This is a genomic window from Vibrio sp. 10N (genome assembly GCF_036245475.1).
Classification (GTDB): Bacteria; Pseudomonadota; Gammaproteobacteria; order Enterobacterales; family Vibrionaceae; genus Vibrio.
In genome coordinates this window covers 115,343-173,013 of sequence record NZ_BTPM01000002.1, presented here as the reverse complement: position 1 = coordinate 173,013, position 57,671 = coordinate 115,343, and the positions used below count along the sequence as shown (strand labels likewise).

Here is a 57,671-nt window from a genome sequence, read left to right as displayed (position 1 = left end):
AATGTCGCTAGGATACCGACAACAAAAATAAGAATGAGGGTATCTGGCATTTGCCAGGTTTTCGTCCCTGATGCCACCTTTGGCGACGCTTCAGTATGAGTATTCATAATTATGTCTATGTTAAGCATAAAATTTGGCATAAATATCCTTTATCCAGCATAAAAAATCAACTTCAAACTGAACATCATTTGAACATTCGGTAATTAAATTGATCTCCCGCACTTGGTTTGTTCACTCTGCACCTGATTTGAATCATACTCTGTCGCTTGGTAGCCATGTCTATTCGTAGTAACATGCCGAAAAAACTACCAAAATAACTTATGAGCTCACATCACCATCCCATTCGTGGCGCGCTATGGATGCTAGCCGCGGGAGCCGCTTTTGCTTTAGTGAACAATATTGCCCAAGTAGTCAGTATTCGCCACGGCATGTCATCAACCATGGTGGCTTTTATTCAATATGCGATAGCATTTTTCGTCATTCTGCCTTATCTAACGTCGCTTGGATTTAGGCACTCATTGCGTACTCAGCACTTTTCTAAACACTTGTTTCGCGTCTTTCTTTCAGTAGTGGGAATTCAACTTTGGATGTGGGCCCTGGCCTATCCGGTTCCCATTTGGCAAGGCATTGCACTGCTGATGACATCACCACTTTTCGCGACATTAGGTTCGGGGCTATTACTGAAAGAAACGGTGGGACCCGCACGTTGGATAGCCACGCTATTTGGTTTTATCGGTGCGATGATCATTCTCGAACCTTGGGCTGACGATTTTAGCTGGGCGACACTACTGCCGGTTGGTGCTGCGTTCTTTTGGGCCTGTTATTCATTGATGGTGAAACACCTATCTGCGGATGACTCACCATCTACCATGGTGGTGTATTTATTATTGCTGATCACGCCATTTAACCTGTTTTTAGCACTACCCGAGTGGTCTTTACCAACAACAGGCTGGGTATGGATGTTACTTATTGGCGCCGGCGCCCTTACTGCACTCGCACAATGGGCTATTGTCAAAGCCTACTCCGTTGCTGATGCATCATTCGTACAACCTTTTGATCACGCAAAGCTGCCAATGAACGTTCTTGCTGGCTGGATTGTATTTGGCTGGGCGCCACCTGGACGCTTGTGGTTAGGGGCCGCTATTATCATTGCCTCGGTTGCCTTTATCACACACTGGGAAACCAACAAGCGTGTAAAAAAATAATTTACTCTGCTTGAAATGAAAATTCGTATTCAAGGTTCTACTCTATTAAATGGAAGAATTAAGAGGCAAAGAACATGGCACAACCGATTAAACTCACGTTATACCGCTGGGCAGGGAGCTGGGGCCCATTTAAAGTGAACATCCCTTGCGGTGAGTGCACATTAACCAAAGACATATTGACCGACACCTTTGCCAACGAGCTGGAAGGGATCCCTATTGAACTCGAGGTTAAAGATTGGCTATCGCATTGGTGGGAACCACTTAAAGCAGGGTCTTGGCACGCCCCTATTTTGATGGTTGAAGGAAAAGTTGTTAGCCAAGGTGAGGCATTGAACCGCGGTGTGTTGGTGCAATCCGTGATTCAAGAATGGACAAAGCGCGACACACTGCAGGGTAACATCGTCTACGGTAAAGCCACCTGTCCCTACTGTGTCAAAGCCAAAAAACTTCTCGATGAAGCTGGTATTCCCTACACTTATCATGATGTCGTCAAAGACAGCGCCGCCCTTTATAGAATGATTCCGGAGGTAAAAGCCCATATTGGTCTTAAAACGCCCGTGACCGTTCCACAGATTTGGCTTGAGGGAGAGTATGTCGGAGGGGCGGATAATTTAGAAAAGTGGCTTGAAAGTCGCAGACCTGCTCAAACCCCTGATAACGTGGTTGATTTTGGTGAGAAGAATGCATCTTAACCTGTAGAATCTCATATAAAAAAGAGGGCTCGCAACTGGCGAGCCCTCTTTTTTCGAACCTATTATTTAGACAGCTTTTTCATCATTCGCTTAACGAAAGACTTTTTCTTCGGCTGTGCTTTTCCATATAGCATTTCGTCCATCATTTTCTTCGCAGCCATTTGACCAACATAAACTGAGCCTAGTTCGTAACTCATGCTTGTTCTCCGATATACATGTAGGAAAATTTCATCTAGGTGTAATTTTATACCTAACACAGAATAAAACAAGACCTACGTCACATTTTTATGTACCTAAATTTCAAAAAAGTCTATGTGAGGAGGGATTATCCTTTCAAAATGTGGAGTGAAATCTGTCAAACACTCTTTGTTTTTCCAGCGACAAAAAGCAGTAATCGTCGAGCGGCAAGCTTTTGATCTTTAACTGGGTTTAACAAATTCCGACACTATTCCAGTTTGGAATTTCTGTCTTTCCACACTTTCCATCAATAATTTCTTATACTTTCAACTCAGATAATTTGAGCCGTGAATTAATTAATTCACTCGCCACACCAAGTGACACCGACAAGCAACGTGGATGCGCCCTTCTAAATGCTCATTTTTTGTTATTCACTTGTTTTGCAAGGTTAAGTTAATGCTCTATCCAAACAGCAAAGATTGTCTCATCATTGATAACTACCCTATTGTTAGGGAGTCGATTGCTAAAATCGTAACCAGTATTGACGACATGAACTTGGTGCACCAAACAGACAGCATTCAAACTGCTCTGAACCTGGTAAAAACTGGCAATATCGAACTGATCATTCTCGATGTTAATCTCGCCGAAGCCGATGGTTTCGAACTCATGCGTCGGGCATATGCTTCTGGATATAAAGGTAAGGCGATTTTTGTATCAAGCTATGGCTACCCTGTGTACTCAGAAACCGCCTATAAGCTTGGGGCGAATGGTTACATTAGCAAAACTGAAGACACCACATTGATTCGCGATGCCATTGCAGGTGTCATGCGTGGCTATAACTTGTTCAAAACCGACTACAAACAACGTAGCCGCAATATTGTGTTGTCCCAACGAGAAACTGTCGTGTTCAACTATTTGAAAAAAGGCTACAGCAACAAACAGATCTCTGAATTTTTGTCGTTAAGTGCAAAAACGATCAGCACTTACAAATCAAGAATTCTCGACAAATATGAAGCCAACTCGATTGTTGAACTGCTACACACTCAAGATGTCGTGCAAACTCAACCCACAATCGAGTTGGGAATGAATAATGCGGCAGCTAACCATGATATTGCACCAGTAACAACGCCACCGCGCATTGCTGAACCCGCCTTATAGCATCACTCTCTAGGCAAGGATGCCAAGCTATCCCTACAACGAAGCCTCAATCGCTTGTTTAACAATACTATGTAGCTTTTGATGCAAAGGGTTTTGCCTGTGGCTCTGCTTTATACAAGAGACGAGCGGTGCATAGTTCTGCATGTGCTCTGGAAAAGGCACATACCTTAGTCCCTCTCCTCCCGCCAAATGCTTAGCAAGCACGACTGACGTATTTTCTTGCCGTACAGTGGACATTGCCAATGACAAATTATCGAGTCTGGTCTGATAGTTAAATGATAAGTCGTATTGAGCCATTTGCCTGATCAGCCGATGGTTCGTTTCATTCCAGCCTCTGACCTCAAAAAAGACACATGGATTGTCAAACACATCTTGCCATTGACGAATGTCGCTCTGCTCGCCAACGATGGCGCCCATCTCAATATTTAGCAAAGCGTTTTGATACAGTGATTTTGAGCAATCCTCATTAAACATCTGTACTCCCAACTGAACTTTGTCGTCGAGAATGCGCTGATAGGTATCCCTTCGCCATGTCGTCAGCTCGATCATAGAGTTCTTAAAGACTACTCTTAATGCAGTTAAAATAGGCGCACCAAAACGCTCAATAGAGGTATTGTCCAACGCGATAACTATCGGATGTTCATATTGATGCGCATCGAACACCACGCCTTGTTTCAGGGCGTTTTCCACCGAGCGTAATCCACGCTGGATACCTGGCATGACACGTTCAAGGTAGTGAGTAGGCTCAAGCCCCGAGCTACGACGTATGAACAATGGGTCGCCGAGCTGATCGCGAAGTTTGGCCAAGTGTTTGCTCACTGCGCTCTCTGTTTTACCGAGTTTCGCCGCTGCAGTAGTGAGACTTCGATGCTCATAAATGAGCACCAGTACTTTGAGTAAATTGTAGTCGTGCTCTTTATGCATGATGACGTCTCGTTTGTTCTGACTTCCGCATTTTGCTCCGTTTATCTTTATAAAGCAGGTTATCTGCGCGCTGAATCGCGGTATCTAAATTCTCACTCACCTGAACTTGGCTCACGCCAAAGCTGATAGTGATCTTGAGCGCCTGCTCACCAAATGGAGTACTTGCGATGTCTTTAGTTAAGCGCTCTGCCAATTGATGTGCAGTCCTATCCGAACAACACGGTAAAAGGATTAAGAATTCATCCCCACCACTTCGTATGAGGTAGTCACTGTCTCGAAAATTGACACGCATACGTTTTGCGATGTGAATGATCGCTTCATCACCAATATGATGGCCATGTGTGTCATTGATCGCTTTTAAGCCATCACCATCAATGACAATGACCGACATCCCTTGTTTTTCCTTGATATATTTTAATGCGCTGTCTTTGAGAATAGTACGATTATAGATACCCGTTAACTCATCACGACAGATCGCAATTTCTGCCTGTTTTAGCCGCTCTCGTTTGATTTGCAGCTCTTCAAGCTTCACAAAGATATAAAACAAGACCACGATAAACAGAACTAACAGCCAACTGCTGTCAATAACGAGCTTACTGTACGGAATTAGGTAAACAAATTCAAAGTAATCATCAACCGTAAACTGCTTATAAAACGCGTATTTATGAAAGGGATAACGTAAGCTCTCTATGATGACCTGCCGTTTATCACCATTTTTAGCGGAGACAAAGGTCTTATGTTTCAGGAACGAAAAGTAGTTTAAATAGATATCAACGTTTACGTCACCTATCATCGTCATATCGTCATAAACGGGACTCGACAACGTAATCGTAGGTTGCCCCGTCACCTTGTCTTTATGGACATCAGAAACGACAAGACGATTTGATAAATCTTCTGGCGACACGTAATAAGCACAGTTCGATGTCGCCAGGCAAGATTTCTCAGAGAACGCAGATTTAACCACTTCGATCGAGATATCGAACGATTTAGCCGACATTAACTTTTGACCTTCGTACGATCGGTAGTAGAGCGAGTACGATGGCGCATCGACCATTTCTGGCATACTACCAAACATTTTCTCTGCGGTGGTACTTATTACCTTTTCGTTGTGAGTCAGCGACTTATCATCGTCATAATAGTAGATCTTTCCGCGTGCGAATGTCCTTTCTTCAATAAACTTTCCGCGATTGGCTTCCACCTGTGCCTCAAACATCACCCCCATGATATACAGCGTCGACTTGTAGTCTTGCATCGTTTTGGTGAGCAGACGAAATTGCGCCTGTTCGTTTTTCACCAAATTATCGCTACTGTGATAAATCACAACGCCATACAGCACGACCGACAGTATCAGCGCTCTAATGAAAATAAAAACGTATTTTTTGGTCTGGGAGTGCATACAAGCAATCAGCGCCTATGGAAAATGAAGCGAGCGATTATCAAGCAATAATCTTTTAGAATCAATAAATCAGCACATTGGTGATAACGGTTATTCCAACTGGATTAACCCTGATCAAATGCGTCGATAAGATGATTAATACACGCTCTGATCCGGTTGGGCTGAAATTTATCTTTATGGTAGATAATGGACAAGGGAACGTCACTGACTCGCCATTCCGAGAACACAGGAACAAGCTGCCCACGTTGAATTTCCGACTCACAATAAATTCGGGGAACTCTTATAAGCCCCAGGCCCTGTTTGGCGGCATTAATCAATACCCTGCCATTTTTGCAGCTCAATGTACCGTCAACTGGCACTTCCACTGACTCATTCGTGTCAACGTGTTCAAATCGCCACTTAGTCACAGAGCCGGTGATACAACGATGAGACTTTAGATGCTTAGGATGCGTCAGTAATGGTGAACTGGCTAAATAACTTGGGCTTGCCAGAGTTTGCATTTCAATAGTCGTCAGCTTACGGGCAACATAACTCGCATCGGCCAGCGCCCCCATTCTAATCGCTAAATCAAACTCTTCCTCAAGAAGATCAACGCGGTGGCTCGAAAAGTCCAACTCTATGGTCACGTTTGGATTGGCCTGCAAAAATGAAGCGACAAACTCCGCTACCATCTCTTCACCAATGTATCCGCCCACACAATTAATTTTGATGTTGCCTCGAATCGTTTCAATATCATCGACAGCAGTGTGAACCGCTTTGTCGATACAGTTCAAAGCTTGATCACACGAACTAAGAAACATGGCTCCCGCAGCCGTCAGTTTCATCGAACGCGTCGTACGAATAATTAAACTGACCCCCATTTGCTTCTCCAGTGACTGGATTTGACGAGAGACATGGGAACGCGATACTCCAAGCGCCTCTGCAGCTTTAGTAAAGTTACCTAAGTTGGCAACCAAGACAAACGCTCGAACATCCAGAAGGTTTATAGCGGAGTGATACATACTTTTACGCGGCTATGAATGGTATTTTTATTGTGTCCGCATTATTTCAAAATGCAACGTTTGCACCCTTTTAATTAGAGTGACCAACTCCATCAACTGCAACGGCTGTTTTTGTGTATGGCACTCCCTCACTCAAAGAAACCTCTGAAAAGCGCTAAAAACGAAGTTTGCTTAGAAAACACCCAACAGTGATACAGTTAAAATATTCACCCTACCCCCAAAGTACAATATTTACATCTACCAACCAGACAGTTAACCAACATTAAACACCCAATTATCACTCCTGAATATTGTTTGTTCTAGATCAGCAATATAGCGTATTAGTGTCGTGCCACATGTCATTTAAAGGTAGAGTCTCGGACACATTTAGAAATAAATAGACATGCATTTTAACAGTATCAGGGGAGATTTATGTTAGAACTGATGATCGGCTTAGTGGTGACCATCACCGTTGGCTACTTTATCGTAAAAGGCTACAAACCCGCAGGCGTGCTGCTGACCGCCGGTATTTTGTTGCTACTGTTGACCGGACTACTTGGCCACACTGTCCTACCAGCAAAAATCGCTTCCACAGGCAACATGGTGACCGATGCGCTTGAGTATGTGAAGTACATGCTTCAATATCGTGGCGGTGGGTTGGGTATGCAAATCATGCTGCTGTGCGGATTTGCGTCATATATGACTCATATTGGCGCCAACAATGTGGTGGTAAAGCAGTTTTCAAAGCCACTATCGTTTATCACCTCTCCTTACGTGCTGTTGGTTGCGGCCTACATCGTAGCGTGTCTTATGTCACTGGCGGTAAGTTCAGCAACGGGGCTTGGCGTTCTATTGATGGCGACCCTATTCCCAATGATGACCGCAATGGGTATTTCTCGCCCCGCAGCGGTCGCAGTCTGTGCATCCCCGGCGGCAATCATTCTTTCTCCAACCTCTGGTGACGTGGTCATTGCGGCAGAGAAATCCGGCTTAGCACTGGATGTCTTCGCGGTTCAAACGGTATTACCGGTTTCCATCTGCGCGATTATCGTCATGGCGGCGGCGGCCTTTTTCTGGAACAAGTACCTCGACAAAAAAGAAAACACGCCTATGGAGCGCGTTGATGTATCAGAAATCAAAGTGGATGCGCCAGCGTTCTACTGCATCTTGCCATTCTTACCTATCATTGGCGTTTTCCTGTTCAATGGCCGCACGATTCCAGGCCTGACGCTAGACATCTATACCATAGTGGTTGGCTCAATCTTTTTAGGTGCCGTGGTCGATTTTGTCACTAAACGCTTTAACGGCAAGAAGACGTTGGACGATCTTGAATCCTGCTATCAAGGCATGGCAGATGCATTTAAAGGTGTTGTGATGTTGTTAGTTGCCGCAGGTGTATTTGCTCAGGGTCTAATGTCTATTGGCGCAATCGACAACCTGCTGCACCTAGCAGATAAAGCAGGCGCTGGCGGTATCGCATTGATGCTGATTTTGACTGGCCTCACTGTCGCCGCTGCAATAGCGACGGGCTCCGGTAACGCACCTTTTTACGCGTTTGTGGAACTGGCACCGTCATTGGCCGCGAAAATGGGTTTGAGCCCTGCATTTTTGATTATTCCAATGCTACAAGCGTCAAACCTAGGTCGCACTATTTCACCGGTATCGGGGGTCATTGTTGCAACCTCTGGCATGGCTCAGATTTCACCGTTCGAAGTCGTCAAACGTACGTCTGTGCCCGTTATCGCAGGCCTTGTTACTGTGATTATCGGCACCTTGATATTGGTTCCTATGAACGCCTAATTCAATTCAAAAAGGGGAGCTAAGCTCCCCTTTTCTAAAAGGCTTCTCCAACAGATAAATGGAGCGTACTTTCTTCTGGTCCTCGCGCTAAGTCGAGTCGAATGTTCATCTTTTTCTGCTCCACAGGTTGCCACCTGAGACCAACCCCTTTAGTGACCACTGTACTTTGACGCGAGATATCTTGCTCGGCTTCAGCTGTTTTGCCTAATCCAACAAATCCTACCGCGCCAAATCTCGGCATAAAGGTCCATCGTCCTTCAAACTGTGCCTGAATAATATTGTCATTTCGATATCGGCCATGGTTGAAGCCACGCATTTGAAGGGTGGGTTTTTCATAAAAAGGGACGTCGCCGCCGCTGGTCATAGCGGTTAATTTAGAAGCAAGGACCAGGTCATTTCTGACACTCCAATAGTTGCTGCTCGCCAATTTGCCAATATTATAATCGCCATCACCACCCCAACTTTGACCATAATCCATATAGCTAAACTGGGTGTACCAACCTTGCGTTGGGTAGTAGTTGTCATCACGCGTATCATAATGAATAACCGCACCAAGTCCGCCCGACGTTACGCGCTCCTTTTCTGGCCAAAAATCATTAAAGTCACGAAATGAAATATTGGTTTGCATGTAGTTGTATTAGGGTCCTATGTACCAATGTGAACCTGCAATTTGAAACAGTGCTCTGAGCATGACTCCACTCATCTGCATGTCGTATTTCAGCGGATCGTCAGCAAAGATAGGGTCATTGCCATCGCCATAGTATTTAATTTTCAAATCACCATGAAAAATGCCACCGGTGTAGCGCACAGAGTCATCTTTCAGAGCCCCATCGTGAAAAGCGCCAACTAGCCAGCTCTCTGTCGATGTGTACATACCAATGACCCCTGAGGTGTCATTATGAGCTTTAGAATCGGGCTCTTTAGCATGCATATACAAGCCTACGAGCTGAACACCGGTCCCAAGTGTTGGATTTGACATTGGAATCGGTAAAGCAATAAAGCCCTGCTTCTCTTCATTGCTTTTGCTGGTGCTATCCACCTTCGACTTTTTATCATCTACATGATCTTTGTATTCCGCCGCCTCGGCTGAAAAAACGCTCAAGCCCAATGCTATTGTCATAGCGAAAGACATAGCTGAAGTATTTTTGAAACTAAACTCACCAACAACCATTTACACTTCCCTGTATCGATAGAATCGCCAGTATACACTTGAGTCATTATTAAATGTTGGCTCAACAAGCCACCACAACCGGTAAATAATCGATTGAAACCCGCTAAAAAATTCATGTGCATACCTCCTCTTTTTCGCTTTGTCCGTACTAAGCTTTTGGTGATAAAAGTCAGACATAAGGGACAAAAATGAACACGATACTTAAAGGACTTTCCCTCGGCGCAGCAATCCTCGCCCCCGCTGTCATCGCTGGTGAACATGTTATTTATGAAGTAAACGGTGAGCCCTATGAGGGCTATTGGGCTAAAGTCGAGAATACAGCTCCTCTGATATTGCTTGTACACGACTGGGATGGCTTAACCGAATATGAAGAACAGCGTGCCGATATGCTTAACCAAATGGGCTATAACGTATTTGCTGTCGATTTATTCGGGCAAGATGTGAGACCCACCAAAGTTGAGGATAAGCGCCAACATACTGGCGAACTGTATAAAGATCGAGCCAAGTTGCAGGCATTAATGAATGCGGGATTGGCACAAGCAGGTAAACTTGGTGGCAATCTCGATAACACGGTCGTCATGGGCTATTGCTTCGGCGGTGCTGCGACTTTGGAATCAGCGCGAGCTGGCATGACCGCGCGTGGTTTTGTGACCTTCCATGGCGGTTTAAAAACACCAAAAGGACAAAACTATGCTCAAACCAAAGCTCCGATAATGGTGCTACATGGTACGGCTGACTCAGCAATTCCAATGTCGGATTTCGCGGCACTGGCGGTGGAACTAGAACAAAGCGGCGTCGAGCACGAAATGATTACTTACAGCGGCGCGCCTCATGCGTTCACCGTATTTGGCTCAGAGCGATACCGAGAGGACGCTGACAAAAAATCTTGGGATGCCTTCTCTACATTTCTTAAGCAGACCACCGGCGGCTAAATCGATTTGAATCGCTGTCGCAGGCAATAAAAAAACCCAGGTGATAAGCACCTGGGTTTTTGTTTTTACCAATGATTAGCTTGGGTTTTTCGCTTTGAATAGTATTGCGTACATCACTGGGATAAACACCAATGTCAGAACGGTCGCAAAACCTAGACCAAACATAACAGTGATAGACATGTTCACGAAGAATACGTCACTCAGTAGCGGGATCATACCTAGGATTGTGGTACACGCCGCCAACATAACGGGTCTCATACGTGAAATCGAAGAATCAATGATTGCATCGTAGATCGGTTTTTCTTCCGCTTGCATATCAATCTCTTCCAATAGCACTATCGCGTTCTTGATGAGTAGACCAATCAAGCTGAGTGCCCCTAGGAGAGCCATAAAGTCAAACGCACCATCCAGTAGTAACAGACCAGCGGTAATACCGATAATTGCTAACGGAACCGTGATCCAGATGATCAGTGGCTGACGCACTTTACCAAACAGCAACACAACAACGATGATCATCATAATGAACGACACTGGGATTGCGCTAAACAAAGCACCTTGTGCTTCCGCAGAGTCTTCGTACTCACCACCCCAGTCCATGGTATAACCAGGCGGCAGTTCAATCGCTTCAATTTGTGGCTTCAAGCGCTCAAACAGTGGTGCAGCAAGTTCACCTGTTGGGTTTGCTGAAGCAATAATAGTCGTGAGACGGTCACGTCCACGAATCATTGCGTCTTCCCAAACCGTTTCGAAACCAACGACAACCTGTGCAATAGGTACAGTGCGCTCTAGCACAGGGCTATATACTTGGGCATCCATTAGCTGAGACACATCTTGTCGCTCACTTGCATCGGCTCGGAAATAGATCGGAAGCAAACGTACACCATCACGGTAGATACCTACTTGGCTCCCTTCACTTGCCGCTCTTAGTGATGCTGTTAACTCGGTGCGAGTGACACCCAGCTGACGTGCAACCTGTTCGTTGAAAATTGGCTTAATAAGCTTAACTGGTTGACGCCAGTCATTACGCACTTCTTTCGCACCTGGGTCAGCGTGCATGATGGCTTCAGCTTGTGATGAAAGATCGCGCAGTACTTCCGGATCTGGGCCAGCAAAACGCGCTTCAATCTTAGAGTCACGTCCAGGGCCGATACGTAAGCCTTTGATCTTAGGTTCAATGCTCTCGATGTTCTCGGTCATGAACTTATCAATTTTAGCTTGCAACGGCGCAATAACGTCACGGTTTTCCGTTCGGATAATGATTTGACCGTACGCTTTGGTCGCATCTTGCGGCGTATACACCAAAGAGAAACGTGAAGCACCGCCGCCAATAAAGCTGGCTGTCCACTCTACGCCCTCTTGACCACGAATAAACTCAGCCACTTTTAGGGTGTCGTCACGAGTTTGACGAATGTCCGTGCCTTCAACTTCCCAGATGTCCACAAAGAACATTGGTGTATTCGCATTCGGGAAGAAGGCGTTCTTAACAAAGCCAAAGCCCCAAACTGCAGAAACAAACATCGCGAGAATCACGCCAATGGTCAACATGCGCTGTTTAAGTGCAAATTGCAGAATGCCTTTGTAGATCACAAAGCCTGCACCCGCGTACGGGTCTTTCTCTTCTTCGCCTTCTTTCTTATCTTCTTTCTTCAGCAGTAACGCACACAATAGTGGTGTCGTTGACACTGCGGTCACCCAGCTCAAAGACAGGGAAATCAAGATAACGTAGAACAACGAACGCGTGAACTCACCAGTATTACTTTGCGACATACCAATCGCCGCAAACGCCAAAATACCTACCGCTGTACCACCTAGAAGCGCCCAACCATTCGCACCAACAACCTCTCCAGCCGCTTTCATCGCAGGCATGCCACGCTTGATCCGTATCATCATACCTTCGGCGACTACGATGGCATTATCCACCAGCATACCGAGGGCAATAATCAGAGCACCAAGAGAAATACGTTGTAGTTCAATACCGTATAAGTGCATTAATGCTAATGTGCCGGCTACAGTAATCATCAATACAGCACCAATGATAAGGCCTACTCGCAATCCCATAAACGCAAGCAGAACCACCACAACGATAATCAAAGCTTCAACCGTATTGGTCACAAAGCCTGCCACTGACTGGTCAACTTCGTTAGGCTGGTTGTAGATGATATCTAGGTTCATACCAAGAGGAATTTGGTTCTCTAGGCTTGCAAGCTTGTCTTCAATAAGACCGCCTACTTCCACCACATTACGTCCACTTAGCATCGAGATGCCAACGGTTAATGATGGCTTACCATTGAAGTAAATTAGCTTCGTTGGTTCATCGCTGTATTCACGAGTAACTTTCGCAACATCACCAAGACGGATCAGCTTCTTATCATTACTAGAAATCAGCAGATCTTCGATTTCACTTACATGCTTAAATGAGCCTGTCGGTTCAATACGAATGTACTCTGGACCGACACGGAATCGACCTGAATCTGACACCAAGTTTTGAGACTGAAGTAGGTTCTCAATCGTCGCCATATCGATGCCAAGCTCGGCCATCTTGCTGCGCGACATTTGCACGTACACAACTTCTTTTTGGTCGCCATCAATTGAGACTTTACGAACACCTGGGACCAACACAAGCTGCTTCTTCAGGTTGTCAGCGACATCTTTAAGCTCACGGAAGGTATACCCTTCACCGTTTAGCGCCAAAAAGCCACCGTAAACATCGGCAAAGTCATCGACAATTTGTGGTTCACCTGCACCTGGAGGCAACTTATGCTTGTTGTCCGCGATTTTACGACGCAGTTCATCGTAGATCCCTGGCATCTCGGCAGAGCTGTACTCATCTTTAAACTCAATCGTGATGTCAGATAGACCTTCACGTGTCACCGAGCGCTTGATGCGTTTAACCTGTCCAAGAAGACGTACGGCATCTTCGATGTGATAAGTCACTTCGTCGTACACTTCTTGTGGCGACGCACCTGGATAGGCAGTGATGATTTTCGCTTCTTTGATTGTGAATGCCGGGTCTTCGAGTTTACCCATTTCAAAGTATGCTAAAACACCGCCTATCGTCATCAGCAGCACTAATAGCCAGCTGTTGACTTTATTCTTTACTGAATACTCACCTAAATTCATATAACTTCTCTTCTTGCTGAGTCACAGTGGGTTATTGCGCTTGATCGATCTCTGGCATCAGGCTCACTTCCATACCTTCAATCAGGAATGGAACACCAACAGTCACAATGCGTTCACCCATTTCAAGACCAGAAAGGATGGTAATGCTATCGCCAGACATAGTTGAAACTTCAACAGATTTAGGCGCTACCGTATTGTCTTCTTGAACCACCCAAACTGTCGCATTGTGCGCGTTATCGCTCACTACAGCCGTTGCCGGGACTTGAATAGAACCCGACGTTTCTTGCAGCTTAGAGAAATCTGCCGTCACATAACCAGTCATACCAGGTAGGATGTTTTGATCCGTTGGCGCAGCCATAGACACGGTCACTTCAAACGTTTGAGTGTCTGAGTCAGCTTTAGAAGAAACCTCAGTAACAGTGACTGGGTATGGCTTTTCACGTGCAGTGTCAAAATAAGCAAAGACTGGAATTTCTACTGGATCTTCCGCTTGCTCGTCTCGAATTTGACGAACCAACTTCTCTGGAACGTTAAATTTAAGTTCCAGCGTATTTAGATTTTGAAAAGTGAACACCACTTGCTTCGCTTCAACGTTCTCAAAGTTTTGAATATCACGTTGAGCAACAAAGCCATCAAAAGGAGCAAGAAGTTTGGTATAACCTAGCTCTGTGTTTGCTTTATCGTAAGCCGCTTTGGCACGCGTTAAATTAGCACGTAACTGTTCGAAATCTTTTTGAGAAATGAAATTATCTTTGATTAACTCTTGAGCACGTTTAAAGTCAGCTTGAGTACGTTGCAATGTCGCACGCGTATCACGAACGGCCAGCTTGAAGTTGGTGTCATCCAACGTCGCAAGTACCGTCCCTTTCTTAACATTATCGCCTTCCTTAACCGGAATACTGTTCACTTTGCCCGAAACTCGAAATGCCATATCTGCACGATCCGATGCAAGAACTCGCGCTGGAAATTCGCGGATCATGTTTTGGTTTTCCAAGCCGATGACTACGGTCTTAACCGGCCTAACCACTGGAGCTTCAACTGTTTGTTCTGGCTCTGGACTGCAACCAGTCAATGCAACGCCAATTGCCGCTGCCAGAGTTAGAGCACGTAAATGAGTTTTCATAACAACCACCCAATAAAAATTTATAAAAACCAACACACTATTTGGTTAACGAGATCCAACACACACTATTTCACAAGTTACATTAAGCGTAGCAAAAAGCAACAAACCTTACACAAAACTATAACGCACACATTAATGCCTTATGTCAATTAAAGCTTATGGAATAAAAAAACTCTTGTTATGACCATCAATTAGCGACAAGTTCATTATTTTTTTCGTTTTTTTATCTTAAATTGAAACAGCAAATAAGTATCCCATAATGATACGTAGAATCAATATGAATGATACATATTATGAACATTGTAGTTATAAGGTGGTTGGTCGCTCTTGGTGCTCTTATCACATTGACAACATACCTATTTTTTAGTTTTTCGGCACCGAAAAAGCCGGTGAATGATGCCCGTTCAGAAAGCACTATCAGTCTCAAAAATATAAGCTCCCAACTCATTCAGCCGATCCCTAAACCAACACTTACCAACCGGGAGCTCAGCATCGCAAAGTTAGGGATGCAGATATTTCTCGACCCTAACGTGTCTTCAAATAATCGGGTTAGTTGTGAGTCCTGCCATCATATTTTCGATAATGGCGCAGAAAATAGGCAGGTCTCTTTAGGGGTGCAAGGCCTTGGAGCTAGGAACTCTCCTACAGTGTTCAACGTATCGCACAATTCGCGTTTTTTCTGGGACGGAAGAGCATCTAGTTTAGAAACTCAAATGGATGGCCCCATCCATAACCCGTTAGAGATGAATACGAACTGGCAAAAAGTCACGCGCTATGTTGCGTCTGTTCCCACCTATAAACAGCAGTTCAATACTCATTTTAACGGTACGATTGATGAAGCGACCATCAAAGAGTCTTTGAGAGGCTTCATGGTGGCTCTCGATACACCAGACGCCCCATTCGACCTTTTTTTGAATGGAAATGAGACAGCAATGACACAAGCCGCAAAGAATGGCTGGCTGAAATTTAAAACGCTAGGCTGTATTGCTTGTCACCAAGGTAGGAATATTGGAGGCAATCTATTTCAAAAGTTTGGCAACTTAAACAGCACCAAAGAGCAAGAGTCTGATCTTGGCCGCTACAACGTCACCGGATTAGAGTCTGATATAGGGGTCTTTCGTGTTCCTAGTCTGCGAAACGTGGCTAACACAGCCCCCTACTTTCATGATGGACGAGCTGAGACCTTAGAAGCCGCGATCGTTACGATGGCCTACGTTCAACTAGGCCGAGAGCTCGAACCGAGCACGATTCTCGAATTAAAAGCGTTTCTCAACGCTCTCTCTGCACCGCCACCTCCCGTACTCGAGGAGCTAATACCATGAATCGACGAATACTCACCAAAAAGCGTGTCGAAACGCTCTATCAAATGGCTATTGTATTATCAGCACTATGGCTAGTGATCAGTGTATCTCACAGTCGGGTTAGTGACACCTATCAGCAAGCGTATCTCGCCCTATCCCATCAAATTACTCAGTCCCTTGAGGACATCTACACCTTTGACTACAACAATGAACAGACCTATGACAATTTCTCTAATGAGTTGGTTGCCATAGAACTCGAAGCAGGGAGCCTTTACGACAACCTGCTGCAGAACCAACAAGGTTACCTATTTTTTATCAGCCCGATACCTGAGCAGGGCGTGCAGTTTGGACGTCATATCAAGAACCAAGTACTCGGTTTCACCCAAAGGTTAGAACGCCTACTAAGCGCTAAGGTATCCTTTGAATACTCCGGTAGTACGCTAAAGGAGCTACAGCGAGGACTGCTATCAGCATCAACTTCCGATTCCGACAAACTCAAACTCTATCAATACTTCGACAATCAAATAGCTCGTCAAGCACTGACCACTGATGCTCATACCAGCAACACTATCCTCGCAATCGACAGCTACATTCGACTCAATACCCGAGTCAAAAATGAAATAGACCAAGAGAAGCAAGCGCTTCTCGGCAGTGAAATTCACACCTTACTCAATGACGTCAACACCTATTGGATGACGAGAACATCCAACCTGCAAGGACACGTCATTTTTTCAGGCGTTATGCTGTTTGTGTTTCTTGGCGGATATATCTACTGGCGTCAATGGATACAACAATATCGCGAAGCCAAGCTCAATCATGAGCTTTTCACTAAAGAAAAAGAACGTTCTCATTTAGCCCTAGTGGTGGAGCACGCAAGCGACGCCATTATCATCACAGATAAAAACGGTTTTATTACTTGGGCAAATACCGCATTCGAGAGACTCTCAGGCTACCAAGTAAAAGACGTCATCGGACTTAAGCCCGGTAGTTTCTTGCAAGGGAAAGAAACGTCACAGCAAGAAGTTGCTAACATAGCAGCACATCTTAGAAAAGGTGAGCCTGTTCAGTCCGAATTGATTAACTATCACAAAGATGGGACACCGTATTGGATAGACATCGCAATAACGCCCATCAGAAACTACCAACAAGAGGTCGAGCAGTTCATTGCCGTAGAACGTGATAGCAGTGTTCGAAAAAACCTAGAGCGGGACTTACGACTTGCGGTTGATAATGCAGATGCTTCTAACAAAGCAAAGTCCACTTTTCTTGCGACCATGAGCCACGAACTGCGCACGCCGCTTAACGGCATTCTTGGAATGGCACAAATTCTAGAGTCTTCAGTCACCGAAACTCAGCATAAAGAGCAGCTCAACATTCTGCTTGAGTCTGGCAATCACTTACTTTCGTTGCTAAACGATATTCTCGATATCTCAAAAATTGAAGAAGGCAAGCTTGAGCTTGAGGCCATTGATTTTGCTATCAGCGATCTCTGTTCGCCCATCGTCACAACCTACTCTTCTATCTGTACAGAAAAAGGCGTCGAGTTTGTTCTCGACAACCAGCTCGAAAGTGGTAAATGCTATCGGGGGGACAAATCCCGCATTCGCCAAGTTATTTTCAATCTACTCGGCAATGCGGTGAAGTTTACCCGTGATGGAAAAGTGACCCTCACGCTTAGCAGCACTCCCACAGAAAACGGTAAGGACGAAACCCTAACTATTTCTGTAAAAGATACTGGCGTCGGCATTCCTTCAGAAAGGCTAATCACTATCTTCGATCCCTTTACTCAAGCCGAAGCGTCGACAACACGTAAGTTTGGCGGCACGGGACTTGGGCTGGCCATCGTTAAAAAACTGGCCAACATCATGAATGGTGACGCAAACGTAACGAGCGAACCCGGCGTTGGAAGTGAGTTTGTTGTTACCATGCAGCTTAGCCCCGCTGAAGCCGTGAAAAAACAACAGAAAGCGCATGTTTCGCTTGATGATCAAGCCCTCGCTCAGTCACTCAATATCTTGCTTGTAGAAGACAACAAGGTAAATGCACTCGTTGCAAAAACCTTCTGTACTAAGCAGGGACACAAAGTAGAAGTTGCGGTGAACGGTCAAGAGGCCGTAGAAAAAGTAAAACAAGGTCACTACGATCTGATCATCATGGATAACCATATGCCGGTAATGGATGGTATCGAAGCGACAAGAGTCATACGCGAAGAACTACATTCAAAAACGGTCATATTCGGTTGTACCGCCGATGTCTTTAAAGAAGCACATGATAATTTTATCGCCGCTGGCGCAAATCATATCCTGACCAAACCACTACAAAAAGAAAGCTTTATTGACGCATTACAACAGTATCGCCATCTGCTGGTAATGCCGCCAAAACATGAAGCCAATAGCAAGGTCGTCGAGTTGATCCGACACGACTTGTCTCAGATGTCGATATCAAACACGACCGAAGCAGAGCTTAACGTGAGTCCTAACAACGGAAAGTCACCGCTGTCTGAAGATAGAACAAAACAATTCAAACAAACCAGTGAAGACGCGCTCACCACGCTCATCACTAGCTACTCAAGCAAAGACAAAGCAACGCTTTCAAGTACTTTGAAACTGTTAGATACCGAATGCAGTGCCGTTGGTCTGTCTCGCATAACAGAAAAAACGCGATCACTTCAAACCTCACTTGATAGCGAAATTTGGCCTGCGCTAGAGGAGATGCAGTCGCTAGTAAATCTACTTGAGGTTAATATCCACGAAGCAGTTCGAATTCTGGATAAATATCGCGATACGCAAAATCAGTCAGTGATAAAGTCGTCTAAACTCTCTAGGTAAACGTATCAGAAGCATGACGTAGCAAGGAGTGACTCATTTCAATGATTAAAGCGGTAGTATTTGATTTAGACAACACACTGGTGACATCAAACATCAACTTTCAGCAGCTAAGACTAGAACTCGCTTGCCCTGCTGATAAAGATTTATTGACCCATGTCGATGAAACCTTTTGTGATACCGAACGGCAGCAACGCATTGAGACCATACTCAAACATGAACTCGACGATGCCGAGGCCAGTGATTTAATGGCAGGCGCACGTTCGCTGACAGATTGGCTATCAAACGAAGGCTTAAGATTTGGCATCATCACCAGAAATTGTCGTGAGGCAGCGAAAAAGAAGTTAACCGCTCATGCACTAACAATAGAAGAGCTTATCACTAGAGAAGATTTTCCTGCCAAACCTGATCCTAGTGCACTGCTACATCTTGTGGACAAGTGGCAGCTAGAACAACACAACGTTCTCTATGTTGGCGACCATCAATACGACATTCTCACTGCGCAAAACGCCGGCTGTTTAAGCTGCTTTATTTCCAACTCAAGTCAAACTCCAGACACCTTCGGTGCAGACCTGCATTATTCATCACTGGATGGGCTTCTTACCTATTTGCAAGAAAGTTATTTGCAAGAAAGCTATTTACAAAAAGGCCATTTGTAGAAAGCTGTCTTTAAGCAACGATTCACAGAAAGAGTCACGCTTAACCTTGCCCTTTAGAGGCTTTGTTTAAGTAAAGCGCTTTGTCAGCTAGTTCGAGCAGTTCATCATGATCAACATTGTCTAGCGGAGTGCAACAAACAACGCCAACGCAGTAATCTAAGGCGTAAACTGCTTGATGATTGCGATTGAACGCCGCGACTTTGTCATTAAACCGTGTCATTGGGAACTTGGAGTCGTTTCCTGTGGTTCCGGACATCAAAACGACAAACTCATCTCCCCCTACTCTGGCTATCACGTCAGAGTCTCTAAAGCTCGCTCTTAACAATTTGGCAAATTGGCGTAGTGCCTCGTCGCCAACTGAATGCCCGAAGGTATCGTTGATGGCTTTGAAGTTATTGAGGTCAAACAAGGCTACTGTGTACGGCTCCGTTGAAAAGCGACATTTTTGAATCACTTTGTCGGCCAGTACTCGATAACCACGTCGATTGGAGATTTGAGTTAACTCATCAAGGGTAGAGTTTAAGTTCGCCACCAATTCTGATTCGGCTAACTTCGCGAGATCTATCAGATCGTGAACTTGCTGGTCGGTAAACAGTCTCGGTTTACTGTCGATAACGCATAAGGTACCGACCTTGACACCGCCCTCTATTTTGATGGGCACGCCAGCATAAAAGCGGATGTTGGGATCACCCGTCACTAAAGGATTGTCGCGAAAACGCTCATCAATAGACGCATCGTGAATAATGAATGGCTCGTCACCTAAAATAGCATGGCCACAAAATGACTCTCCACGACCCGTTTGATTCGCAGCGAGTCCTACATTGGATTTGAACCACTGTGTGTCTCTGTCAACGATGGTTAACAAAGCAATCTCCACATCAAACATCCGTTTTGCTAATCGTGTCACCCGATCAAAACGCTCCTCTGGCACACTGTCGATATTAAGCTGTCTGACAACTTTCAAACGGTAATCATCATCGGCGGGAATAGGAGCTGGCTGCATGTGTGAGAGTTCCTCAGTTTAGACGTACTAGACAAATTTGGACGGCGTGAGACACCTTTAATCATTCTCAATGCGCTTTTGAGTTTAAATTTAAAGTGTCCGCTTCTAAAATTAGTCAAGATTACGAGGGCATGCCACAAAAGCATCACATTCTTAACGTAAATTGAAATGAAAATTCGGCAAGGGTTCTTGAGTGAAGTGTTAGTAAAGTTGCATATTGCAAATATATTGCGGTTTGCATTTGCAATATAAGAACACATCGAACCTTTTATGTGTAATGACGCACAAAAAGTCGGTAAATTGCTTTCGGCAAAGTTGGCACACATCATGCTTTATACATTATGACTTCAGCAATGAAGTCACCTAGCCAACTGACGTTGTTAGTGAACCGATTTGTTCACACTGTTTTCGGCCGATTGATTTATCAATCGGCCTTTTCTTTATCTCAACATCTAAACTAATGCGTGCCTAGACAATGTGATTAGCCTTCTTGGCTAGGCTCCACTTGTTGCGCCTTCTCCATTTCAGCCAACTTTTGCTCTAACTCACGGATTCGAATTTCAGCCTCTAGCTCGTCAGCGCGCTTTTCTGCGTCACTACGATTGTCTTGTTTAATGCCCTCAGCGAGCGTTTCTGTACGGCCGGTTTCACGGGAATCCTCCAAATCTTTCATAGAGCCAGCGACGCCACCAGCGACACCACCAGCAAGCGCGCCTTTGACAGCCAGCTCAGGTTCGCCTGTCAGTACGCCCATTGTGGCACCAAGTAATGCGCCTCCCGCTGCGCCTCTATTACGTGCTGCATTCTCATTGTCCTTATCGAAAGCAGGTGAAGCGCAACCAGCAAGGAGAGCTAGGGTTGCAACAGCAAAAAGTGATTTAACAGAGTTTTGAGTGATTGTCATAGCGGGGTTCTCGCAGTGGTTGTGTCTACGAGGGAAAGAATACTGTTTCAATGTGCTTCAAGGAATTCACTTGTCGTTATTAGCCTGATAAGCAGGGGTTATCAGGTCAGCCAAAATGTCCGTCTCAACCTCTTATCTCTAACAAAAAAGCCAGGTAGTACTTTGGATTTATATCCTTAAGTACTACCTGGCTTGTCACTCTAAAACAATCGTTACTTAGTGAAGGTATTCAGTAGCATTTCTGTCGGCTTAACGATAGCAACGATCGTTTCATCAATGATAATCGCAGACTCGTTTATCATTGCTTGATACGCCTGTGCATCCGCTTTGTTCACGCTATCACCAGATTTCGCCCTTGATACCAAGGTCAAGCCAATCTCTGCAACCTGCTTGGTCGCTTTGGTCAGTGCCACTGTATCGACAGACGCCACGTTGGCGGCAAATACAGGCTCGGCAGCAGTTGCAGCGTTCAAAACAGTTTGGTAGTGCTGCTCTAACGCAATCAATGCTTGCTTGTCACCTTTCTCGACCTGCTCCACCAAATCATTCATTTCATAAACGGCGTAGCTCTCAACCGGAAGGGCATCAGCAAAACGATTCAAACGCTCATGCTGATTGTAAAGGTCGCCATGGTTTTCCGTTTGAATCCATTTCTCCCAGTTACGAGCATAATACTGCGCAGGCTCCGTGTATCGTGCTAGTGCAAGTAACGGCGTGATATCCGCACCATTAGCTAAGCGTTGCATCATCACTCTAGAGTCCGCATGATGGCGCATCCCTAAGGAAATCTCAGACCAATTATCGATAGCTCGCATACGTTTATACATGCTTGCTTCATCGGTTAGCTCTTCAGATGACCAGAAACGCTCTGCAATTGCATAGCTTCGTGGCCAAATGCGATTTTCCATCGTTTGCGAGTTGATGTTTTCAGCCCAAACCGTAATCTCACCACCAAGAATCAGCGACTGCTCCTGTTCTGTAAGTTCCGCTGGATAACCACCTGTCGGTTCAGGGATAACTGAGCCTGGCTGAGCTGAAGATGCAACAATTTCACCTGTCGTCGGCCAACGCACGTTACCAATAAGCTGATAGCTGCCCTCTGCCAACTTGTCGCCAGCAAGCTTCAAGTTGAACTCGGTGTAAGACATGAAGTTATCGAAGTGACCCTTGAAGCTTTCACCTGGGGTGTACTCGATAATTTCAACTTCAGTACGAGATTTGCCGTTGTAATCAGTAAAGGCACGAACACTGCCATCTTTAGCTTGAATGATCGTCAGCAAGCCTTTGCGAGGACCGCCTTTGGTACGCGGCTTCTCCCATTGGTAGCTGACAAATCGCTCCCCTTCATGCAGTTTATCGTCAACGGTAATACCGTGAGGCATAGGGTCATTGCGGTAGTGGTAGCTGGTCGGTTGAGGTTGGTCTAGGTAGTAACCAGTCGACAGCAGTCCCTGATATCCCTCTTGTGCCGCACGGCCAATACTGTCGTGGCCGCGCCAGCTTTGAATAACGATGGATTTAGGTAGGTCTTTGTGCCAAATCTCATCCCAGCCAGTCATCTTCTTGCCGCGATCCTCAAGCATCTTCTCTACTTTCGCATTCAAGTAGGACTGAAGGCCACGTTCGCCATCTAAGTTATTTTCCTTAATAAACGCCTGAATTTCAGGATTCTCTTGCCACTGTTTGTAGTTTGGCTCATCACCACCGATGTGGAAGTACTCATCTGGGAATAGCTCAACTACTTCATCAAACACGCTGCTCAGCATGGTATACAGCTCTGGGTTCGTCGGATCCATCAGCGGTTCAAATACGCCCCATTCGCGCTGCTGCGGATAACTTTGCTCGCCCAAACCTGACATCAGCTCAGGATAAGCATGTGCAACCGCTGATGCGTGACCAGGTAGCGAGATTTCTGGTACGACACGAATACCCAACTCACGCGCGTAGTCGACAACATAGCGAATCTGATCTTTGGTGTAGTAGTCACCATCTGTGGTTTTTTCCCACAGCTTAGTGTAGTTATCAAGCTGAATGCGAATGCCTTGGTCATCCCAAATATGCCAGTGGAACACGTTCATCTTCGCAGACGCCATAGCATCCAACTGACGCAAAATCACTTCCATCTCAATAAAGTGACGTGATGTGTCATAAGAGACCCCACGCCAGCGAAAACGTGGTTCGTCTTCTACATAGATAGCCGGTACTGAGTATCCGATGGCGTCTGTTTTTACTAGCTGAAGGATAGTCTCGATACCACGAATCGCACCATAAGGACGGTTGGCTTTAAGGACAATTTGACCGTTCTGTACATCCAGCGTGTAGGACTCATCAGCATTGATATCTTGCACTGCCGATTTTGGCGCTTGGTCGATATCAATCACTAAAGTCGCTTCACTAGAACTTTCTGCTTGCCAGTTCAGTGTTGGAAGACCCGTTTGACGCTCTAGACGATTCACAAAACGTTTTGCGGTCGCTTCCACGCGCTCAGAGTTAAAACCTTTGATGTAAATACTAAAGTCTTTGTCGATGACGACAGCGCCCTGTCTTAGCTCCACTGTTTGTGGATAAGGCATTAGATTCAGATCTGTATTCGGTGCCATAGCCCATACCGTTGATGTTAGTGTGCCTGCAATTAATAAAGAGACGAGTTTTTTGTTCATGACTACTTCCTTAGAAAACAAAATTCAGACCAATGCGATAGCGCCACTCTGTCGCGCCTTTGTTGGGTTCAGGGATATAAATGTTCTTATCAGCGTCAACAATTTCCGCATATGGGCGCATGAAGCTTGAGTACTTGTACATAAACTTCACCGTGTGTTCGCGAGCCGTTTGCTCACCGTTGGCAAGTTCGCCCGGATGATTGGTGATTTGGTCAAAGTAGGTATAGGCATATGACAGAGTAAACTTGTCATTGCTGTATCCTGTCCACACGTCGTAACGATTTCGTTTAATGGTTTCCTGCTCGCCGGCTGCATTTTGAGCTTCGGCACTGGAGAAATCATAACGATATCGACCGTGAATAAAGAAGCCGTTATCGAAGTTGTAGTTAAGCTTTAGATACGGCATGTAAAAGGTGTTTGAACTTAGGAAGTTAAGTGTAATACCTGGGTTCAAAGTGAAGTTGTCATTCACACCGTACGTGTAGTAGTTGGTCACCTCAGTATTAGATAGACGCAGGTTACTACCAAAGCTATCACCGTAGGTACCGTGATTAATATTGGTCAGCATTTCAATGCCATAGCCGTTATCAAAATGATGACCAAGAATGACTCGGCTGCGATGTCTATCAGACGGGTCTCGATATTCGTGGCGTAAGTCCAAATAAGTGGTGGATGCCACAGCTGATGAAGACATCAGCACTAACAAAGGGTAGATACACTGTTTTTTCATTATGATTTGTCTTATTGGGGGAGAAAAAAACGTTATTGAGTCAGGGTGTCTTGGGCTACACCCTGACTTAGAGAAAGATTATTCGGTCACTGGCGTCGTCGACGTTGTACTACCCGACTCGCCGCCTTGCTCCATTTGTGCGCGTTCAGCATCTAAGATGGCTTGTGCTTCTTCAGGAGAAACCATGTTTCTTGGGGTAAACAAGCTCACCGCAACACCCGCTAGCGTCGCAACCGCTACAGATGGAATCACCGGGTTACCCCAATAAGCGGACAAGCTTGGGCTAAGGATGACAGTGAATGAGGCTGCTGATGCACCTACCAAAGTTGCGATAGCGCCTTGCCATGTGTAGCGCTTCCAGAAGCGTCCTAGCATGCCGCAGACGAACATGCCTGACATCACAGTTGAGATCATCTTAGTGATGTAGCCAATGATGTCATTCGACGTCAGTGCGAATAGTAGTGCAAAGCCAATCACCACGACCAAAGCAAGTCTTGAATAGTTCATCATCGACTCTTTGTTTGGTACGCGCCCTGTGAACATCACATACACATCACGCAGCAGAATCGACACGCCGGCAATCGCATCAGAGCTCGCGCTTGACATGGTTGCAGACAGACCCGCAATCAGAACAATCATGCCGATACCCACAGGCAATACCGTTGCCGCAATGTATGGGAACGCGAAGTTTGGATTATCAAGACTTGGGTCGATTGCATGAGCCGCCATACCAATGATGGCTGGAATGATAGAGAAGAACAGATACAGCACACCAGAGAGAACAAACGAGCGGCGAATCGTTGAAACATCCTTACCAGAGTAAATACGCTGGCGGAAAGAAGGCGTCGCTAGCACACCCACACCAACCACAACAGCAAGTGAAATCGCAGGGATAATGCCTAGTTTCTCGATAGCTAGGAAGCTGGTAGCTGCTGGATCCATTGCCGCATATAAGTTATCCAGTCCACCAATGTGCTGAACCGAAAGTACCGCCATGAGAATAAAGCCAACAAACAAGATGACCGCTTGAATGGTGTCAGTCCAAACCACCGCTGTATAGCCACCGATCACAACGTAAATAGTAAATGCCGCAGCAATAATGACCTTAGCCACATTGAGGTCAATATCAGCAATCCAGGCTAGGTACATGCCGCCACCAAGGATGTGAGCGCCTAACCAGCCAATGGAGGCGATAAATATCAGCACACCAACCAGGTTTTTCACTACGCGGTTTGCACCCACGTAATAAGACAGCTCTTCACTCATGGTCATGAAATTGAGACGACGTACAGGGGCAAACCATAAAGCAAGAAGCAGAATACCGAGTGCACCACCAATACCATACAGTGCGCCAGCCCAGCCGTTCGCGTAGCCAAAGCCAACCGCGCCCATACTAGAGCCAGTGCCCACCATGGTCGCGACGGTCGTACCTAACACTAGGAACAGTGGTAGACCACGTCCACCAAGTAGAAAATCTTCACCTGACTTTTGGTTTCGTGATACAAACCATCCTAGCCAAATAAGAAAACACACATATATCCCAAAGCTGGATAGAAATAGTGTACTGTTCATTGAACTACCTCCAGAGATATAAGCAGATAAAACACTGCTTACTTTTACGTTATTTATATCGAAAAGTAATTACATTATGTAATCAGAATGTCATTGTTATTTTTATTGATAAGGGCATCGCAAAATGCCCTTAATAATGTTGCTTACTATTGAATATTTATTTTATCGGCGGTCTTCGCGATAACAGGTCACATCGACTTCAACCTTTACATCAACCACAAGGTCACACACCATGCAAATTCGCGCTGGCGGGTTGGCACCGAAGAACTCTTTGAACACTTTGTTGAAAGATTGGAAATAGCGTGAGTCCGTTAACACGACTTTCACATGCACGACATCTTCAAGGCCGTAACCCGCTTCTTCCATAATGTCGACGCAGTTTTGAATCGCTAAACGCGACTGATCAACAATACCACCTTCAACAACCTCGCCATCTGTCATCGGTGTTTGACCCGACACATAAAGAAAGCCACCTGCTTCTGTTGCACGAGCAAAGGGTAAATGTTGTCCGCCAGTACCGGTTCCACCTTCTACACCATAGCGTTTAATAGTCATTGTTTACTCCAGTTTGTTACTTCTTATTTAAATGTTACACATCTCGAATAGTGATTATTCAAGAGCAATTAGTGCCATCTCGATATATAAATCGGCCAAACCTTTTATTGGCGACTAATTTATTTTGATAGCTAATATTTCCGTTTACGAATACACACTCAATTCCATCTGCGACAGAAATCGGTGATTCAAACGTCGCGGTATCGCGAACGTTATGCTTATTAAATAAAACCAAGTCAGCAAACGCTCCCTCTTTGATAACGCCTCTGTTTGCCAGGTTATAGCGCTTCGCTGACATTCCCGTCATTTTGTAAACCGCTTCCTCAAGAGGAAATAGACCGCGATCTTTACAGTAATGGTTAAGAACTTTCGGGAAGGTGCCCCAAAGTCTTGGGTGCGGATGAGGATCGTTTGGCAACCCATCTGATCCCACCATAGTGAGCTTATGCTTAAGCACTCGCTCGACATCTTCTTCATCCATACAGTGATACACAGCGCCAGCAGGTTGAATGGCTTTTGCCGCTTCCATCAATGGCAGATCCATTTGCTTAGCGATGTCAGCAAGGAGTTGCCCTGCATACTCAGGTTTTGTTTCAGACCAAGTGATGAAGATATCGAAATCATCCGTCACTTGTTTTAAATCAAGCGTTGATGAGCTTGCTGAATAGGGGTAACAATCACAGGAAACATCTTGGTGCTGAGCTGTTTTTTCGAGCAAATCGAGAACTTCAACGGTTCTTCCCCAGTTACCAGCGCCTGCACATTTCAAGTGAGAAATAACCACAGGCACTCGAGCATGTAGACCCGTTTCAAAGGCCTCTTCCATGGCACTCAAGATTTCTTCAAATTCAGTGCGCATATGAGTGGTATAGATGCCGCCAAACTCAGCCAATACTTCGGCTAAACGCATCACTTCACTGGCGGTTGCCTGCTTAGCGCTGGCATAGGCCAGGCCAGAACTTAATCCCAGTGCACCTTCGGCCATCGATCGCGCTAAAGCAGTTTGCATCGCTTGCAGTTCATCTTCTGAGGCTTCGCGAAGCAGCTCATCCATCACGTTATTGCGAAGTGTGGTGTGCCCTATCAATGCAGCAACATTCACCGCAGGCTCCGCTTGCTCAACCGCACTCGCGTACTCTGCAAACGTTGGGTATTTAAAGTCTTCTTGCTTGCCTAGTAGGTTCATTGGATCTGGTGGCGCAACATGTAACGTTGCCGGTGATGCACTGATGCCGCAGTTACCAACAATCACCGTTGTCACGCCTTGACTGATTTTCGGCAAGCAATCTGGGTAGCGAATAACATTGGTGTCATCGTGGGTGTGAACATCAATAAAACCAGGACTGAGCACCTGACCCTGACCGTCGATGATCATGCTCGCCTCATAGCCAGCCAGATCACCAATTTTAGCGATGCGATCCTGCTTAATAGCCAGATCGGCATGGTAGGACGCCTCATTGGTTCCATCGACGATTTCTACATTTTTTATAATAGTGTCGAACAACATGACCTTATCTCTCGTCTTCACGCTTTCCATGACACCTATGTTAGAAATTACCCTCACAAAACTCAGTGACAAATTACACAAAAACACCAACAAAGTTTGATAGTTTCTAACACGGCAAGTATCATAAATACCATCAATCATTATTAATCAACAACTTAAACCATGTTAGTGTGAGAATTAAAATGAATAATCTATTTAAAAAAGATAGAAACAATCACAAAACCCATGCATTGGGATATGCAATCGGTCAAAAAGGAGTGGCGTGTTGCGACCATGAAATGCCGAGTTATAGCTTGCTTAAAGAAGAAATTAGCTTGCCCGCTGCCGTGATTAAGCGCAGTCATTTAGAAAATAACATGCAGTGGATGCAAAAATTTGCCAACCATCACGGCGTTAAACTTTGTCCACATGGCAAAACAACCATGACACCCGAGTTTTTCCGTCAGCAGCAGGAATGTGGTGCTTGGGGAGTGACCGTCGCCACCGCCCCGCAAGCTGAAGTGGCCGCTCACAGTGGTATCACCAACATCATGATGGCCAACCAACTCGTAGGTAAAGCCAACATGGCCATGATTCATCGTGTACAACGAGATACCGATGCTCGCGTGATGGTATGCGTCGATTCAAAGCAAAATATTCAGCAGTTACAACACTATTTTGAACACGCTAACAGCTCAATCGACGTTCTGATTGAATACGGCGTTGCCGGCGGTCGCTGCGGCTGTCGCACAATCGATGAAGTCGTCGCGCTGGCTCAGTTTATAACCGACATGCCAAACGTAAATTTGGTGGGGATTGAAGTCTATGAGGGCGTGATCCACGGTGGCGATGAAGAAGCCCGTGTACGTCAGTTTCTTGCCAACACGCTTGAGTTAGCAAGTCAGTTAGTTGCAGACAATCTACTGCCTGAAAAACCGATCGTCACAGGTGCTGGTTCTGCATGGTACGACGTGGTCGCGGAAGAATTTGCCCACCTCGACGCCTTTGATGCCATTTTACGCCCAGGCTGCTACGTCATTCATGACACTGGTATCTATCTAGATGCCCAGCATAAAGTGATGCAACGTGCAGAGAAAAACCAAGGTTTTGCTTGTGAGCTAGGAGGCGATCTCTCTTCTGCTCTAGAGGTTTGGGCGTATGTCATTTCTCGCCCTGAAGCCACAAAAGTCATCATAGGTTTGGGTAAGCGTGATGTCGCATTTGACGCGGGTCTTCCTATTCCTGAGCGTGTTTATCGCGATGGTGAACAAATAGAAACGACAGGCCTTAAGGCAACAGATGTGATGGATCAACACACATTTTTATCGGTTCCCGAGGACTGCGATCTCCAAGTTGGTGATATGATTGCCTTTTCAACATCGCACCCCTGCCTCACCTTTGACAAGTGGCGCTACATTGCGATCAGCGATGACCAGCATAATGTCGAACATTGGGTCGAAACAGCATTCTAGAGGGAACATTTTGAGCGTAGAAATAGACATTATTTCTCAAATCACGGAGCGATACAGTGCGCTTCGTGATGCAGAAAAAAAGGTCGCCGACCTTATCACAGATGATGTAAGCAGCGCGGCCAATGCCAGTATTACGGAACTCGCAGAGCAAGCAAGCGTAAGCGAAGCCACCATCACCCGCTTTGCAAAAGCCGTGGGGTGTAAAAATGTTCGCGACCTCAAGATCAAGCTGGCGCAATCACTTGCAGTAGGCCAGCGTTTTATTATTGAGCCGCCGGTACAAACTGGTCATCAGGGTATTTACGAGTCCATCAAACAGGCTTTGGATATCAACCGAGCACTCATTAACGAAGCAGACATCAGCAAAGCGGCGGAACTACTTCACTCAGCAAGGCAAATCATTGCAATTGGCGTCGGTGGTGGCTCAACCATCACCTCACAAGAGCTGCAGCATCGTCTGTTTAGACTTGGCTACCCAGTAGTATCATACAATGATGGATTGCTCACTCGCATGGTAGCAGCAACAGCGGATGCCAATGACGTGATGGTGGTGATATCCGCAACGGGTCACACGCCTATCGTGGTAGAAACAGCAGAAACCGCTAAGCAATATGGCGTACCTGTGATTGCTATTACCCCTTCCGGCTCACCACTGGCGAACCTCAGCGATCTTGTGCTGCCTATCGTCCATAAAGAAACCGATTTTATCTATAAGCCATCTGCCTCGCGCTATGCGATGCTTGCCTTAGTTGACGTCATCGCGATGGAGCTCGCAGTAAACCATAAGCGCCGCTCTCGCGACCGCCTTCGCCGCTTAAAACTCGCCTTAGATACTCACAGAACGGGAAGCGATCGCCAACCATTAGGCGACTAATTGCTACTTCAAACACCCTCCCCACCAAACATGAACATCTTTTTGAACCAATGTTCATGTTTGGTTCATATTCCCTAGCGTAGTATTTCGATATAAAGGAGCGATACCAGTAAAGGATGCCCATAAAGACTCGTCCATTTTTGCATTCGGTTTATTACAAAGAGGTCATTATGAAACAAGCACTCCTAACCATTAGCGCACTATTTATCGGTTTTGTGGCAATGATGTTCAGCCTACTAATGGCTATTCCAATGGCGATTGCTGCATTTATCACTGGTAACCGTATAAAGAAACAATTAGACAAGGAGTTTGCTCGTCAGCGTCAGGCTCAAGGACAGACAGCCTCTAGCAACACTATCGAGGGTGAATATGAAGAAGTTTCCTCCAAGTGAATCTAAACGCGTAAGGCTATCCCGTCACAAACGTAAGTTAGTGGCGCTAGCGTTCTATCTGTCTGCATTTATCACCGCTGGTGTATTCGGTTTGTCGACCAAAAACGACGACTCAGTGCAGACAACCTCAGCCAATATGAACAGCTACCAAGTCACCACATAGATAAAGCGCTAACAAGATGTTACACACCAACTAAACTGGGAGTCGCATCTTTCCATCGCGGTCACACGACGGCTTGATCACAATGGCTCTAGCGCTTTGCTTTGTTTAACGCTCACTATCACTGTCCCATCAGCTCACCACACTTAGTGGCGTACCTCTACTCACCTGCAAACTTTTGCTGACCAGAGCACATTATTTAAGGTTGTGACTCCAAGTATCTGTATAGTCGACTATTATTTACCTAATATCCCTCCCAAACAAACAGCACGTTTGGAGATTTAGTTGGCGATCTTTGCAAAGACTTGAGGTCAAACAATATGAAAAAAATAGCGGTCATCCTAAGTGGTTCTGGCGTATTTGATGGTGCTGAAATCCATGAATCTGTTCTGGCCTTGCATGCCATAGAAAAAGCGGGAGCAACGTGGCACTGCTTTGCCCCAAACGTAGAGCAATATCATGTCATTAACCATATCACCGGCGAAGAAATGGAACAGTCGCGCAATGTCTTGGTTGAAGCGGCCCGGATCGCGCGTGGCAATATTGAAGATGTCGAAAAGCTTAACGTCGACGATTACGATGCACTGCTTGTACCAGGCGGCTTTGGTGCAGCCAAAAATCTGACCGACTTTGCCATCAATGGCGCTGAGTGTTCCATTAACGCAGGCGTTGCTTCCGCTTGTCGCGCTTTCAAGCAAGCGAATAAGCCTGCCGGTTACTTGTGCATTGCCCCTGTTATCATCCCGATGATTTACCCAGAATCTGTGTCCGGTACCATCGGCAGTGATGCCGGTACTGCGGAGGGCTTTAATGCGCTAGGTGGACACCATATTGAGTGTACTGTTGACGATTTTGTTTATGATGAGAATAACAAAGTACTGTCGACGCCTGCTTATATGCTAGCAAACAGCATTTCAGAAGCTGCAAGTGGGATAGATAAACTTGTGAATAAGCTAATTTCGTTGGCTTAATTACGACCATTTCAGCAGATCACCCTACACCAGAAGCACCAAATAGCATGGTGTAGGGCATATTACCGTCATCAATAATTTGTAACATTCTACATCCCTCTGACCTGCAAAAGTTTCAATCTCCTTCTAGCTCACGTACAATATGCGGCCTTGTCGACGTGCGACAGAATTAGATTTTACATTTTGGTCTATTGAACATGCTTACGTTTTTAAAATCAAAGCTGAGTCCTTACTACGAGTTTTGGATTCTCAATGCATTGCTTGCGACGCTCATTGGCGCGCGTTATTTTCTCTATTTCCCTGACCTGCCCTTCGATGGACTTCAGTTCTCGTTTGCCGTAACCAGTTTATTCAGCCACATGGCGCTGCTTGCGTTGGTATTCTGGCTTGTTGGTTTGATTGTTTGCTTCCTGCCTCTCAAGCTAAAACGCCCAATACTGGCTCTTATCGCAACCATTGCCCTGGGCTTTTTGTTCGTCGACACCATGGTGTTTGGCTTCTACCGCTTCCACCTGAACTACCCAGTTCTCTCCATGGTGATGTCAGGACAGATTGTTGAATTCCCTTGGTCTGCCTGGTTAATGCTGGTTGTTGGCCTTGGCGCTGTATTTGCGTTGCAATGGTGGGCACTGAGCAAAATGGAGCTTCGCAGCTTCACATTGACCAAAAAACTTCGCAAAGTATTTTTCCCACTGTTTATTGCCACAACATTGGCAAGCCACGGTATCCATATTTGGGCTGCGGCGAAAACTTATCAGCCAGTGATGTTTGTGAACCAGTACCTTCCTTTATTCTACCCAACTATTGCGAACTCACTCCTAATGGAGAAGGGTTGGCTAGACCGAGAAGAGCTTGAGCGAAACCAAGCAAAAGCGCCGAAAGTACAAGGTGGTCTAAACTACCCGGTTAATCCAATCGCAGGTGAGGCACCATCGCAGCCAAAGAACATCATGTTGATTCTGATCGATTCTTGGCGCCCAGATACCGTGACACAAGAGTACATGCCAACCGTTTACGACTTATCCAACGAGGGGTTGTCATTCGATAAACACTACTCATCGGGTAACGCAACTCGAATGGGGACATTTGGCCTATTCTACGGCTTGCCTGGTCCATATTGGCACCCAATGCTGGCGAACCAACGTCCAACACTGTTGATGGATCGATTGCAAGAACTCAACTACGAGATTGGTGTGTTTACATCGGCACACATCGAGTCTCCAGAATTCAACCGTACTATCTTCGCCAACATCCCGAATCTGCGTATTCGTGGTAAGAGCAAAGGCAACGCTGCGGAACGTGATATCGAACTGGTTGATGATTGGATGACTTGGTATGACGTCAATAAGTCAAAACCAACTTTCTCATTTTTGTTCTTTGATGCGCCGCATGGGTTTATTTTCCCAGCGGATTATGAGCCGAAGTTTGAGCCGATGTCTGGCCCAAACAACCCATTCGTACGCAGTAACGACTCCGATCCTGAGCCTATCTTCAACCGCTACCGCACAAGTACTCACTTTGTTGATAGCAAAATCAAAGAAGTAGTTGCCAAGTTAAAAGCGGAAGGCACCTATGACGATACACTGATCGTGATTACTGGTGACCACGGTGAAGAGCTCAATGATAACGGCCAAAACTTCTGGGGCCACAACGGCAACTTCACCGAAGCTCAAATCAAAGTACCATTTATTATGATTGGTGCAGGCGTCGATAAAGAAGCCAACCAGTGGCCACAAGATAAGCTGACTACGCACTATGACTTTGTGCCGACCATCATGAAAAATTACCTAGGTGTGACTAACGATATCGAGGATTATGCGGTTGGTGAAGATCTCTACGGCGAGTTTGTTGATCGTCCTTACACCATCGTTGCAGACTATGGTGACTACGCTGTAGTCTCAAAAGACAAGATCTTCTCGCTCAAAGGTAACGGACTGTACGAAGTGAAAGATGGTACTAACCGTCTATTACCGAAGCAAGAAATTGACCATGAGCGTATGCATTACGCCATTGAGCTACTTACTCGCTACACGGAATAGTAGATAGCCACAACGAAAAAGCCCTCGCAATATAGCGAGGGCTTTTTGTATCCGTTCGGTATATTGAAAGCCATCAACTTAAACCGACACTAGTACCTCAGCGCTCATCGGCTCAATATGCAGTGCACCGCCCGCTTCAACCACAGCATCAGAAAAGATCGAACTCAATGCATTAGTTTGATTTAAAGCGACCACCTTACTGCGTGATGACTTGTTGATCACCACGACACCTTTATCACCTCGGCTAAATGCCAGCAGATCTTCATTCGCCTCAATGATCTCAGCTGTCGCTTCATGCACGGTGTGGTAGAAATGAATCAACTTCGCAAGCTTAGGATCTTTCCATCCATCCACCCACCTTGGTAGACCCTGCTTACCGGTAATACCACTTGGATCGAGGTCACTGTATATGAGTGGCACACCTTCACCACGAGTAAGAATGTAGACATATGCCAGCCACTCATCCTGCTCTTCCATAACCATGTCACTAAATACATCGTTGTTTGGAATATCATGAGTTGTCACAAAGGTAATTGAGCGCTCATGAGTCAGGGCTTGGCCGAAGCAATAAGGATCAATCAATGAGGTTAAGCTCCCCTCTTTGGATGAGAAGGCTTCAAAAATGGTTTTGAACAGCGGAAAGTCGTACGCCGCCAATCTTGTCTCTTCAAGGTACGGCTGAAGGAACAGTTCGTACTCTTCCTCAGTTGCACCACCATCAGTAATGATCTCTCCGAACACATGCATGCCTTCGGTGATCTCATCGGTAAACACCTTTTTGATGTGCTCAAGAGTTAGGTGCTTTGCCGCATCAATGCGATAGCCACGCACGCCAAGATCTTTCATCGCCAATAAATACGCCTGTTGCTGAGCAATCACATGTTCGCTGGTACGCAGCGTTGGTAGCCCAGGATCTTCAGGCCCACCGGTCAAACGGCCATTTTGCACTTCCCAGCGATCCTTCCAGTTCTCGATGCCAAAGGCTTCAACAAAATCCTCTTCGGTAAACAGCGGCTCACTTAAGTCACCAAACAGTTTCTGCTGTTCAAAATAGCTAGAGTGCTCTTGATAACAACTCATGTCCGATTGGCTTGGATACTGGAGATCAAGACGCAAGCTCGATTCATTCGCCATATGGTTGAACACCACGTCAATATAAACCCAAATATCGAGCTCATTGAGTGTTGTCATCATCGCCTTAAAGTCTTCGGTATTACCTAACTTATTGTCGATAACACGGTAATCTTGAGGTTGATAAAGCTGCCACCACAAGACTTCCTTATCACCACGGTAGGATTTCATTGGCGGTGACACAAGCACTGTCTTATACCCAGAGGCTTTGATTTCTTGAGCACGCTCAGTGACTAAAGCATAGGGCCAATCAAACGCATGTAGCATCACGTTACTCTGACTGGTGTTTGTACTAGACATTAGAATCGCCTTTATTGTTCGAATTACGTTACTAAACAAAATTATAGTGATTGAAAAAAGTGAGGACGTCATCCTCCACTGGGTTTCTGTTGGGTTAGGCAGTAGGCGTAGATGAAAATTAACAGGTAAAATCTGCTCAAAGGAAGAGGCTTTCAATGTATGACATTGATTTTAAAGGCATTAAAACGAAACAATTTGCAACAAACATGATACCTTGCTTCAGTGGCTTAATCGTGAAGCCGTGAGCAGTATCACAACGCTCCTCACTACTATCTACAGTGATATCAATGATTCAGCTATAAAAAAGGCGCACGCTATCCACGTACGCCCTTTGGGTAAATCAATCCATCATTAGAATGGCTTTGGCGCGTAACCCGTCATTACCTTTAACTTCAGCTCTTTGCCGATTTTCGTCATTGGGTGAACAACAACCAAGCCTTTCACAGACTTTTTCAACTTACCCATATCCGCCTGCTCTGCTTTGGTGATTTCACGAGAGAAAGGCATGTCCAGCAAACTCTTACGCTCTTTGTTCATGTCGTAGCTTTGCTTGTGCTTTAGTTGAGCCAGTTTCTTGGTCATCTTGTCAATTTCATCGGTAAAACGCGAAATCATTTCATTGTCACCACGAGCTTTAGCTCCATTTAGCTTGTGCTTGCACTTATCTAGGCGGTTATTCAGTTTCTGGAGTTCTTGTTTCGAGCTCATGGCATGGACCTTTTTATGGTGAATGATGGGGACAAACGCTGGATATTCAGAGTCTAACTTATCCGCAGCCAATCTGCATAACTGACATCAGCGCGCACGATCCCGTATCTTGGTCGCGCATCATAAAGTTTACGATTCAAGAATGCCAGAGTTGAACGCAGAAATTTCTCAAACCGGTGAAATAGTAAAAAGCAAACGGTTGCAATCGCAAAAACCTTTCTATAGAATCCGCTCACCCCAAATTGGGGACTTACTGTCAGGCATTTTGTATAAGCTTCAAATATGGTGAAGCGTTTCTACAGAGCACCAATAATGCTCCGCTATAAAATGACTCGAATCCACATCTGTTCTTATGCCAAATAAGTCTGATCAGTGAGTGTTATTTATACACACGCACTTAATACTTGAGACAAGTGCGATCACTTAGATTTATTACTACCTATTTAATACGGACATTGCTAGGTAACACATGAAAGAGCTGTATCATGTCACTACTTATGAGCATTGTCGGAATCATCGCACTGCTATCCGTTGGTTTTCTTTTCTCTGAAAACCGCCAAGCCATCAATAAACGTACTGTCCTACTTGCCCTTACTGCACAAATTGGTTTTGGTGCCTTCGTTATGTTTGTCCCGCTTGGTGAGCAAATTTTGCAAGGCATGTCGAATGGCGTTAATCACGTTATTTCCTACGCTAATGAAGGTCTAGCATTCGCTTTTGGTGGCTTAGGTAAGTTCGAAATGGGCTTCATTTTCGTTATCAACGTACTTTGTGTCATCATCTTTATTTCGGCACTTATTTCTGCACTGTACTACCTCAACATCATGCAAACGCTGATCAACGTCATTGGTGGGGTACTAACCAAACTACTAGGAACGTCAAAAGCGGAATCACTTAGCGCAACCGCCAACATCTTTGTTGGTCCTATTGAAGCGCCATCTATGATTCGCCCACTGGTTAAAAATATGACTCGCTCGGAGCTGTTCGCAGTCATGACTGGCGGTCTCGCGAGTGTCGCTGGTGGTACTATGATTGGCTATATCAGCTTAGGTGTGGATCCAAAGTACATTATTACCGCATGTTTTATGACAGCGCCCGCTGGCCTGCTGTTTGCGAAGCTGCTATGTCCACAAACCGAGGACGTGACTACTGACAAAGCCATCAAAGTTGACGACAAAGACGCTCCAAAATCGCTACTCGATGCGATTACAGAAGGCTCTCTAGTTGGTATGCACCAAGCAGCAACCGTAACCGCACTCGTCATCTCTTTTGTTGCGCTAGTCGCGTTACTTAACGGCATTATTTCTGGTCTTGGTGGGCTAGCGGGCTTCGAGAACGCAAGCCTTGAACTGATTATCGGTTATATCCTGTCACCGCTTACATTCCTAATGGGGGTGCCGTGGAGCGAAGCGGTTACCGCGGGTGCTCTTATTGGTAAAAAGATTGCCGTAAACGAATTTGTTGCTTACATGAGCTTTGTTGAAGTCAGCGAAACCTTGTCAGCAAAGACTCAAGCTATCATTGCCTTTAGCCTGTGCGGCTTTGCCAACATTGGCTCGCTCGCCATGGTGATTGGCGGAATTGGCGCTATGAACCCAGAGCGTCGTCCTCTGCTTGTTGAAATTGGCCCACGTGTACTATTTGGTGCCATTCTAGCGAACTTAATGTCAGGCACTATCGCTGGCCTGCTTATCACTCTGTCTTAAGGAAAAACTCCATGCCTACTCCACATATTAATGCGAACAAAGGTGACTTTGCAGAAACGATTCTAATGCCAGGTGACCCACTTCGCGCTAAGTTGATTGCTGAAACTTACCTAGAAAATCCACGTTTGGTGAGCGATGTTCGCAACGTGTACGGCTATACCGGTACTTACCAAGGTAAAGAGATTTCTGTTATGGCTCACGGTATGGGTGGCCCTTCTGCGACGATCTACTTTCATGAGTTAATGACTGAATTCGGCGTTAAGAACTTCATTCGAATCGGCAGCTGTGGTGCCATTCATGACGATGTAAAACTGAAAGACGTTATCGTCGCAATGGGAGCATCGACGGACTCTAAAATCAACCGCATTCGTTTCCGTGATCACGACTACGCCGCGCTCGCTGACTTCAACATGCTGCAAAACTGTGTTTCCGTGCTAAGCGAAACCGACATGAGCTACCGCGTGGGTCAGGTGTTCTCTTCTGATCTGTTCTATCGTCCAGATTTTGATATGTACGAGCTTATGGCTAAGTACGGTGTACTGGGGGTAGAAATGGAAGTGAACGCGCTTTACTCATGTGCCGCTGAAAATGGCTGTAAAGCGATTGCAATGTGCACTGTGACCGACCACATCACCAAAGGTGAGCACCTCACCGCGGATGAACGTCGCACAGAACTGCACGAAATGATTAACGTGGCGCTAAAAACTGCGTTAACTCTTTAATCATAACCAAGCCCAGCATACGGCTGGGCTTTTTAATAGCTTGCTTCTAAAAAGTCACTAATTAGATAGTCGAACTTTAGCCATATGTTTTTAGGAACTGAGATGTCAAATCAAGCCTTTGTTGCCAATCTATATCATGCCCCAGAGAAAGGATCATTCGACTATATCCAGCAGGCGTGTATTGAAGTGGATGATTTGGGAGTGATTACCCAAGTACTGTCACCTACTCACCCAAACTACGCAACGCTAGTCGAACAACACGAAAATACAAGTAGTCTAACGCGCCTTGCCGACCATCAATATTTGCTACCGGGCCTTGTTGATCTTCATACTCATGCACCGCAGTGGCCTCAAGCAGGCAAAGGACTGGATCTTCCGCTGCATGATTGGCTAAACCAGTACACTTTTCCTCTAGAGAGACGCTACAGCGACCTCACATTTGCCGCTCGAATTTACCCTGAGTTAGTAGACACACTGCTTGCGCATGGCACCACTACCGCCATGTACTTTGCCACCATTGATAGTGCGCCATCAGAATACCTAGCGAGCGTGTGTAAAGAGAAAGTACAACGCGCGCTGGTCGGCAAAATCTCTATGGATGAAAAGTCGATGTGTCCGGATTACTACGTTGAGTCATCAACGCAGCAGGCGCTCTCTGACGCAGAAGCTTTCATCCAGAATGTGAATGAAATAGATGCACAGCAAGGTCTGGTTTTTCCCGTAGTCACACCCCGCTTTGTACCGACATCAACCAAAGCACTACTAGAGGGTTTGGGCAAACTGGTTTCCCAATATCAGTGCCACGTGCAAACTCATGCCTCAGAAAGCGATTGGGCTCGAGATTTCACAGAGCAGACCTATCAAAAAACGGATGTAGAGTTGTACAACGAAACCGGACTGCTGACGCGTAAAACGGTGCTCGCCCATTCAATCTTTCTCAGTGAAAGTGATAAAGAAACCATCAAAACAGTTGGCGCTGGCATTGCTCACTGCCCTCTCTCCAACATGTACTTTGCCGACGCAGCATTTCCACTAAGAGAAGCAATCGATAAAGACCTTCATGTCGGTCTAGGCTCCGATTTATCCGGTGGACCACTGCCTTCTATCTTTCACGCAGCATTAGATGCAGTGAGTCATTCTCGCGTGCGCGAAGCAGGCACGAATACCCATATCATGGAACAGCGCGGCGAAGCGAACACGCGCGTGTCATTTGTGGAAGCATTCTGGCTTGCGACTCATGGTGGTGGCCTGACGCTTGATTTACCAGTTGGCGTATTCAAGCCTGGGTACTGCTTCGACGCACTTGTGGTTGATAGCAACACCCAAGGTAGCCAAGTTCGCGTTTATGATGATCTCGATAGCGAGCAAGACATCTTAGAGAAAATCATCGTACATACCACCGAGCCTGCGATTTCGTCGGTTTGGGTCAATGGCCGAAAGGTTAAGTAAGCTTATACGCCACACTCAGTAATAGAAATAGCCCGCGCTGACTGCGCAGGCTACGGTGTCCTTGGAGTTAAATTAATTCACCTCAGTGAGCTCCCCCACTTGGTAGTGATTCATCGCGTCAGCATCGGGCAACAAGCCTGTGGCAACCAAAATACCTCGGTTTGTCGCCTCTTGACTGACAATAACACCGCATCCCAAGTTAGACATCGTGTGCCCCCCCCTTCCCGAACTACATGTAGATTTTACAGCCGTAAAGACATAACAATTATATTTTTACTCAGATAGATAGCTGCACATCAACTAGACAAATCGCTTATTGATACTATCCTCAAAACTATATTAATTATAATTTATAAAATGGCATCAAATACGATATGAATACTCCGTTAGTTGTTCGTTTTCCAATTGAGAACGCTTTACAAAACCTGCCTATACCAATAGAACAATATAATAGTCTATTGGAATTACTTTATCGGTGCGTAAACTCTGACAATGGCTTTCAGGATTTCGTCGACACTATGGTGCAATGCTTTGACTTATCAGATATAGCTATATACTCAACCAGTAAGTCTACATTAAGCATCGACTCTGCTTGGATGTCCGGTCATTCCACGCAAGCACTGCTCGAATATATTAAGAACAAGTACTTCACCAACGATTACGTATTAGACTTTATGCAAACGAATCCACCGGAAAAGTTCTATTCATTATTACGAGATATTGGTCGTGCCGAAATGACGCATCCTCATCAGGTTCAATCATCTGCTGAGCAATGGTTTGATAGACACAAGTTTATTGATGTTTGCTGCGCAGTTGTTCTTGATAATGAACACCACATTGTATGTATCGCAGCTCACAGAAAGGCAGGACAAGGGCGTTTTTATCAACACGAACTAGACCTGCTTGATTTATTAGTTCCTCACATAAAACAAGCTTACAGCGCTTACCACACGAATCGAAATAGAACAGAAAGCAACACACAATATCACTATGTCGAACACTCCCCTCTTCCAACCCTGTTGCTCGGTTGTAACAACGAGGTATTGGCGTATAACGCCGCTCTGTGCTCTTATATCGACAACGAAGATCTGATGGAAATTAATCACCATAAATTTCAATTCAAGAACCAAGAACAACAGCAACAGTTTAAGATGCACGGCTTCGTTGTGACACAAAACCAAACGAATCGCCCCCTCCCTATGTCTTGTCTAACCATAAACAAAAGTGACGGTTCAAAGCTGCACTGTGTTTTCTCACCACTTTCCCTTCAAAAAGGTGCGCAACAGTGCTTAGTTTACTTCGTTGATACTTCACTAAAACCTCAACTAAACACTGTTCTGATTAAGTCTCTTTACCAACTCAGTGATATGGAAATTCGCATCTGCGAAGGAATAATTCTTGGTTTAACCCGCGTACAAATTGCGCAGCAACTTCACCGCTCCCATTACACCATCAAAGATCATATACAAAAAATCTTCAGCAAATTTGATGTTAGCAAACAGTCAGAATTAATTGTGATGATTATCACAATTAATTCTATTTCCTCACCCCTAAAAGGGGGGAGTTAAATTCAAGCAATTGCAGCCCCACCTCATCTCAACTTTATTCACTTTAGGCCGAACGATAGAAGGCCAAACACAATTGTACGTAAAGATACATAGCAATTGGAATTGCATCTAATAAAAATGGACATGAGGCTTAATATGAGACTAGTGAAAAGTGCACTGGCGATGTCAATCGTATCCGTGCTTACTGCTTGTGGTGGCGGTAGCGATACCTCTACAGATAATGGTTCGGCTAACAGTGAACGGAACGTAACCGCAATTGATGGATATTTACATGGTGCATTTGTTTGGTTAGACGTAGTAGAAAATGGTGAGTTCGATAGCAATGAACCCAGTGGCACCACTGGTGCTGGTGGTGTTGTCAGTCTTGACATTAGCGGCATTGATAACCCAGATAATTATCCAGTCATAGCCGAAGTTCGAGCCGGCACTGTCGATCTGGGAGCTAACCCGAATACCACGCGTGAAGAGGCCATTGCCAACGATCCTAACAGTATTGTCGACAGTCCCTATGTGATGACCGCGCCACCTGGAGAAACAATAATTACGCCTTTGACAACACTCGTTCATCTAAAACTCGAAGAGTTAAAACGAAGTTCCAGCAATGAAGAAGCGACAATAGAAGCTGCAACCCAACAAGTCGTTGAAGATATGGGCCTGCCGGAAGGCACTGTGCTTCTGGGTGACTTTATTTCTACTGGCGAAAACAAACTCGCCAACCTTGCTCAACTCATCGTGAAGAGTGAAACCCTGCCAAGCAACCGAGACGAGCTTAAACAAAATACCGCTGGCGACAGCACAAGCGTAAACAGCGACCTCAACAAGCTAAAAAGTGCCTTGGGTAGCGCTTTGACCGAAGAAGACACTGATCTTAGTGACATCGAAATCGTGAAAGATGGCGACGACTTTCGAACACTAACCAATGAAGAAAAAGACGCAGATATTGACGACGATGGTGTTCCAGATATCCTCGACGACTTTGACGATAGTGTGAACAAGATAAATGATGCCTACCCAGAGGGTTATAAGTTTTCAACACGTGATAGCGATGGTGATGGTATCGGCGATAATATGGATGACGATATTGATGGAGATACTTACAACAACGATGTCGATACCTATCCACTGGATTCATCTGAATGGCTAGACTCTGACAACGATGGCATCGGAAACAATGCTGACCCTGATGACGATAATGACGATACATTAGATGTGGACGACGCTTTCCCATTCGATAGTACAGAATCTGTTGATACCGATAACGATGGTATCGGTAACAATGCTGACCCTGATGACGACAATGACACTACATTAGACGAAGACGACGCTTTCCCACTCGACAGCACTGAGTCTATAGACACCGACGAAGATGGCATCGGTAACAATTCTGATCCTGACGACGATAATGATGGCGTCCTAGATGACGAAGACTTCGCGCCTCTTGATGACAGCATCGGTACCGCGGGCTCTGTTGTGATCTCAGCATTTTTTGACAGAAACAATACCGTCTATGAGTTATGGGGAGACCTCGACTTTGACGACCCTGAGATGGAGCGCTCAATTTTCGAGCTTTCTGAGGCTGAAGGGGTTTGGTCAGCTGAGTATCGCGACGCGGAAACCCTTTCATTTGACGAAGAAGGTGCTGCGAGTTGGGATGATATAGATCTCAATGACATCTGGCTGTCTGATTCTGGCTGGGTCAAAACCGAAGCCAATTTTAAGCTTGATTATGACGGCCGATCTTGGACCGGTACCATTTCTGATAACGAAAGCACCTTCGCCAACTTTACACTTTCAGGTACGCCAGTCGATCTAGAAGGTGAAGTGATTAGCGATTACATTAATTACTGGCCATTCGTAAACAAAAGTTCACAGTACTCACAAGGTGCCGAAGCGCTAAGTCTAGTCGCCTACACTACAGAGGACTTTTACCAGCTTTATGACGCTGTGGAATCAACCAATAATGTCGCCATCGCGAACCTTGACTCGGTGTCAACCTCTAGCCAATCTGAACTCACTGCTGGAATGGCGACTGACCTCAATGGTATATTCATTGCCGACAACATCGCAGTACAACTAGTCGATGGTAATGAAGGAGCCAGCGTCGAGCAAACTGTCTATTTCTACACACTCACTGATTCAGACGAGTTTGCGATTATGCAGACGGTAGCTGAAGAACCAATAACTACGACATGGACAGAGAGTAGTATTAACTCTGTAGACCTTGTGTCGTTTACCTTACCTGATAGCATCATAGACGCCATTGGCGACGATGCTTTACCTTCCAACACTGTCATTTTTTCCGAGTTTACCGCTCAAGGAGAGGATACCCAAGTCTATCAAGGCAGCTTAGTCAGCCATACTGAAGAAAGCCCTGCCAAGATAACAACGTTGACACTTTTCAACGACACTGCACTGACAGAATATCAAACCGCATTAAGAAGCCAGTATGTCTGTTACGCTGGTGATACATGGGATGAAAGCGGATCTGCAACAGCGACGGAGTCTGACTTTGTCGACGCTATTTCTGCTTGTGGCGGCAAACTCGAACTCACCAACAGCATGTTTGAAGGCAACAGCTACTTACGCACTCGCGGTGACGGTGTAAGCACTAGAGAATACTATTTTGCGCCAGATGGACAAGCGACTGTTGTCAAAGATGGTGACGTGACTGACAACTACTCCGTAACATGGAGTATTGCTGACGATATTCTCACCATTAACTACGAAGATGGCGGCACATGGCAGTGGGCGCTTATCGATACGATAGATGACCAGTATGCCTTTACCACCTATGACGAATGGACCGAAGATAATCAAGCAATGTCTGAAGTTTGGTCAGAGGACTTTACGTTAACCAGAGACAACGAATTTTGTAGAGTAGACGATGACTCTATTAACAGCGTTGCAGCACTTGAATCTGAGCTATCGGCATATTATGACTGTCAAGGCGTGAGTTCCCCACAACTTCAAACTAGTGATTTGACATTACCTGAGCAAGCTTTTGCGTGGCATGATGATAACGGCCATTACAGCACATTATTTAGCTTTAGAGGCGACATGACCGGCTACGAAGTCCATAACGGCATTAGCTATGGAGATTTCGATTGGTCAATCAGCGACAATGACAATGTGATTGAACTCGGCTGGGATGGAGTAACCGAAGCTCACTTTGGGGTCTCAGATATCGATGAGTCTGGTATGTATGTGGTTGAGTTCTGGGAGGGTGATGATGAGGCTTGGTCATACAAGCTCAGTACCATTGGTACAGATATCTATAACTGCGACAGGGCATCAAGTCGAGATGAGTTTGATGATGACGCTGGCGCCCCTGCGACCACTTCAAGCTATACCGACTACCTAATGGCCGTTTCGAACTGTATCGACGAACAAAACTTTAGCAGTATCATGTATATGCCCCGCATTGCCGACGATCTTATTGAAGACAGTGAAGTCGTGGTCATGACACGCGTTGATGATGATATGAGCGATCCAGAAACCATCATTTTTGATGTCGATGATGTGAACGGACAATCCGGTGATGCTAAGCTGATCATTCCTGCTTCAGGCAATGATCCAGAGATGACCTTTTCGGGCAATTGGGTTCTCATCGAAGATGATAATGGTGTGGGTTACCGAACTACCTTCAGTAACGGCAGCGTTACGGCGCAGTTTATTTTCTATATTGTCGATGTCGGTGGCAATAAGTTTGTTCTCAAGTCATTTGAGCAAGTGACGGCTTGGACCACCGCTAACACTATAGGTACCAACTACGATGGGTTTATGTCTAATTGGACTGTAGAGTTTACCCTTGATACAAAAGCTAATTACTTTAATTAACTTCTGCTAACTCACGAATGGAAGGCACTTATCTTGGATAGGTGCCTTTTTAGTCAGATCCGTTTCACAAAGTGCTCATCGTGACACAACGGCACTACAACCTATGTTCTATATAGTACCTTCACCACATGCCAGCCAAACTTAGTCTTCACCAAATGTGGTACTAGCGTTTCGCCTGAAAAGCAGACTTTATCAAATTGAGGTACCATTTGGCCCTTACGGAACTCACCTAAGTCACCGCCTTTTTTGCCTGATGGGCAGGTGGAGTACTTTTTCGCAAGTGTTTGGAACTTAGCACCTTTCTTCAGCTGTTTGATGATATCTTCAGCTTGCTCTTTGTGTTTAACCAAAATGTGAAGTGCTGCCGCAGTTCTCGCCATGGGTTGCCTCGATCTTTATTCGACTATGGGATGATAAGTGGCGCTGAGTGTAATTCAAAATGAGATTCAAATCACGTTTACTTTTCACGCAACTAAAGTTTTTCGAGCGACTGCCGCATTAACATTTGCTAGGAAAGTTTATAAAATCAATCTATTGGCGAATAGAGAAAGCAATATAATGAAAGCAACCATCAGTAAGGCAAATCAATCACAGGGCATGTTGTTGTTTACACTCAACATGCAAAAGCAACGTTTTGCCATCGGCACACTTAAGGTACGAGAGATCGTTCCTTTCATGCCGACGACGCAGATCCCTTACTCACACCAACACGTGGTCGGTACGGTGAGTATTCGCGGCCTAACTGTACCCGTTATTGATATGGCTGCGGCTATAGGCTTTCGTCCTATTGCGCCAGAAGAGTACAACAGCACCTACCTAGTCGTTACAGACTGCCTGCGCACTGTCGTAGCCTTTATGGTGAGAGAGATAGACAAAATCATCGAGTGTGATTGGAAGTCGATTGAGCCTGCACCAGAGAGCAGCGGCAAAAATGTGTTTGTCACTGGCGTAACGCGTTTTAATGACCAAATCGTCCAATTGCTCGATGTCGAGTTGTTGCTATCGAAAATTTATCCGCAATACGCTGATACCAAAATTCCTATGCTCACCGATGTGCAGAGGGAGCGAATTAAAGCACTCAATATCTTGTTGGTAGATGACTCTTCTATTGCACGCAAGCAGCTCGGCGATGCACTTAACCAAATTAATATTCCGTTCGATATTTGCAAAGACGGCAACAGCGCACTCGCTTTTATGCGCAACAAAGCCGAGCAAAACGATGCCATCGACATTCTCGTGAGTGATATTGAAATGCCAGGATTAGACGGCTACGAATTGGCATTTGAAGTACAAAATGACCCAAGCTTAGGGCATGCCTATCGCATACTGCACACGTCGTTATCTAGCGAAATGTGTACCGAACGTGCCCATCAAGTGGGGGCTCATGAAGCATTAGTGAAATTTAACGCGGGCGAGCTTATTGAAGCGATGTTGCGCGGTGCTGAGCAGCTTACCGCCCACTAACTCCCTTTACTTTTTAATACTAATGCCGCGCTCCCATCACAGGAGGGCGGCATCAGTAAGCAAGGTTTAACTAGTTAGCATCATAATTGTTGTTTGGGGCAAACGAGAAGCCCTGACCGCCAATCGATGCTTCATACATTAGACCGCCCTTGGTCATAGTAAACACCGCCATTCCATTGATGTAAGTCGCCTGGCTTTGCTTGTCCCCCGCTTGTGCTCCAGCACCAGTAGAACCCGCTTGCGCACTCGCGCCTAGTGTCAGAGCTACAGCAGAAGCTTGCGCACCAAATTCAAAGCTGCCGCTGGTGAATGCGTAGTAATCCGCCTTGCTCTCAAAGAAAATAATTTCGCTGTAAGCCTGAGCCCCAAGTTGCAATCCAATACTTAGCTGCGCCAATGTTGAATCGCCCACATGCATGCCTTGCTTGTAGACTTGCCCCTCACCATAGGAACCGCCAATACCAAAGCCACCCTTGCCGACTGTCGGGAATACCGCGTAGCCGTATGCGTTCTCAAAAAACGGTAAGGTTGCTGGGGCTTGTTTGAACTTATTGAGTGTCGCCTCATATTTACTACTTGATTCACTACTCTCAGAGCTGGCTTCTGTATTTGTCTCTTGTGCTTTTGCGTCTGAGTTCGTTTCTTCGGCTGCAAATGCGCTAGGGGAAAGTGCCAAACAGGCAGCAAGAAAATAGGGCGTGGCCTTTACTAACATTTTATTTTCCTTGTTTAAGGTCGATATTGCGTCAAAGCTAAACTGAATTTTTAGACGACATGCCTTACGGTTAGTTCAACTCAGCACCACAAATTGACATCACTCTTTTGCACCCAACAAGAATCAGCTCTACACTAACCAATAGCCTAGGAAATTCATAACATAATGAAAACTATGATAAAGAAGCTATTCATCAATATCACCTGCATTCTGCTTGGCGTACCGCTGCTATTGGTGATCTTCTTTAAGTTCATCAACCCGCCTATTTGGGGATGGAAGATTGCCCGAACTCTGTCACCACCAGAGGATTACCCAGCACAAGTCCATCAAACATGGGTGCCACTAGAGAACATCTCACCAAATATGCCTAAAGCGGTGATAGCATCCGAAGATCAACGTTTTCCCGATCACAACGGGATCGATGTTGTTGCACTGTGGAGTGTCATTTCAAACAGCGGCGCTGCTGGTCCGAGTCGTGGCGCAAGCACCATTACCCAACAAACGGCCAAGAACGTATTCCTATTTCCGAGTCAAACGTATATCCGAAAGGCCTATGAACTGTATATCGCCCTATTGTTGGAAGTGATTTGGGGCAAACAGCGTATTATGGAGGTCTACCTCAATGTCATTGAGTTCGGCCCCGGGATCTATGGTGTTGAGGCCGCTAGTCAGGAGTTTTTCAAAGTACCATCGTCTCAATTGACCGCGATTCAAGCAGCACAGCTTGCAGTTGTCCTGCCAAACCCTTATCGAATTCGCCCTACTCCGATGTCTGATTACGTGAACAGGCGAACACACTGGGTAGTAACACAAATGAACAACTTAGGGCCGCTTACGCTTTAATGTTTAAATAACTGACTTGAGCAGGACCAATAAAGCTTTGTGGCATAAAAACTCAGTGGAAAAGCTAGTTGTCTATCGGTGCAACGCTGCGTCCAAAACGTCGAACCTGGCTCATCAATAATACGACTGCCATTAACAACGCAGACATAACATAGAAGCGTCCCAATGCCACTTGATTGGTAACCCAATACTCCACTAAAAATCCACCAAACACGCCTGCGATTACCATTTGTATCGACCCTGAAAGCGCCGAAACCGAACCTGCTTGAGTCTTATGTGGCCCGAGTAATAGAGCAATAGAGATTGGAAACGACAGTCCTTGAGCAATCGTAAGCACAGTGAATGCGAGCAGTAGATTGAACACTGTCATCTCTACCATTAGCAGCCAAAGCCCTGCCACTGCTGACAATACAATCGCTAAAAATAAGATCCAGCTGTTTGAAAAATAACGGTTCAATATATTGAGCGAGACACTTCCCATCATCAAGCCGGCTGATGGGATGATCATAATCGATCCATATTCTGCTGCAGTCAGCCCCAGTTCGTGCTGCATTAAAAACGGAAACAGGCTAAGCGATACCACGGCAGTAAGGTAGCTGATCCAGTTATAGCTCGCACTTCCAATGACTTGAGGGTTTACAATCAATTTGGCGTACGTCTGCATGACCTGTTTTGGTTTAAAGGCACGAGGCGCATAAGGCAAGGTTTCTGGCAGGATAAACCAGCCCAAAGTAAAGATTGCCACCAAGTACACCAACACAAAGAAAAATACCGCTTCCCAGTCCAAATGAAATGCAATCCAACCGCCAAACACTGGGGCAATAATCGGCATCACTGACGCCGTTACCGAGATGTAAGACAAAGCTTTGGTGAGCTGCTTGCCGTCATAACTATCACGCAACACACTCCGCCCAAGCACCGAAGCACTTCCTGCACCTAAGCCTTGCAATAGCCTGCCAAATTCAAGCACAGCAAAGTGATCACTAAATACGATACACAGCAAGGTACCCAGCAAGTAAACACCTTGCCCCAAAATGAAGACTGGGCGTCGACCGATAGCATCTGACAAAGGCCCATAGAAGAGTTGTGACAGACCAAACCCGACCAAAAACAAGGTCACGAGCATTTGAACGTCGGCATGACCAACCGCAAGTGACTCACTAATTAGAGGCAGTGAAGGCAGGTAAATACTTACGCCAACTTGACCCGTTGCGATGATCATCATCGCGAGCAACATTGGCGTTTTGTTGAATGATTTTGGCTTTGTTTTATTCATACACACATTCTATATTGCGTATGAATCATTGATAATACACCATAAAGGAAACAGAATACGTCCTGTTAGGAAACAATAAGAGGCTGAATATGGATTGGATATCGTGTATCAATACTTACATTCGAGTGGTCGAAGAAGGAAGCTTCAACGGCGCGGCTCGCCGTCTCAATACCACCAGCTCAGCTATCAGCAAACGCGTCCATTGGCTTGAAGAACGCATTGGCGTGCAGCTACTCAAGCGCACCACTCGCTCAGTGACACAAACCGAAGCGGGTGCTCTTTTCTATCAGCGCGCCAAGGACTCGCTTGACCGGTTTCAGTCCATAATCGACGAAACTCGCTCTGTTAATGAGACCCCTGCGGGACTGCTAAAAATCGGCGCCACCATTGCCGTTGGGTCTAAATTCCTAGTTCAGTATCTAAATGATTTCCTCATCCAATATCCAGACATTCGGATCCAGCTCACCACTACGGTTCCTGGTGCGATGCCCGACAGCAACCTGGATGTCTTCATCAGCCGTGAGCTCGACTCGCTGAATACTCTGAGCATTAAACAAACCCCTCTGTTTGAGCAAAGAATTGGCTTTTATGCCGCCCCTTCTTACATTGCTAAGTTTGGTGAGCCACAAACGGTTGAATCACTCAAGCAGCACAATATTTTGATTTGGGGAGAGCGCCCACAACGAGAATACAAAATTTCCAAAAATCAGCGCATCATGCTTTCTGGAAACTTTGCGACCACCAACCCAGAAGCGCTTTTCTACGCGGCCAAAAGCGGCATGGGCGTGCTGATTAGCAATGACATTATGATCAAAGAAGATGTCAAAACTGGTGCCTTGATTCGCGTACTGCCAGAGATCCAAGCGATGGACTCGACTGTCTACGCCTACTACCCAAAACTCGACTACGACCACACGCGTACCAAGCTATTTCTAGATTACATTAAAATGCGTCTCGCCCAATCGAACGTGGAGTCGTAATCTATTCCGTCAAATTGACACTAACGACGAACCACGCAGCATCATTGCCCTAGAATAAGTCACACTGCACGAGTGAAGTGCATCTTCACCTTGGTAAGGAATGACTCAATGCTATATATCGCAATAAACAAACAGGAGAAAAACCAGAGTAAGTGCATCATGATCACTAACCATGAGTTTTTCCACTCAGATGCTGTAGTTACAATGGCTTGCATGCCAAAAAAGTAAATCGTCACTCCTAAAATTAAAGCTAAGCTCAAGGACATCACGGCAATAAGTGGAAACCATTTCGTCATGGGAACCTCCAAAAAGTTGAGTTAAGTTACAAATGCTATGCTTAACGAGCACAAATAGTGCCACTTTTTGTATGGGTATTTACCTTGTTCAAGTTTTTCGAACTAGATGCTCAAGTTAAACGCCTTATAGGTCATCGCCTCTGCGTTTACACTAGCCCCATAGGTTGAGAAGCAGACGTTGCTTCTGATAAAGAGGATAACCCTATGTCGAATACACTTGTTTTAAAGTCCAGCATTCTTGGTGACTATTCACAGTCGAATCAAATCATTGCGCAAGCCGTCGAAGGTAACTCAAACGTTACGATACGCGATCTTGCCGCTGAGCCCGTGCCGGTTTTGGACATGGCAGTCGCCACTGCGCTTCGTAGCAACGGTGACGATCTATCAGACGAGCTAAAACAGATCGTTGAACTCTCTGACACATTGATTACCGAGCTTAAACAGGCAGATACCGTAGTGATTGCTGCGCCAATGTATAACTTCATGATCCCAACGCAGCTTAAGAATTACTTCGACCTTATTGCTCGTGCAGGCGTCACCTTTAAATACACAGAGACAGGCCCTGTGGGTCTTATCGACAACAAAAAAGTCGTGGTACTCACAACTCGCGGTGGCATTCACAAAGATACGCCAAGAGACAGCATGAATGACTACTTAGCAACGATTCTTGGCTTCCTAGGCATGACAGACGTAGAGTTTGTTTACGCCGAAGCGCTGAACATGGGTGATGAGCCAGCGGCCGAAAATAGAGCCTCGGCATTAGAAGCGCTCAGCCAGTTGGTGTAACGCGTCTGCCAGTTACAGAAAGAATAGATTGAGGAAGTGGTGAGTTGGCCTAGCGTTACTCACCACTTTTTTTGAATGTAACGAATATCAAAGATTAGCGGTTTTCTGTCGCTGCATTTTCCGTTTGAGGTCACCAGCAAACTCTCGAAGCTGCCGCGCGTTATCAGCATGCTCTACATCGCCACACACTCTACCGTTATTAGTTATCTCAGGGCTCGAATAAATCGACAGCAGTTCTGGCTCATAGCTCATAATGGTGCCCGAACCGCCACATTGATACCCTCTCGCGTAGGGTTTGAGCCTGTCTTTGTTTATCTCGGAAGTGTGCTGCTCTAATGTTTCATCAAGAACTTTAAACCACGAGCGATCGTCATGCCAAGCCCAAGACAGATGGCCCAGTTCGTGCTCTAACGTGTACTCATCTGCATGCTCAGACAGCATAAAGAATTGACTGTTCTCATCCGGGTTGGTAGTTCCAATAGTGTCATAGTCAAAATAGCCATCCTCATCAGCGAGGATCACGCCATAAAACTGATTAGGAAGCCACTCAATGTCGCGTACCTTTTCTTCTCCAACCCGCTTCGTCAGTTGACGTCTTATTTGGTCGATATCAAACAACGAGGCCGAGTTAAAATCGACAGTTTCCAAAGCTGCCAATGTCCGCTTCATCGGAATGCACGAGTTTTTCATTATCACATTGCTTTTACGAACAGAGCGCTCTACTTCCGTGTTGATCTCATCCAGACCATATTTGTCCACCAAGGTTTTCGACACAAAGAAATAAATCGGCGTGTCGATCACCTCTTCCATCTGACAGTCAGGGAGCTTCATTCCCGGGACATCTACTTTGTAAAACACTGGGATCAATGTTAAACAGAGGCAGCCGATAATGATGAGACTTTGAATAGATAACCGTTTTTTCATTCTGATATGAGCTTGAGTTAGTATCTTGCTATCCTACCCGATATTAACCTGTCTATCCCAAGTCACAGTTCAAAACCCAAGCTTATTCATAGAATTACACGGCGTTACCTTTGCCGACCTAGGGTTACATTAGTGCTGCTTTTAGAAAGCAAAAAAGGCGCAAAATGCGCCTTTTTTGTCGTATTACCAAGCCATCAGCTCAAGCTCACGTCCACATCGGATTTAATGGTGCTAGAGCAGGCCAGTACAAAACCGTTCGCCTTATCTTCGTCCGACAAGGTCTCAAAGCTCGAGGATTCCACCTGCCCGACTTTCACTTTGCACTTACAAGAACCGCAAATACCACTGCGGCAAGCTGCAATCACTGGCACACCACCTTTCTCTAGCGCGTCGATAAGTAAGCTGCCTTCTTCTGCCTCGACTTCAACACCAAATTCAGGTACCGCAACCTTAACAAGGCTCTCGCCCACCTCAGTTTCGACCTTCGCTGGCGTAAAGCTTTCTTGGTGAAACTGAGACATATCAAACTGGGCGCTTTCTAGTGCTGACTTCACCGCTTCCATAAAGCCTGTTGGGCCACAAAGGTAAATTGTACGCTCTTTAAAATCAGCAACTAAAGCGTTTAACCACTCTAAGCTGATCAATCCTTGCGGAAAGTCGGTGCCCGTATTGTCTTCAAGGAGCATGTTGAGATGAAAATTATCTACCGATTGGTTCAGCTCAACCAATCGATTAAAGTAAATCGCATCAAGTTTGCTCTTAGCAAGATGAAGAAATTCGATGTCAATATTAGCACCTTCACCTAACCACTGATCGACCATCGACATGACAGGCGTAACACCGCAGCCAGCACTGATCATCAGCACCTTTTGCTTTGGAGCGCAATCCACGTTGTTAAATTGCCCCACAGGGTTTTGTACTTGAACCGTATTGCCAACCGACAAGTTGTCAACAATATGGTTAGACACCAAACCATCAGGGACACGCTTAACAGTGAACATTAAACGCTTTTCACCAGGCGTTGAACTAATAGAGTACGCTCGATAAGTGGTCTCACCCTCAATATCAAAGCCGAGAGAAGAGAACTGGCCAGCTTTGAACTGAAAGCTATCGTGCTGCGAATCGCTCGATAACTCGAACGACACCGAATCCGGTGTCTCAAACCACTTTTTAGTACAAGTTAATTGAATTGTTTCTGAATGGGACCAGGCCATTTTCTGCTTCTCCTAAACATGAAATGGCGCCCGAAGCGCCATTTCAATCACTGCTGATTATGCCGCCAGAATGGTTTTAAGATCGTTTTCAACCGTGGTGATACCACGCATATCGAACTTCTGCTGCAGAATGCTAAGCAGGTTATCGGTTAGGAACGCCGGAGCCGTTGGCCCTGTGTAGATACCTTTTACGCCAAGTGCAAATAGGGTCAGCAGAATCACAATGGCTTTTTGTTCAAACCAAGAAAGTACCAGAGTCAAAGGTAGCTCATTGATACCACAATCAAACTCGTCTGCGAGTGCAAGTGCCAGCTGGATTGCAGAATAAGCATCATTACATTGACCAACATCCAATAGACGAGGAATGCCGTTAATGTCACCAAATTGGTTCTTGTTGAAGCGGAACTTACCACACGCCAAGGTCAAGATAACGCTGTCTTCTGGTGCTTGCGCTGTGAAATCTGTGTAGTAACTACGCTCAGACTTATCACCGTCACAGCCGCCCACTAGGAAGAAGTGCTTGATTGCACCTGCTTTCACTTGCTCCACGACAGCAGGTGCCGCTTGCATTAGTGCGTTACGTCCAAAGCCAACGGTAATCATCTGTTCAATCTCATCGTGCTGGAAGCCATCTTGAGCCAGTGCACATTCGATCACTTGCTTGAAATCATCACCTTCGATATGCGCAACGCCAGGCCAGCCAACAATGCTTCGTGTGAATAGACGATCAGCATATTGACCAACATTCGGGTTTAGCAGACAGTTTGAAGTCATAACGATAGCGCCCGGGAAGTTAGCAAATTCTTTCTGCTGGTTCTGCCATGCACTGCCGTAGTTACCGGCAAGGTGCGGGTATTTTTTAAGCTCAGGGTAAGCGTGAGCAGGCAACATCTCACCATTGGTGTATACGTTGATGCCTAAGCCTTCTGTTTGCTGGAGGATTTTTTCAAGATCATGAAGGTCGTGACCAGAAACAAGAATACACTTGCCTTTCACTGTCTTCACATTCACTTGTGTTGGCTCTGGATGACCAAAGGTATCTGTTTCACCTTTATCCAACATTTCCATGATCTTATAGTTCATAAGACCAATCTGCATTGACGTATTCAGTAGTGGCTCAAGGTCGACAGGATCCGTGCCTAACCAAGCCATGATCTGGTGGTATTCACCGTATACGGATTCATCCGTTTGCGATAGTACGCGAGCATGCTCTAGGTACGCTGCTGCACCTTTCAGACCATAGAGACAAAGTAGACGCAGACCAATCACATCTTCGTGAAGGCTATCGTGACCACGGTTTACTGCAGCAGTAGGAGCAAACGCCAGCAGCGCCTCTTTTGTTGTTGGTAGTTCAAATTTCGCAGCGGGTGAAAGCGCATCAATAGCAATACCTTGAACAAGAGAAGCGGCTTCAACTTGCTGCTGCAGTCGTGCCTTATATTGAGCGGCTAGAGTAGAAAGCTCAATAATACGCTCAGGGTCGAAGTTCACATTGGTTAGCGTAGAGAAGAAAGCTCTTGGCGCCCACTGATCGATTTCTTGGTCAACAATACCAAACTTACGACCTTGGTCAGCCCAGAAAGAAACACCCTGAAGGGTATACACTAGAACATCTTGTAGATCGGATACTTCTGACGTTTTGCCACACATACCTTGTGCGAATGAGCAACCCTTAGCAGCAGGGGTTTGAATAGTTTGTTCGCATTGAATACAGAACATAATAAGGACTCCAGTATATTCAGTCGTGCTTTGGTACTTAGCCAAAGCTGATTATTTCCTGAAGTCCCTGTTTGCACGTTGCGTGCCAATTTTTAATGCATTGATTTATATGACATTTAACTTAAATACAACAACAAAAAGGTCAATAAGACACAACAAATGCATAAATCAAATTGTCACTAACGAGTCAAAATGACCTGTCAATCGTCTAAAAATCGATTTTCCATTTCAACTTCTTGTACTTTCATCAATTTAAGTGCTGTCTTCATATGCTTCTGCATGACTTGATACGCCATTTCAGAATCTCCAGCTTGCAAAGCCCCGATCGATATTCGCGTCGACTGGGCGAAAAACAACCTCATTGATGAACTAAGATTCGTATTGGAGAAAGTGAGAGAGTCCAGTTTTCAAGCCTTTCTTGCCGGCGTTCCAAATGGTGTAAATGTCTAATTGTCGTTGAATCAGAAGGGCCCTAGCACTTCTGATTCACACACCCCATCACTCCCACCTAACCCCATCCAGCTTCATATGCAAATGCACTTGTTATGAGCTGTCGCTATTGCTAATGTAAACCTACATAACAAAAACAATGGGTTCCATGTGAACGCAGTACAATTTAACAACGTCAATAAATGGTTTGGAGACTTTCAAGCTCTGAACGCTATCGAGCTCGAAGTCAAACAAGGCGAAATCGTCGTAATTTGTGGCCCTTCTGGCTCAGGAAAATCCACACTGATCCGCTGTATCAACGGATTAGAAGCCTATAACTCTGGTGACATTCAAGTGCTCGGCCACGATGTGAGCTCTAAGAGCATCAAGCCAGGACAAGTCGGCATGGTGTTTCAGCATTTTAACCTTTTCCCACATCTTACCGTGCTTGAAAACCTCACACTTTCACCAATGCGCACGCTTAAACTGTCAAAACAGCAAGCAGAATCACGCGCTATGGAAATGCTTGAACGGGTGAAAATTGCCGAACAAGCCGGTAAATACCCTTCCCAGCTATCTGGCGGTCAGCAGCAACGTGTCGCCATTGCGCGCTCTTTGTGCATGAAGCCTGACATTCTGCTCTTTGATGAACCGACATCAGCGCTCGATCCAGAGATGATTAGCGAAGTGCTCAATGTCATGGTTGAGCTCGCCGAAGAAGGCATGACCATGCTCTGTGTTACTCATGAAATGGGGTTTGCTAAGCGTGTCGCACATAACGTTATTTTTATGGATGAAGGGCAAATAGTCGAGTCGGCACCACCGAGCCAAATATTCGATACCCCACAACACCCTCGCACAAAGGCGTTTTTGGATAAGATCTTAAATCACTAATGGTATTCAAAGTTATAAAACCGGCATTGTCGGCCATCCTACAAATCGCATTGGTTGCGATCGCCATAGCTTGGCTTCTGGATAGCGGCGCGGAGGCCATGGGATATCGCTGGCAATGGGAGCGTGTTCCCGACTACCTAGCATTTTATGAAGATGGTGAGTGGTGGCCCGCAGAGCTACTGGAAGGTTTGATGGTCACCATCAAACTGAGCGCGTTAGCCTTACTGTTCACCCTACTATTCGGTCTGATTACCGCACTGTTGAAGACCTCAAATTCAGTAGTCGGGCGCGCGATAGCGCATTGCTACGTTGAGGGTATTCGTAACACTCCGCTATTGGTCCAGATCTATTTACTTTATTTCGTGTTTGGCCCCATCATTGGTCTGGATAGATTTTCTACCGCGATGTTTGCCTTAGCACTGTTCCAAG

At 45.6% G+C, this 57,671-nt stretch carries 50 protein-coding genes, 1 pseudogene and 1 riboswitch (2 of these 52 running past the window's edge); of the genes and pseudogenes, 25 read left to right on the top strand and 26 right to left on the bottom strand.

Features of this window, described 5'->3' with window-relative positions; all coding sequences use genetic code 11:
* A protein-coding gene (gene yfcC / locus AAA946_RS17085; RefSeq protein WP_338167194.1) for a putative basic amino acid antiporter YfcC crosses the window boundary here: on the bottom strand, nucleotides 1–50 show its start. Its footprint begins 1,426 nt before the window's first position; only the first 50 of its 1,476 coding nucleotides appear in the window; the start codon lies at nucleotides 48–50; its stop codon lies off the left edge, out of view.
* A gap of 270 nt (nucleotides 51–320) precedes the next feature.
* Here yfcC and AAA946_RS17080 point away from each other — a divergent pair, with 270 nt between their 5' ends.
* Nucleotides 321–1,205 (top strand): DMT family transporter, encoded by an 885-nt coding sequence (locus AAA946_RS17080; RefSeq protein ID WP_338165998.1) that lies wholly within the window; start codon nucleotides 321–323, stop codon nucleotides 1,203–1,205.
* Nucleotides 1,206–1,279: 74 nt separating this feature from the next.
* On the top strand, nucleotides 1,280–1,897 hold the full coding sequence (locus tag AAA946_RS17075; RefSeq protein ID WP_338165997.1) for a glutaredoxin family protein: 618 nt from the start codon (nucleotides 1,280–1,282) through the stop codon (nucleotides 1,895–1,897).
* Between the two features lie 62 nt (nucleotides 1,898–1,959).
* On the opposite strand, the gene AAA946_RS17070 is transcribed toward AAA946_RS17075, so the two are convergent.
* Complete coding sequence (locus AAA946_RS17070; RefSeq protein WP_338165996.1) at nucleotides 1,960–2,094, bottom strand: hypothetical protein; 135 nt, start codon at nucleotides 2,092–2,094, stop codon at nucleotides 1,960–1,962.
* A gap of 436 nt (nucleotides 2,095–2,530) precedes the next feature.
* Here AAA946_RS17070 and AAA946_RS17065 point away from each other — a divergent pair, with 436 nt between their 5' ends.
* On the top strand, nucleotides 2,531–3,232 hold the full coding sequence (locus AAA946_RS17065) for a response regulator transcription factor (protein WP_338165995.1): 702 nt from the start codon (nucleotides 2,531–2,533) through the stop codon (nucleotides 3,230–3,232).
* 33 nt (nucleotides 3,233–3,265) lie between these two features.
* Here AAA946_RS17065 and AAA946_RS17060 read toward each other — a convergent pair whose 3' ends face one another.
* The 3 genes from AAA946_RS17060 to AAA946_RS17050 all read right to left on the bottom strand — a co-directional run bounded on the left by AAA946_RS17060 (nucleotide 3,266) and on the right by AAA946_RS17050 (nucleotide 6,553).
* Nucleotides 3,266–4,156: a LysR family transcriptional regulator gene (locus AAA946_RS17060; RefSeq protein ID WP_338165994.1), complete on the bottom strand. Its 891-nt coding sequence runs from the start codon at nucleotides 4,154–4,156 to the stop codon at nucleotides 3,266–3,268.
* On the bottom strand, nucleotides 4,149–5,552 hold the full coding sequence (locus AAA946_RS17055; protein WP_338165993.1) for a sensor domain-containing diguanylate cyclase: 1,404 nt from the start codon (nucleotides 5,550–5,552) through the stop codon (nucleotides 4,149–4,151). The genes AAA946_RS17060 and AAA946_RS17055 overlap by 8 nt, the downstream gene beginning before the upstream one ends.
* 104 nt (nucleotides 5,553–5,656) lie before the next feature.
* Nucleotides 5,657–6,553: a LysR family transcriptional regulator gene (locus AAA946_RS17050; RefSeq protein WP_338165992.1), complete on the bottom strand. Its 897-nt coding sequence runs from the start codon at nucleotides 6,551–6,553 to the stop codon at nucleotides 5,657–5,659.
* Nucleotides 6,554–6,964: 411 nt separating this feature from the next.
* On the opposite strand from AAA946_RS17050, the gene dcuC reads away from it, so the two are divergent.
* A complete protein-coding gene (gene dcuC, locus AAA946_RS17045; protein WP_338165991.1) occupies nucleotides 6,965–8,332 on the top strand; it encodes an anaerobic C4-dicarboxylate transporter DcuC in 1,368 nt (455 codons plus the stop codon).
* Between the two features lie 34 nt (nucleotides 8,333–8,366).
* Here dcuC and AAA946_RS17040 read toward each other — a convergent pair whose 3' ends face one another.
* Both AAA946_RS17040 and AAA946_RS17035 read right to left on the bottom strand, forming a co-directional pair.
* Nucleotides 8,367–8,960, bottom strand: coding sequence for a BamA/TamA family outer membrane protein (locus tag AAA946_RS17040; protein ID WP_338165990.1), 594 nt, complete (start codon nucleotides 8,958–8,960; stop codon nucleotides 8,367–8,369).
* A gap of 9 nt (nucleotides 8,961–8,969) precedes the next feature.
* Nucleotides 8,970–9,503, bottom strand: a complete 534-nt coding sequence (locus AAA946_RS17035; protein WP_338165989.1) for a hypothetical protein — start codon at nucleotides 9,501–9,503, stop codon at nucleotides 8,970–8,972.
* 188 nt (nucleotides 9,504–9,691) lie between these two features.
* Here AAA946_RS17035 and AAA946_RS17030 point away from each other — a divergent pair, with 188 nt between their 5' ends.
* The gene (locus AAA946_RS17030) at nucleotides 9,692–10,435 is read left to right on the top strand and encodes a dienelactone hydrolase family protein (protein WP_338165988.1); all 744 of its coding nucleotides are present in this window, start codon (nucleotides 9,692–9,694) and stop codon (nucleotides 10,433–10,435) included.
* Between the two features lie 75 nt (nucleotides 10,436–10,510).
* Here AAA946_RS17030 and AAA946_RS17025 read toward each other — a convergent pair whose 3' ends face one another.
* On the bottom strand, nucleotides 10,511–13,555 hold the full coding sequence (locus AAA946_RS17025) for an efflux RND transporter permease subunit (RefSeq protein WP_338165987.1): 3,045 nt from the start codon (nucleotides 13,553–13,555) through the stop codon (nucleotides 10,511–10,513).
* Between the two features lie 31 nt (nucleotides 13,556–13,586).
* Entirely contained in the window at nucleotides 13,587–14,678 is a 1,092-nt protein-coding gene (locus tag AAA946_RS17020) for an efflux RND transporter periplasmic adaptor subunit (RefSeq protein WP_338165986.1), read from the bottom strand.
* Nucleotides 14,679–14,959: 281 nt separating this feature from the next.
* Between AAA946_RS17020 and AAA946_RS17015 the strand changes: the two genes are divergently transcribed.
* From AAA946_RS17015 to AAA946_RS17005, 3 genes are read left to right on the top strand one after another with little or no spacing between them, the layout of a single operon-like run.
* Complete coding sequence (locus AAA946_RS17015; RefSeq protein WP_338165985.1) at nucleotides 14,960–16,000, top strand: cytochrome-c peroxidase; 1,041 nt, start codon at nucleotides 14,960–14,962, stop codon at nucleotides 15,998–16,000.
* Nucleotides 15,997–18,807: a PAS domain-containing hybrid sensor histidine kinase/response regulator gene (locus AAA946_RS17010; RefSeq protein ID WP_338165984.1), complete on the top strand. Its 2,811-nt coding sequence runs from the start codon at nucleotides 15,997–15,999 to the stop codon at nucleotides 18,805–18,807. Before AAA946_RS17015 ends, AAA946_RS17010 begins: the two co-directional genes overlap by 4 nt.
* 41 nt (nucleotides 18,808–18,848) lie before the next feature.
* On the top strand, nucleotides 18,849–19,463 hold the full coding sequence (locus AAA946_RS17005; RefSeq protein ID WP_338165983.1) for an HAD family hydrolase: 615 nt from the start codon (nucleotides 18,849–18,851) through the stop codon (nucleotides 19,461–19,463).
* 40 nt (nucleotides 19,464–19,503) lie between these two features.
* On the opposite strand, the gene AAA946_RS17000 is transcribed toward AAA946_RS17005, so the two are convergent.
* The 7 genes and pseudogenes from AAA946_RS17000 to AAA946_RS16970 form a co-directional block, all read right to left on the bottom strand.
* Nucleotides 19,504–20,466: a sensor domain-containing diguanylate cyclase gene (locus AAA946_RS17000; protein ID WP_338165982.1), complete on the bottom strand. Its 963-nt coding sequence runs from the start codon at nucleotides 20,464–20,466 to the stop codon at nucleotides 19,504–19,506.
* 481 nt (nucleotides 20,467–20,947) lie between these two features.
* A complete protein-coding gene (locus tag AAA946_RS16995; protein ID WP_338165981.1) occupies nucleotides 20,948–21,370 on the bottom strand; it encodes a glycine zipper domain-containing protein in 423 nt (140 codons plus the stop codon).
* Between the two features lie 212 nt (nucleotides 21,371–21,582).
* Entirely contained in the window at nucleotides 21,583–24,030 is a 2,448-nt protein-coding gene (locus AAA946_RS16990; RefSeq protein WP_338165980.1) for a family 20 glycosylhydrolase, read from the bottom strand.
* A gap of 10 nt (nucleotides 24,031–24,040) precedes the next feature.
* Nucleotides 24,041–24,760 carry an oligogalacturonate-specific porin KdgM family protein gene (locus tag AAA946_RS16985; protein WP_338165979.1) on the bottom strand — a complete coding sequence of 240 codons (720 nt, stop codon included), beginning with the start codon at nucleotides 24,758–24,760 and terminating at the stop codon, nucleotides 24,041–24,043.
* 129 nt (nucleotides 24,761–24,889) lie between these two features.
* Nucleotides 24,890–26,332, bottom strand: a pseudogene (locus tag AAA946_RS16980) (sodium:solute symporter family protein); the annotation flags it as partial.
* 162 nt (nucleotides 26,333–26,494) lie between these two features.
* On the bottom strand, nucleotides 26,495–26,887 hold the full coding sequence (locus tag AAA946_RS16975; RefSeq protein ID WP_042501660.1) for a RidA family protein: 393 nt from the start codon (nucleotides 26,885–26,887) through the stop codon (nucleotides 26,495–26,497).
* A 58-nt stretch (nucleotides 26,888–26,945) separates the two neighbouring features.
* On the bottom strand, nucleotides 26,946–28,394 hold the full coding sequence (locus AAA946_RS16970) for an N-acyl-D-amino-acid deacylase family protein (protein ID WP_338165977.1): 1,449 nt from the start codon (nucleotides 28,392–28,394) through the stop codon (nucleotides 26,946–26,948).
* Between the two features lie 182 nt (nucleotides 28,395–28,576).
* Between AAA946_RS16970 and AAA946_RS16965 the strand changes: the two genes are divergently transcribed.
* The 6 genes from AAA946_RS16965 to AAA946_RS16940 all read left to right on the top strand — a co-directional run bounded on the left by AAA946_RS16965 (nucleotide 28,577) and on the right by AAA946_RS16940 (nucleotide 34,281).
* On the top strand, nucleotides 28,577–29,845 hold the full coding sequence (locus AAA946_RS16965; protein WP_338165976.1) for an amino acid deaminase: 1,269 nt from the start codon (nucleotides 28,577–28,579) through the stop codon (nucleotides 29,843–29,845).
* A gap of 10 nt (nucleotides 29,846–29,855) precedes the next feature.
* Complete coding sequence (locus AAA946_RS16960) at nucleotides 29,856–30,719, top strand: SIS domain-containing protein (RefSeq protein WP_112463053.1); 864 nt, start codon at nucleotides 29,856–29,858, stop codon at nucleotides 30,717–30,719.
* 170 nt (nucleotides 30,720–30,889) lie between these two features.
* Nucleotides 30,890–31,111 (top strand): hypothetical protein, encoded by a 222-nt coding sequence (locus AAA946_RS16955; protein WP_338165975.1) that lies wholly within the window; start codon nucleotides 30,890–30,892, stop codon nucleotides 31,109–31,111.
* Nucleotides 31,089–31,274: a hypothetical protein gene (locus AAA946_RS16950; protein ID WP_338165974.1), complete on the top strand. Its 186-nt coding sequence runs from the start codon at nucleotides 31,089–31,091 to the stop codon at nucleotides 31,272–31,274. Before AAA946_RS16955 ends, AAA946_RS16950 begins: the two co-directional genes overlap by 23 nt.
* Nucleotides 31,275–31,591: 317 nt before the next feature.
* Nucleotides 31,592–32,242: an isoprenoid biosynthesis glyoxalase ElbB gene (gene elbB, locus AAA946_RS16945; RefSeq protein ID WP_338165973.1), complete on the top strand. Its 651-nt coding sequence runs from the start codon at nucleotides 31,592–31,594 to the stop codon at nucleotides 32,240–32,242.
* Nucleotides 32,243–32,439: 197 nt separating this feature from the next.
* A complete protein-coding gene (locus tag AAA946_RS16940; protein ID WP_338165972.1) occupies nucleotides 32,440–34,281 on the top strand; it encodes a DUF3413 domain-containing protein in 1,842 nt (613 codons plus the stop codon).
* Nucleotides 34,282–34,359: 78 nt separating this feature from the next.
* On the opposite strand, the gene AAA946_RS16935 is transcribed toward AAA946_RS16940, so the two are convergent.
* On the bottom strand, nucleotides 34,360–35,712 hold the full coding sequence (locus AAA946_RS16935; RefSeq protein ID WP_338165971.1) for an alpha-amylase family protein: 1,353 nt from the start codon (nucleotides 35,710–35,712) through the stop codon (nucleotides 34,360–34,362).
* A gap of 351 nt (nucleotides 35,713–36,063) precedes the next feature.
* Nucleotides 36,064–36,420, bottom strand: coding sequence for a YibL family ribosome-associated protein (locus AAA946_RS16930; RefSeq protein WP_112463060.1), 357 nt, complete (start codon nucleotides 36,418–36,420; stop codon nucleotides 36,064–36,066).
* A gap of 245 nt (nucleotides 36,421–36,665) precedes the next feature.
* A riboswitch (purine riboswitch) is annotated at nucleotides 36,666–36,763 on the top strand.
* A gap of 142 nt (nucleotides 36,764–36,905) precedes the next feature.
* Here AAA946_RS16930 and AAA946_RS16925 point away from each other — a divergent pair.
* The 3 genes from AAA946_RS16925 to guaD all read left to right on the top strand — a co-directional run bounded on the left by AAA946_RS16925 (nucleotide 36,906) and on the right by guaD (nucleotide 40,297).
* Nucleotides 36,906–38,126 carry a NupC/NupG family nucleoside CNT transporter gene (locus AAA946_RS16925; RefSeq protein ID WP_338165970.1) on the top strand — a complete coding sequence of 407 codons (1,221 nt, stop codon included), beginning with the start codon at nucleotides 36,906–36,908 and terminating at the stop codon, nucleotides 38,124–38,126.
* A gap of 11 nt (nucleotides 38,127–38,137) precedes the next feature.
* A complete protein-coding gene (gene deoD / locus AAA946_RS16920) occupies nucleotides 38,138–38,848 on the top strand; it encodes a purine-nucleoside phosphorylase (RefSeq protein WP_112463061.1) in 711 nt (236 codons plus the stop codon).
* A gap of 102 nt (nucleotides 38,849–38,950) precedes the next feature.
* Nucleotides 38,951–40,297: a guanine deaminase gene (guaD, locus tag AAA946_RS16915; RefSeq protein WP_338165969.1), complete on the top strand. Its 1,347-nt coding sequence runs from the start codon at nucleotides 38,951–38,953 to the stop codon at nucleotides 40,295–40,297.
* A gap of 72 nt (nucleotides 40,298–40,369) precedes the next feature.
* Here guaD and AAA946_RS16910 read toward each other — a convergent pair whose 3' ends face one another.
* The gene (locus AAA946_RS16910; RefSeq protein ID WP_338165968.1) at nucleotides 40,370–40,504 is read right to left on the bottom strand and encodes a hypothetical protein; all 135 of its coding nucleotides are present in this window, start codon (nucleotides 40,502–40,504) and stop codon (nucleotides 40,370–40,372) included.
* A 167-nt stretch (nucleotides 40,505–40,671) separates the two neighbouring features.
* Here AAA946_RS16910 and AAA946_RS16905 point away from each other — a divergent pair, with 167 nt between their 5' ends.
* Together AAA946_RS16905 and AAA946_RS16900 are read left to right on the top strand one after the other, a co-directional pair.
* Nucleotides 40,672–41,865, top strand: a complete 1,194-nt coding sequence (locus tag AAA946_RS16905; RefSeq protein ID WP_338165967.1) for a helix-turn-helix transcriptional regulator — start codon at nucleotides 40,672–40,674, stop codon at nucleotides 41,863–41,865.
* A 135-nt stretch (nucleotides 41,866–42,000) separates the two neighbouring features.
* Nucleotides 42,001–45,702 carry a hypothetical protein gene (locus AAA946_RS16900; protein WP_338165966.1) on the top strand — a complete coding sequence of 1,234 codons (3,702 nt, stop codon included), beginning with the start codon at nucleotides 42,001–42,003 and terminating at the stop codon, nucleotides 45,700–45,702.
* A 101-nt stretch (nucleotides 45,703–45,803) separates the two neighbouring features.
* On the opposite strand, the gene ppiC is transcribed toward AAA946_RS16900, so the two are convergent.
* Nucleotides 45,804–46,082, bottom strand: a complete 279-nt coding sequence (gene ppiC, locus AAA946_RS16895) for a peptidylprolyl isomerase PpiC (RefSeq protein ID WP_004737764.1) — start codon at nucleotides 46,080–46,082, stop codon at nucleotides 45,804–45,806.
* Nucleotides 46,083–46,260: 178 nt separating this feature from the next.
* Between ppiC and AAA946_RS16890 the strand changes: the two genes are divergently transcribed.
* The gene (locus tag AAA946_RS16890; RefSeq protein WP_338165965.1) at nucleotides 46,261–47,166 is read left to right on the top strand and encodes a chemotaxis protein; all 906 of its coding nucleotides are present in this window, start codon (nucleotides 46,261–46,263) and stop codon (nucleotides 47,164–47,166) included.
* Nucleotides 47,167–47,236: 70 nt separating this feature from the next.
* Here AAA946_RS16890 and AAA946_RS16885 read toward each other — a convergent pair whose 3' ends face one another.
* Nucleotides 47,237–47,881: a lipid-binding SYLF domain-containing protein gene (locus AAA946_RS16885; RefSeq protein WP_338165964.1), complete on the bottom strand. Its 645-nt coding sequence runs from the start codon at nucleotides 47,879–47,881 to the stop codon at nucleotides 47,237–47,239.
* Nucleotides 47,882–48,046: 165 nt separating this feature from the next.
* On the opposite strand from AAA946_RS16885, the gene mtgA reads away from it, so the two are divergent.
* The gene (gene mtgA / locus AAA946_RS16880) at nucleotides 48,047–48,724 is read left to right on the top strand and encodes a monofunctional biosynthetic peptidoglycan transglycosylase (protein ID WP_338165963.1); all 678 of its coding nucleotides are present in this window, start codon (nucleotides 48,047–48,049) and stop codon (nucleotides 48,722–48,724) included.
* Nucleotides 48,725–48,788: 64 nt separating this feature from the next.
* Here mtgA and AAA946_RS16875 read toward each other — a convergent pair whose 3' ends face one another.
* Nucleotides 48,789–50,000 (bottom strand): multidrug effflux MFS transporter, encoded by a 1,212-nt coding sequence (locus AAA946_RS16875; protein WP_338165962.1) that lies wholly within the window; start codon nucleotides 49,998–50,000, stop codon nucleotides 48,789–48,791.
* Nucleotides 50,001–50,089: 89 nt separating this feature from the next.
* Here AAA946_RS16875 and AAA946_RS16870 point away from each other — a divergent pair, with 89 nt between their 5' ends.
* Complete coding sequence (locus AAA946_RS16870) at nucleotides 50,090–50,980, top strand: LysR family transcriptional regulator (RefSeq protein WP_338165961.1); 891 nt, start codon at nucleotides 50,090–50,092, stop codon at nucleotides 50,978–50,980.
* A gap of 59 nt (nucleotides 50,981–51,039) precedes the next feature.
* Here the strand turns inward: AAA946_RS16870 and AAA946_RS16865 are convergent, their stop codons facing one another.
* The gene (locus AAA946_RS16865; RefSeq protein ID WP_338165960.1) at nucleotides 51,040–51,276 is read right to left on the bottom strand and encodes a hypothetical protein; all 237 of its coding nucleotides are present in this window, start codon (nucleotides 51,274–51,276) and stop codon (nucleotides 51,040–51,042) included.
* A 204-nt stretch (nucleotides 51,277–51,480) separates the two neighbouring features.
* On the opposite strand from AAA946_RS16865, the gene AAA946_RS16860 reads away from it, so the two are divergent.
* On the top strand, nucleotides 51,481–52,062 hold the full coding sequence (locus tag AAA946_RS16860) for an FMN-dependent NADH-azoreductase (protein WP_338165959.1): 582 nt from the start codon (nucleotides 51,481–51,483) through the stop codon (nucleotides 52,060–52,062).
* Between the two features lie 87 nt (nucleotides 52,063–52,149).
* On the opposite strand, the gene AAA946_RS16855 is transcribed toward AAA946_RS16860, so the two are convergent.
* The 3 genes from AAA946_RS16855 to hcp form a co-directional block, all read right to left on the bottom strand.
* A complete protein-coding gene (locus AAA946_RS16855) occupies nucleotides 52,150–52,986 on the bottom strand; it encodes a hypothetical protein (RefSeq protein ID WP_338165958.1) in 837 nt (278 codons plus the stop codon).
* A gap of 194 nt (nucleotides 52,987–53,180) precedes the next feature.
* Nucleotides 53,181–54,200: a hybrid-cluster NAD(P)-dependent oxidoreductase gene (locus AAA946_RS16850; protein WP_338165957.1), complete on the bottom strand. Its 1,020-nt coding sequence runs from the start codon at nucleotides 54,198–54,200 to the stop codon at nucleotides 53,181–53,183.
* Between the two features lie 57 nt (nucleotides 54,201–54,257).
* Nucleotides 54,258–55,919: a hydroxylamine reductase gene (gene hcp, locus AAA946_RS16845; protein WP_338165956.1), complete on the bottom strand. Its 1,662-nt coding sequence runs from the start codon at nucleotides 55,917–55,919 to the stop codon at nucleotides 54,258–54,260.
* A 600-nt stretch (nucleotides 55,920–56,519) separates the two neighbouring features.
* Between hcp and AAA946_RS16840 the strand changes: the two genes are divergently transcribed.
* Complete coding sequence (locus tag AAA946_RS16840) at nucleotides 56,520–57,242, top strand: amino acid ABC transporter ATP-binding protein (protein ID WP_338165955.1); 723 nt, start codon at nucleotides 56,520–56,522, stop codon at nucleotides 57,240–57,242.
* Nucleotides 57,242–57,671, top strand: the 5' portion of a protein-coding gene (locus AAA946_RS16835) for an amino acid ABC transporter permease (protein ID WP_338165954.1). 365 nt of this gene lie beyond the right edge of the window; only the first 430 of its 795 coding nucleotides appear in the window; the start codon lies at nucleotides 57,242–57,244; the stop codon falls past the right edge of the window. The genes AAA946_RS16840 and AAA946_RS16835 overlap by 1 nt, the downstream gene beginning before the upstream one ends.

Excerpts from the sequence above, each read along its gene's own strand:
- AAA946_RS17080 (WP_338165998.1), top strand. The coding sequence starts at position 321 with ATGAGCTCACATCACCATCCCATTCGTGGCGCGCTATGGATGCTAGCC.
- AAA946_RS17075 (WP_338165997.1), top strand. The coding sequence starts at position 1,280 with ATGGCACAACCGATTAAACTCACGTTATACCGCTGGGCAGGGAGCTGG.
- AAA946_RS17070 (WP_338165996.1), bottom strand. The coding sequence starts at position 2,094 with ATGAGTTACGAACTAGGCTCAGTTTATGTTGGTCAAATGGCTGCGAAG.
- AAA946_RS17065 (WP_338165995.1), top strand. The coding sequence starts at position 2,531 with ATGCTCTATCCAAACAGCAAAGATTGTCTCATCATTGATAACTACCCT.
- AAA946_RS17060 (WP_338165994.1), bottom strand. The coding sequence starts at position 4,156 with ATGCATAAAGAGCACGACTACAATTTACTCAAAGTACTGGTGCTCATT.
- AAA946_RS17055 (WP_338165993.1), bottom strand. The coding sequence starts at position 5,552 with ATGCACTCCCAGACCAAAAAATACGTTTTTATTTTCATTAGAGCGCTG.
- AAA946_RS17050 (WP_338165992.1), bottom strand. The coding sequence starts at position 6,553 with ATGTATCACTCCGCTATAAACCTTCTGGATGTTCGAGCGTTTGTCTTG.
- dcuC (WP_338165991.1), top strand. The coding sequence starts at position 6,965 with ATGTTAGAACTGATGATCGGCTTAGTGGTGACCATCACCGTTGGCTAC.
- AAA946_RS17040 (WP_338165990.1), bottom strand. The coding sequence starts at position 8,960 with ATGCAAACCAATATTTCATTTCGTGACTTTAATGATTTTTGGCCAGAA.
- AAA946_RS17035 (WP_338165989.1), bottom strand. The coding sequence starts at position 9,503 with ATGGTTGTTGGTGAGTTTAGTTTCAAAAATACTTCAGCTATGTCTTTC.
- AAA946_RS17030 (WP_338165988.1), top strand. The coding sequence starts at position 9,692 with ATGAACACGATACTTAAAGGACTTTCCCTCGGCGCAGCAATCCTCGCC.
- AAA946_RS17025 (WP_338165987.1), bottom strand. The coding sequence starts at position 13,555 with ATGAATTTAGGTGAGTATTCAGTAAAGAATAAAGTCAACAGCTGGCTA.
- AAA946_RS17020 (WP_338165986.1), bottom strand. The coding sequence starts at position 14,678 with ATGAAAACTCATTTACGTGCTCTAACTCTGGCAGCGGCAATTGGCGTT.
- AAA946_RS17015 (WP_338165985.1), top strand. The coding sequence starts at position 14,960 with ATGATACATATTATGAACATTGTAGTTATAAGGTGGTTGGTCGCTCTT.
- AAA946_RS17010 (WP_338165984.1), top strand. The coding sequence starts at position 15,997 with ATGAATCGACGAATACTCACCAAAAAGCGTGTCGAAACGCTCTATCAA.
- AAA946_RS17005 (WP_338165983.1), top strand. The coding sequence starts at position 18,849 with ATGATTAAAGCGGTAGTATTTGATTTAGACAACACACTGGTGACATCA.
- AAA946_RS17000 (WP_338165982.1), bottom strand. The coding sequence starts at position 20,466 with ATGCAGCCAGCTCCTATTCCCGCCGATGATGATTACCGTTTGAAAGTT.
- AAA946_RS16995 (WP_338165981.1), bottom strand. The coding sequence starts at position 21,370 with ATGACAATCACTCAAAACTCTGTTAAATCACTTTTTGCTGTTGCAACC.
- AAA946_RS16990 (WP_338165980.1), bottom strand. The coding sequence starts at position 24,030 with ATGAACAAAAAACTCGTCTCTTTATTAATTGCAGGCACACTAACATCA.
- AAA946_RS16985 (WP_338165979.1), bottom strand. The coding sequence starts at position 24,760 with ATGAAAAAACAGTGTATCTACCCTTTGTTAGTGCTGATGTCTTCATCA.
- AAA946_RS16975 (WP_042501660.1), bottom strand. The coding sequence starts at position 26,887 with ATGACTATTAAACGCTATGGTGTAGAAGGTGGAACCGGTACTGGCGGA.
- AAA946_RS16970 (WP_338165977.1), bottom strand. The coding sequence starts at position 28,394 with ATGTTGTTCGACACTATTATAAAAAATGTAGAAATCGTCGATGGAACC.
- AAA946_RS16965 (WP_338165976.1), top strand. The coding sequence starts at position 28,577 with ATGAATAATCTATTTAAAAAAGATAGAAACAATCACAAAACCCATGCA.
- AAA946_RS16955 (WP_338165975.1), top strand. The coding sequence starts at position 30,890 with ATGAAACAAGCACTCCTAACCATTAGCGCACTATTTATCGGTTTTGTG.
- AAA946_RS16950 (WP_338165974.1), top strand. The coding sequence starts at position 31,089 with ATGAAGAAGTTTCCTCCAAGTGAATCTAAACGCGTAAGGCTATCCCGT.
- elbB (WP_338165973.1), top strand. The coding sequence starts at position 31,592 with ATGAAAAAAATAGCGGTCATCCTAAGTGGTTCTGGCGTATTTGATGGT.
- AAA946_RS16940 (WP_338165972.1), top strand. The coding sequence starts at position 32,440 with ATGCTTACGTTTTTAAAATCAAAGCTGAGTCCTTACTACGAGTTTTGG.
- AAA946_RS16935 (WP_338165971.1), bottom strand. The coding sequence starts at position 35,712 with ATGTCTAGTACAAACACCAGTCAGAGTAACGTGATGCTACATGCGTTT.
- AAA946_RS16930 (WP_112463060.1), bottom strand. The coding sequence starts at position 36,420 with ATGAGCTCGAAACAAGAACTCCAGAAACTGAATAACCGCCTAGATAAG.
- AAA946_RS16925 (WP_338165970.1), top strand. The coding sequence starts at position 36,906 with ATGTCACTACTTATGAGCATTGTCGGAATCATCGCACTGCTATCCGTT.
- deoD (WP_112463061.1), top strand. The coding sequence starts at position 38,138 with ATGCCTACTCCACATATTAATGCGAACAAAGGTGACTTTGCAGAAACG.
- guaD (WP_338165969.1), top strand. The coding sequence starts at position 38,951 with ATGTCAAATCAAGCCTTTGTTGCCAATCTATATCATGCCCCAGAGAAA.
- AAA946_RS16910 (WP_338165968.1), bottom strand. The coding sequence starts at position 40,504 with ATGTCTAACTTGGGATGCGGTGTTATTGTCAGTCAAGAGGCGACAAAC.
- AAA946_RS16905 (WP_338165967.1), top strand. The coding sequence starts at position 40,672 with ATGAATACTCCGTTAGTTGTTCGTTTTCCAATTGAGAACGCTTTACAA.
- AAA946_RS16900 (WP_338165966.1), top strand. The coding sequence starts at position 42,001 with ATGAGACTAGTGAAAAGTGCACTGGCGATGTCAATCGTATCCGTGCTT.
- ppiC (WP_004737764.1), bottom strand. The coding sequence starts at position 46,082 with ATGGCGAGAACTGCGGCAGCACTTCACATTTTGGTTAAACACAAAGAG.
- AAA946_RS16890 (WP_338165965.1), top strand. The coding sequence starts at position 46,261 with ATGAAAGCAACCATCAGTAAGGCAAATCAATCACAGGGCATGTTGTTG.
- AAA946_RS16885 (WP_338165964.1), bottom strand. The coding sequence starts at position 47,881 with ATGTTAGTAAAGGCCACGCCCTATTTTCTTGCTGCCTGTTTGGCACTT.
- mtgA (WP_338165963.1), top strand. The coding sequence starts at position 48,047 with ATGAAAACTATGATAAAGAAGCTATTCATCAATATCACCTGCATTCTG.
- AAA946_RS16875 (WP_338165962.1), bottom strand. The coding sequence starts at position 50,000 with ATGAATAAAACAAAGCCAAAATCATTCAACAAAACGCCAATGTTGCTC.
- AAA946_RS16870 (WP_338165961.1), top strand. The coding sequence starts at position 50,090 with ATGGATTGGATATCGTGTATCAATACTTACATTCGAGTGGTCGAAGAA.
- AAA946_RS16865 (WP_338165960.1), bottom strand. The coding sequence starts at position 51,276 with ATGACGAAATGGTTTCCACTTATTGCCGTGATGTCCTTGAGCTTAGCT.
- AAA946_RS16860 (WP_338165959.1), top strand. The coding sequence starts at position 51,481 with ATGTCGAATACACTTGTTTTAAAGTCCAGCATTCTTGGTGACTATTCA.
- AAA946_RS16855 (WP_338165958.1), bottom strand. The coding sequence starts at position 52,986 with ATGAAAAAACGGTTATCTATTCAAAGTCTCATCATTATCGGCTGCCTC.
- AAA946_RS16850 (WP_338165957.1), bottom strand. The coding sequence starts at position 54,200 with ATGGCCTGGTCCCATTCAGAAACAATTCAATTAACTTGTACTAAAAAG.
- hcp (WP_338165956.1), bottom strand. The coding sequence starts at position 55,919 with ATGTTCTGTATTCAATGCGAACAAACTATTCAAACCCCTGCTGCTAAG.